The following is a 57,671-nucleotide window of genomic DNA, read 5'->3' on the forward strand; positions in this document are numbered from 1 at the left end:
TTCCAGCACCTGCGTCTTGTAGCCGAGCAGTTCCAGCAGCTGCGCCCGTGCCGCGTCGGTGACAAGCGAGGCGAAGCGCTCCTTTAGAATGCCGTGCTTGAGCAAGGGCGACATCGCCTCATTGCGGATTTGGCCGAACAGCTCGTGCTGGCAGCAGGGCACCGACAGAATGACGCCCGCGCCCCAACGCACCGCCTTCTCGATAGCGGCGTCCGTAGCGGTATCGCACGCATGCAGCGTCACGACCATGTCCACCGCATCCATCCCGTCATACCGGCTTATGTCGCCTACGAGAAAGCGCAGCCGATCGTACCCCAGCCTCTCGGCCAAATCGTTGCAATGGCGGATGACGTCTTCCTTTAGGTCGAGGCCGACCACTTGCAAATCAAGCTTGCGGACTTCTCTCAAGTAGTGGTACAGCGCGAACGTCAAATACGATTTCCCGCAGCCGAAATCGACAATCCGAACCGTCCGGCCGCCCGGCAGATGGGGAACGACGTCGTCGATCATCTCCAGAAACCGGTTGATTTGCCGAAACTTGTCGTACTTGGCCGCAAGCACTTTGCCTTGCCCGTTCATCACGCCGAGCTCGATCAGAAACGGAACCGGCGTCCCTTCCTCGAGCACGTACCGCTTCTTCCGGTTATGGGCGAGCTCGACGCTTGTCTTCGTCGCTTTTTTCTTCAGCACGGCCGCTTCGTCCTTCTTGTTGAACAGGATGTGATAGTCGGCTTCGCTCGTCTGCAGCAGCCCCTGCTTGTATTGCGCGTGCAGCAGCTCCTCCGCCCGGGCGGCTGTTTGTTCTGGCGCCACATTCTCATGCAGCACTTTCGTCCCGGTATAGTGGGCGAATTGATAGTGCAGCCCGTTCTTCAGCAGCACCGGCTTGATCTTTACCTTGTCCGCCGTCGCCCCGCCGCCTTTCCTCGGTTGGCTGAGCACCGCCTGCGTCCAAGTGCCTGCCGCGATAGCCTCCCGCAATACTTCCGTCAACGATTCCATACTAGTCCCCCAATTCCGATCCCCCAAAAGTGAAGTTCAGCTCAGAAGCTCAGTCCGAGTACTTTCGGGGGAAGCCCCGAATGCCCGAATGCAGTCCCCCAAAAAATCTCACTCTGAAAGAATATTACGGGGTCCATTATACTTCATTATCGTCGGCGAAATAAAATAAAGACGGCGAGCGGTGGAATAAAGTCTCTCTAAATTGCCGCTCAGCGGGAAGCGGCCGCCTTCACATCCACCACTACGCTGCCCAGCAGCTTGCCGTCGACGAACGCCATCAGCCGCCACATTCCGGGGTCAGGCAGCGTCATCGACGTGGGGATCGCTGCATCCGCCCCGTTCAGAGCCGCACCGAGCCGGGCGGCTTCAAAGACGCTCTCGACCCGGTTCGAGCCCCGGCGTACGGCATCGATCTTCAGCTCGCCGTTCAGTTCCTCCGCCCTGCCCCAGAAATGCCACATGTACTTGTTCGGCTTTCCGGCAATAAAGCCGGGGTCGATAAAGCCGAGCCGGTCCTTCACGCCCCTCAGGTCATACGCGCCGCTCTTGAACGTCGGGCTGACTTCCCAAGGAGCGTCGGCAACGTCGAATACAACGTCGGCATAACGCTCCCCGTCCACATAAACGATGAACGACCATACTCCATCCAGCGGCACGGCAAACCGGGTCGCGATGCGGGTCATCTCGACGGCAGAGACGCCGGGCCCGGCATTTTGCTTATAGGCGGTTCCGGCAGCGGATATCTTCGTCTCCGCAAGCTCGGTCAGCTTGTAACCTGTTTCCCTATGCACCCCCTCTATCCGGATATTGCGGTCCTTCAGCTGCTCGAACGGAGCATACAGCATCCACATGCAGCCTGCAGGCGTTCCAGCGACATAGTCGCCTCCCGGAAACGCCTCCATTATTTTGACGTTATGTTCCGTGTAAAGGTTTCGTATATTCCTTTCATTCCCATTTCTTTTTTCGATATCGCTCGTGTCTGTCAAGGAATCGCCTCCTCGTGCGGAACGGTTCCCCACCCCGTACATGTCCGGCCAATCCATGCTCCAAGCGATCGCCAGCAGGAGCAGTATACCGGCCAGCGAGACGGCCGCTCCCGCCGACAACCCCTTTCTCCCGCGCCTCACCGCACCTCCGGCGTTGAGACGTTCGGTTACATGCCGCTTCATCTTCTCGCTCATGCCGCCCTCCGGGTAAGGCGATCGTTTCAAATCCGCATACCAATCCGGCTTCCGGCCTCGTCCCGCCTCCGTCACGCGTCCCCAACCTCCTTCAATGTCCGTTCGACTTTCGCCCTCGCCCGGTGAAGCCGGGATTTGACCGTCCCCTCCGATACGCCCAGCAGGACAGCCATTTCCTGATAAGACAGCTCGTAATGTGCATCCAGCACGATCACCTCGCGGTATTTGGCGGGAAGCCCGAGCACGACGTCCCACACGTCCCGCTCCGCCTGACGGTCCATCGCCTCGAGCTCCGCCGAGCGGTGCGAGCCTCCCGGGGTAAACAAGCCGGCCAGCGTCACCTTGCGGACGAACGCGGAGCGCAAATAATTGAGCGCAGTCCGGCGCGTAATGCGAAGCAGCCACGTCTTGACCGAGCATTCCCCCCGAAAGGACGGAAGATGACGGTACGCTTTCCAGAATACGTCCTGCGCGATGTCGTCCGCCGCATCTTTGCGCCTGGTCAGGAAGCAAGCGTATTTCCATACGTCATCTCCGTACGTTCGCATCAGGTCGTTCAGCAGCGCTTCCGGATCGCCGCTTGCCGCGACGTGCAAATAGTCATGGCTCACCCTGAATTCACCTCTACCCAAATAGACACCGCATCGCTCTTAAAGTTCCATTCCTAGGGAAAGTTCTAATATTTCGTACACGCGGCATATCGTATTAAAATGACAATCGAACGCATTGGGGGATTCGGCCATGGCAGTAAGGCCGCCGATATTGAGGCCAGGCGATACGATAGGCGTGGTGACGCTCGGTTCTCCGCTCGCTGAGCAGACGATCGATGCAGGGATCGTGACGCTGCAAAATATGGGGTTTAAAGTTGTGGTCGGCCGTCATGCTTACGATTCGACCGGTTTTCTGGCCGGAAGCGACCGGGAACGGGCGGAAGATTTAATGAATATGTTCCGCAATCCGAACGTCCGGATGATTATGCCGACACGGGGCGGGGTCGGCGTAGCCGGTATTTTGCCTTATCTCGATTTTGCCGTTATCGCCCATAATCCGAAAATATTGTCGGGCTACAGCGATGTAACGGTTCTTCTGAACGCGCTGTATCAGTATGCCGACCTGATCGGCTTTCAGAGTCTGATGCTGCTCAATTTCAACAACCGGACGCCCGCCTACGACTACAATCAATTTTTTACCGCCACCTCGACCGTCACTTCGCCAAGAGTTATCGAGAACCCTCCGGGCATGCCGTTGACCAGTCTCGTTCCCGGGAATGTGACCGGACCGCTTGTCGGCGGCAATCTGACCTCCTTTACCGACGTGCTCGGCACTCCGTACGATATTCCGACGCGCGGCCGCATACTCGTGCTCGAGGAAACCCACGAACCGATCAATAAAGTATACCGGATGCTGAACCGGCTGAAGCTGGCCGGGAAGCTGAACGATTGCCTCGGCATCGTCATGGGGGAATGCACCAACTGCCCTTCCGCCTACGGCGTAACTTACCGGGAGGTTATCCGGGATGTGCTTGTACCGATTGGCAAGCCATTGATGACGGGGCTCGCGACCGCCCACGGCAGGTTCAAAGCGGCCGTCCCGATCGGCGCAAGGGTCAACCTGAACACGTTCCAAAACACGCTTACCGTGCTCGAGCCGACCGTATCGCTCGGCTGATCCGGCGTCAACTGCCAATACTTACTACTAAAAAAGAGGCTGACATTCCTATAAGATGGAGTTATCTGTCTATAAGGAGTGAACAGCATCGTGAAAAAATGCATCAGTCTTTTGTCCGGCGCACTGCTAGGGCTATCGCTTCTCAGCCCGGCGGCATACGCTGCCCCCTATACGATCAAGCAAGGGGATACCTTGTGGAAGATTGCAACCGCTAACAGTATTACCGTCCAGCAGTTGATGAAGCTTAACCCGTCCGTCTCCGAGATGATATATCCGGGACAAATCATTCAGCTCCCCGACGATCCGAATACTTATACCGTTCAACCGAACGATACGTTCTGGAAAATAGCCGACAAATTCGGTATTTCTACTCTTACATTAATTAACGCGAACCCGCAAATTTCGAACCCGGACTTATTGAATGTAGGCGATAGGCTCCATATTCCGGCGAAACCGTCGAACAACCCATACGGTACGTTCCCTCTCAAGCCGGGTACTTATAAGCCTTATACGAATAATTATGCGGAATCCCGCACCTGGTCGCCGAACGGCGAGGAAATCAGGGCGCATGAAGGCGTCGATATTTTCGCGGACAAAGGCGTTCCCGTCTACAGCGTCCTGGACGGCACGATCATCAATTACGGCTGGAACCAATACGGCGGATGGCGGCTGACCGTGAAGGTCGACGATTCGACCGCTTTCTATTACGCGCATCTATCCGGTTACGCCCAAGGCATCAAGAAAGGCGGTACCGTGAAGAAAGGGCAATTGATCGGCTACGTCGGCAGCACCGGATACGGCCCGGAAGGAACGGAAGGCATGTTCGATACCCATCTGCACTTCGGCATCTATAAGACGAACGTTTCGCCTTGGAAAACGGTCGATCCTTATTCCTATTTGACCTGGTGGGAAACGCAGCGGTAAACGGCAAAAAAAGAAAGAAGGCTTCGCTCTCGACGGGCGAAGCCTTCCTTATTTTGGCGCAAAAAGCGGATGTTACGCTTCCGGCGTGAACGTACGCTTGGCCAGCTCGGCGTCGAGCATATAGAACGCGTTGCTGTCGTTGTCGATCCGGCGCAGCTTCTGAATGATGCTGTCGAAGGTCGATTCTTCCTCCACCTGCTCGTCGATGAACCATTTCAGGAAGTTGATGGTCGCATGCTCCCGCTCGTTCCATGCCACGTCGGACAAATCGTAAATTCGTTTCGTTACGGTCTGCTCATGCTCATAAGCCTGCTCGAAAGCGTCGAGCAGCGAGCCGTATTCGTTGGACGGATCTTTCATGCCGCTGACAACGGCGCGTTTGCCGAGCGTATTGATAAAATGGAAAATTTTCATCGCGTGGAACTTCTCTTCCTCCGCCTGCACGATGAAAAAGTTGGCAAATCCGTCGAAGCTTTCCGCCGAGCAATAAGCCGCCATCGCCAAGTAAACTTGGGAGGAATAAAATTCGTAGTTCATCTGATCGTTCAGCTTGTCCAACAAAGCCGGGCTCAACATAATGTTCCATCTCCTCTTGTTCGTTTGGCAAAAGTATTGTTATTCGTCATTGATTTCCATTATATCGGTAAAACAGGTCCGGTTTCAAATACGACGGCGTGTTTCCGGTCGAAGCCCGTCGAAAACCCGATTCTTTTTTTTCAAAATGTTCTTGACGAAGCCGCCCGTTATTTCTATAATAAAACCTATTAAAATACTAGGAATTGAAAGGCGTAGGGGGAAAACGGATATGACGGTTCAACGGAACAACAATAGGAAAACCGCCCGATTGTGGGCGATTATGGCGATCGCAGCCATGATGTTTATCGTAACCGCATGCGGCGGCGCCAAGGGAAGCACGGGCAATCAAACGCAAGGCGCCGGCGGTCAAGCGGCCGAGCCAAAGAAAGAAGTCAAGTCGCTCACCGTAGGCTACTTGAACGTTATGGACGACGCGCAAGCGATGCTTGCCTTCGATGCCAAGCTGTACGAGAAGCACGGGCTTAACGTTAAAATGCAGCCGTTCGAAAGCGGCACGGACTTGATCAAGGCAATGGTCGGCAACCAAGTCGATGCGGGCGTACTCGGATTTACGAACGCGGTCACTTGGGCTTCCAAGGGTGCGGGACTGAAAGTAGTGGGCGGCGCTCAGCTAGGTTTCCACAGCATCCTTGTCCGCAATGACAGCGGGATCAAAACGGTTGAAGACTTGAAAGGCAAGAAGCTTGCCTCGCAAAAGCAAGGCAGCACCGCCGATATCGTTTTGAACGGCGTTACACTGGCGCAAGCGAAGCTGACCAATAAAGATTTGCAGATGGTCTATGCCGAGCCCGCTCAAGCGATTCAGTCGCTCGCCGGCGGCGCCGTCGACGCGGCCTTCGTCTTCGAGCCTTACTCGCGGATGGCTCAGCTCACTTCCCCGGTTACGCAAATATACGAAATCGGCAAAGTATGGCCGTTCCCTTGCATGGTCGTTATTACGTCCGACGACGTGCTGAAGAAAGACCGCGATGCGGTGAACCGGATGCTCGATGCACAGAAAGAAGCGATCGACATGCTGCAGAAAGATCCGCAAAAATCGGCCGAATTCATCACGAAGCGCTTCATCGAAGGCGAATCGTTCAAAACGCAAAACGGCGAAGTGAAAGCGACGACCGTCATCAAGGAATCGATTCAATCGCAGACGTTCAACTGGGAAATCACTCCCGACCAAATTAAACGGATGCAGGAAATCGCTGATATTATGATAGCCCAAAAGGCGCTCGACAAACCGGTCAAGGTGGAAGACATTCTCGATCTGACTTGGCAGAAGCAGCAGCAAGCCAAAAAATAAGACATAACAAGTAAGGAGAAAGCCCGGTGAACTCGACAACCGATAAACCGAACCGGTCCGCGAAATCGATAAACCGATCCATACGCAAGGTGCTGCCTTATCTAGCTGCGATAGGCAGCCTTCTTGCCTTATGGCAAGTTTATTCGTGGATTTTGAACAAACCTTTCCTGCTTCCCGGCGTACCGGAAGTGTTCGAACGGCTGATTCGCAGCTTCTCGGACGCCGACTTCATGAGCGGAGTGAAAGACAGCTTGTTCCGGCTTGCCCTCGGCTATCCGATCGCGTGCGCGCTCGGTGCCGTGCTCGGCCTGCTGGCGGGCGTCTCCCGCAGCTTCGCGGTCTATTTGCGCAGCCTGATCTCGATTTTGCAATCGATTCCGCCGATTACGTGGGTACCCTTCTTTGTGATCCTGCTCGGCTTCGGCAACGCAACGATTATTACCGTCATCACGATCGCCAGCTTCTTCCCGATGGCGCTGTCCATGCTGAACGCCACCGAAGGCGTCAACAAAACGCATCTGGAGCTGGCCCGGGTGTTCGGCGCTTCGAAACGTCAGCAGCTGACCAAAGTATTCGCCCCGGAGTCGTTCCCGGCGTTCATCACCGGCGCGCAGGTCGCTTTCGGCAACGCCTGGCGGTCGCTGATCGCGGCTGAAATGGTCGGCGGCGCTACTTCCGGACTCGGCTATTACTCCAACTGGCGAAGCGAAGTCGCCGATATGGGCGGCGTTATGCTGAGCATTATGGTGATCGGCACGATAGCGGCCGTGCTCGACCACTTCGTGCTGGAAAAGCTGAAGCGCAGATTGCTTCGTTACCGGTATGTAATGGGAGGCGACCAATAATGCAGACAATCCGGATCGAACATGTAACGAAGCGATTCGGTCAGCTCGAGGTGCTGTCCGATATCGATTTCACGATCGAGAAGGGCGAATTCGCCGCCATCGTCGGCCCGTCCGGTTGCGGCAAAAGCACGGTGCTCCGAATGATCGCGGGCTTGGAAACGGCTACCGAAGGCCGCGTACTCGCCAATGGCCAGCCGATCGGCAAGCCCGACCCGCAGCGCGTCCTAATTTTCCAGGAACACGCCTTGTACCCATGGCGTACCGTGGAGGACAACGTCGGCTTCGGACTGGAGCTTGCGGGCGTATCGGTCAAGGAGCGCCGCGAACGCGTCGACGAAGTGCTGGAGAAGGTCGGGCTGAGCGGCTTCCAGAAATATTTCCCGGCCCAATTGTCCGGCGGCATGAAGCAGCGTGCCTCGATCGCCCGCGCGCTCGTCATGAATCCCGAAGTACTGCTGCTCGACGAACCGTACGGCGCGCTCGATGCGATTACGCGGCTTACGATGCAGAACGAGCTGATCAAGCTGTGGAGAGGCTCCGGCAAGACGGTGCTGCTCATCACCCACGACATCGACGAAGCGGTCTATTTGGCCGATACGATTTATGTCATGAGTCCGCGTCCGGGAAGGTTTATTACTAAAGTCCAGACGGACATGCCGAGACCCCGCAACCGGAACAGCGCGGAGTTCGTCAAATTGCGCGAGCAAATTATGGACAACTTGGACATCGGCACTTACAGCATCTGAAGAAACAACAAGAAGCTCAATCGGAAGCTCCGCGAGGAGATGCCGGTTGAGCTTTTTTTGCGCTAATGATAGCGGTACTGCTTCGGAGTCATGCCCATTCTTTTCTTGAAAATATGGCAGAAGTAGTTGAAGTTCGGCCATCCGGACTTCTCCCCGATCTCCTGGACGGAGCGCCCCGTCGTCTTTAACAAAATGCACGCCTGCTTCATCCTCCGGTCCGTCAAAAACTCCGTTATCGTCTTCCCCGTCGCTTTGCGGAACAGCTGCGAAATATGGTTCGGCGACAAGTGCACCGCCTGAGCCAACGCCTCCAGTTGAAATTCTTTGTCATAATTCTCGTTGATCCATACCATCATCTGCGCCACGGCGGGGACCGATTCCAGCATGGCGGGCTTGGACGCCGTATCCGTCTTCCATAATGGCCGCAAGTATCGGAGCAAAGAAATCAAATATAACGCGTAGTCTTCCATTCGGTTGCGCATAGGATGCCGCTCCAGACGCTCGTAATTTTCGAGCAGAAACTTTTCCAGATGTTGAAATTGGGTGACATGGAGCACCTGTGCACCGGCCGAATCGTTGCATAGCTGATGATGGAATTGATACAAGGTAGGAAACGCTTTCAAGTATTCGGAGAAATAGTTCGGATCGTATTTGATTAGCGACCGGACATACTTCTGATCGGCACTGATGTCCATTTGCAGAAAATGAGGCTGATAGGGCTTGATGAAGAGCAGCGCACCCGGCTTGATGTCGTGTATGGACTGCTCGACGATCAGCCGTCCAACGCCTTGATGAACGAAAATAATTTCGATGCCGGGATGGAAATGAAACCGTTGCTTGAAGTGTTTGGGGTCCTGATACATGCCGAGCGTGATCGGGCTGCGTTCCAAATAAGAGCAATGTTCGAAGATCAACATAGTTCCCCCTATGGACACGTGAGTAATTTACTGACATTTTACCATAACAGATCGCAACTTTCCTACGGTCGATTATGATAATCTCGGATTGTACGGATGCTTTGTTGGAGTATTTATGAAGCGCTTACGCGACCATAGTCCGAGATGCACTCAAATGACGGGAGGTAACGGAATGGTGAAAAAAAGGGGCGGAGTACGCGCAAACAGCAGGGCTGCGGCGGGAAAGAGCATGAAAAGCCTGCTTGCGCTCGGCATGATTGCCGCAGTTGTAACCGCTTGCTCGGGGAATGGCCCGGGAAGCGCCGCGGGTACGGCGGACGGTGGCGGCAAAGCGGCCGAGAAGAGCAAAGAGCCGGTCGAGCTTACGTTTTACTCGGAATCGGGAGATTTTGACGCGGACGGCTTTATGAAGATGTTCGGCAAAAAGATCAAAGAGAAGTTCCCTCACGTTACGCCGAGATTCATCCCCCGCGTTACAGGCACTTCGATGGAGAAGCTGATCACTTCCGGGGAAACGCTGGACATCGTCTATTTGTCGAGCGGCCAGACGAACTTTCTCACCGACGTTCAATTGCAGTATGATATTTCGGAGCTGATCAAGACCAACAAGTACGATATCGGCCGACTGGAGCCGACCGCGGTCGATATCCAGCGATTGCTCGCGAATGGCGGCATTTACGGATTGCCGGTCTTCAACAATACGATTACGACGTTCTATAACAAAGATCTGTTCGACAAATTCGGGGTCGCCTATCCGAAGGACGGCATGACTTGGGACGATATGTACGATCTCGCCCGGAAGATGGCCCGCACCGACGGCACGCAGAAATATCAAGGCTTCACGCTCTCGATGTCGCACAATATGCTCGTCAATCAATTATCGATTCCTTATACGGACAAGCAGAACAAGGTGACGTTCACGACCGACGAATTCAAGAAGCTGTTCGACATGTGGACGCGCTTCTACCATCTGCCCGGCAACGAAGTGGACAGCAAGACGGTAAGCTATTCCGTCCAGGTCGACAAATTCGATAAAGAGAAGTCGATCGCCCTGTACCTCGGGCTGGCGGCGCTCGGTCCGGCAAGGTTCAAAGAAAATTTGAACTGGGACGTCGTCTCGTTCCCGGAATGGAAAGACAAACCGGGCATCGGACCGCAGCCGTATCCGACTTACTTCTATATAACGAAAATGAGCAAAAAGAAAGAAGCGGCCTTCGAAGTCGTCGCCTATTTGACCTCGGACGAATTCCAGCGCCATTTGGCCCGGAACGGCCTGTTCCCGGCACTCAAAAACCGCGACGCGATGAAGGAGTTCGGCCAGGACATCCCTTATTTGAAGACGAAAAACTTCAACAGCTTCCTGCCCAAAAAGTTCGCTTCGCCCGCCGCTCCTTCCGCCTTCGTGTCGATCGGCGCCAAGCATCTGACTACCGCCTTCAATGCCGTATCTCTCAAAACAAAAGACGTGAACACGGCGCTGCGCGAGGCCGAGGAAGCGGCCAACAAAGAAATACAGACGAAATTATCGGGGAATTGAGAAACTGTCGAGAAAGCCTGCAAAGAGAGGAAGCGCCAGAGGCAAGAGGTGGGGGAATGCGCTCCACTTCCGTTAAAATCGAGTTGTTTTTTTGGAATTTATATCGGGTACAACTCGATTTTAAAGTCAGACGCTCCGCTTTACGCACATCTCCCCCACCTCTTTTTGTACCCCAGATCTCTCTTCTAAACTTTCTCGACAAGCATAGAAACGAAACAATAAAAGAAGCTCAACCGGGCAAGCCGGTTGAGCTTTATTTTCCGAACAGCGATTTTTTCTTCCGCTTGTACGTCTCCATACGCGACAGCGTTCCCGGCGCCACTATAACGCCCTGTCCGGCTGCATCCGGCGCTTCGGCCGGACCCGATTCGGCCGCTTCCTTCCACGCCTCCTGCGGCTCCGGCACGGCCAGCGCCGCTGCCGATTGCCTGACCGATAATTGATCCTCCAGATAGACGATTCGCTTCATCGCCTGGGCCAATGCCGCTTCCAAACGTTCTACGCGGTTTTCCAGTTCCTTCGTCTTGTCCGGGAGCCCTTCGGCTGCGGGGGTCTCTTCCGGCCCGTTCGTTTGCTTGGGAGAAAGCAGCAGGCTTAGCTCTTCATTCGTCAGTAAATGGGAGTGCAACGCCTCTTCCCCCTTGTCGGATTCAAAACTATAATAATAGTTTCATCCGCCTGCCGTAAATTGTCAATACCTTTTTTTACCACCGCCTTTCGCCGATTATGCCGCGACCGATCCGTTTGCGCTGCGTATGGGATATGATAGATAGTGAATTCTCGGTACGATCGTAACTGTCACGAAAGCGAGGCATAACATGTCCAAAATCTCCTACGAAGATACGGTCCGCGCGCGGCTCGCCGAATGGGAGCGCCGGCTGCTGAAGCCGCCGGGGCTGCTCGAACGGACGTCCAAAACCGTACAAACCAAAATAAACGAGAAAATCCCCGCGAAGGTCCATACGGCCATCACTTCTACCGTAAAAGGCATCTTTCATACCGTACTTTTCTCACTCGATTATGTTCCGAAAGGACTTCCTCAAGCCGGGCTTACTTTGCAGGAGCGGGACGACAAAGCGGCTGAGCTCGTCAACACATACAAAAAAATCGCCGCCGCCGAAGGAGCGGGAACAGGGGCCGGAGGAATCGTCCTCGGTCTCGTCGACTTCCCCGCGCTAATCGCGATCAAGATGAAATGCTTGTTCGAGCTGGCCCATCTGTACGGCTACTCCACGCGCGATTACCGGGAGCGTCTATTCCTGCTCTACGTATTTCAGCTCGCATTCTCCGGCCGTGACCATAAGACCGGTATATATCGTACGATTCGAAGCTGGGACTCCGTCTCCCTGCAATACCCTGCCGGGGAGCAGTCGCTGCAAACGATCGATTGGGAGAAGCTGCAGCAGGAATACCGGGACTCCATCGACTTCCGCAAAATGCTTCAGCTCGTGCCGGGTATCGGAGCTATTGTAGGCGCATGGGCGAACTACGGTCTTCTGGAAGAGCTGGGCGAAGCGGCCGTCAACTCGTTCCGGCTTCGCATTCTGGATGCGCGTCCCTAAAGGGCGGGCTTATTCCCACTACCCATCGGTGCCGATTTCCGCTATGCTGGTATAGACGATTACACGACAGAGAGGATTCGGGACATCTTGGCCAAACTGTATTTCCGGTACGGAGCGATGAACAGCGGCAAATCAATCGAAGTGCTTCGGACCGCCCACAACTACGAAGAGCAAGGCAAACAGGTGCTGCTGTTCACTCCTGCTATCGACGACAGGTATGGTGTAGGCGCTATTACTTCACGGATCGGAATCCGGAAGGAAGCGGTTGTCGTAACCGCAAAGCTCGACATGTTCAAAATGGCGGAACGGGAACGTCCGGACTGCATTTTGGTCGACGAAGCGCAATTTTTGAACGAAACTCAAGTCAAAGCGCTGTGCGACATCGTGGACGAGCTGAACATTCCGGTTATCGCCTACGGCTTAAGGGCGGATTTCCAAGGAAAGCTGTTCGAAGGCAGCTACCATTTGATGGCTCTCGCGGACAAAATCGAAGAAGTGAAGACGGTTTGCTGGCATTGCCAGCGCAAAGCGACGATGAACATGCGCTGCAAGGACGGAATCCCCGTCTTCGAGGGCGAGCAGATCATGATCGGCGGCAATGAGAGCTATTTGCCGGTATGCCGCAAATGCTACGGGAAGGCCCGCAAGGAAACGCTGCGGGCGTAGCCCTCTTCCCGATGACCAAGGAGGTGTGCCGATGCCGGAGCTTCACCGGCTATATCGACCGGCGCAGCCATCGGACGCCGGCAGGGCCGCGGCCTCCTACCGGGAGACGCCGCCCTCTCCATCACTCGCTCCGTACATCGCCTGCTTCTGGGGAATGGACCAACAACCGGGCGTAGACTTGGGTACAGGTCACAGAGTCGTTCCGGACGGCTGCATGGATATGCTGTTCCAGTGGCTTCCGGACGGTCGCATCGTTCGCAGCTCGTTGTGCGGCGCGTTCGAGACGCCTTTCGACGCTTTGCCGCCGCTCGAGCGGATACGCTATTTCGGCATCCGTTTCTTTCCGGGCGGTCTATATCGTCTGCTGCGGATTCCATCCGCGGAATTTACCGATCGGCTTCTGCCGCTGGAAGACATCCCGGGCGCTCCGGCATTCGAGCTTGCGGAACGACTACCCAACTGCTCCTCGTTCGAAGAACAGACGATGGTCGCCGAGCGCTGCATATTAACCGCCGCCAGTCAGCGGCAGCCGCTGGATACGGACCCGGGCTTCGGCAGCGCCCTCTTCGACCTGCTCCGTTTCGGTGGAGCGATGCCGGTCTCCGAGCTATCCGTTCGAGGGGCTGTCAGCGAACGGCACCTTCACCGGCTGTTTATGAAATGGACAGGCATCGGGCCGAAAACGTTCGGTCGTATCGTCCGGTTTCAGAAGATACTCGCGGACATGAAGCGCCGCCCCGACAGCCGTACCGATTGGGCCGACAGAGCGCTCAAGTTCGGTTACGCGGATCAAGCGCATTTCATCCGCGATTTCAAGTCGCTGTACGGGCAGCCGCCGGAGGAAGCCTTGCGCGCGATGCGCGGACATGTCCGAAATATTCAATACGAACGCGCCGGGAACGAATATACTGATTAACAGTCCGCATAATGAGGAAGCTTCCTAATGAAAAAGCTGAAGCTGTAAATTTCGTAACGAAAGCGAGTGTGTTGCACATGTCTCAAGTATCCGCCATCCGCGATCATTTGCTGCACGAGCTGGAGCACGGCGTGGCCACGACGCGCCGCATGCTGGAGCTCGTCAAGCCGGAGCAATGGGATTACCGGCCGCGCGACAATATGCGCACGCTGCTCGAGGTCGTCCATCATCTCGTGACGATTCCGGGAAGCGATCTTGTCATCATGCAGGAAAAAGGAATGGACGACGTCCAAAAGGTCGAAGCCGCGGTAAGCGGGGTACGCGATCCGATGCAGCTAGCGGCCGAGATGGAGCGGCTGTTCGGGGAAATGAAAGCTTACTTCGAGTCGCTTGGCGACGACGAGTTTTTGCACAAGGAAACCAAGGCGTTCTACGCCGAAGCGCCCGCCGCACAAGTCAAGTGGCTGATCGAGACGACTACGCACGTGTACCATCACCGCTCGCAGCTGTTCAGCTACTTGAAGCAGCTCGGCCACGACATCCAGTTTTTCATCTTGTATTAATGATGAAGGAGCCGTACGTACCTCGCCATCCAGCGGGTATATACGGCCCTTTCTTTGAATACTCGTATGGTAAATGCGTAAGTGCATTTAGATCCCTAACGATTAGCGCTATAAATCGTTTAGACGGCGATCTACCTGCACTTTTGCATGCAAACGGGCGAAATTCGGAGAAAACGGGTAAACAAGATGCGCTTTTGCATTTTGGCAAATCCGGTCGGCAAATCATTAACGCAGTGAATTTTCACGGCCATGTTCCGCTAAAGCGATGTGCTCGCTTCGCTCACCGCCCGCAGTTGCCGCTTAGGAGCCGAATAAAGCCTCGGCCGCGGACTGCTGCAAGGAAGGCGCGCTATCGTACAGCAGCAGCGCCGGAACGGCCGGCACATGCTCCAAATCGTAGGAGGAGCCAAAGTGCACCAGGACGACATCCCCCGGATGCTCGGCCGCATATTGGTTCAACGCCTGCAGCACGTCCGCGTCCATCCGCTTGTTATGCGTCAGCGCCACGATAACCGGTCCTGCTAGCGTACCTTCGCCGAGCAGCGGCTTGACGTCCGCGTACGCCTCCAGCCTCCTCTCCCCTTTCAGCGTACCGGTCAGCCGGACGAGCTCCGCGAACCGCTCCACCTGCTTGTCCCATACGAGCGTCCACCGCTCCGTCGCTTCGGTCCGCTTCAACGGCTTGAACCCGTTTACGGCGAGCGCCGCTTTGCGGGCAAGCCGAATACTGACCGATTCCGATTCGGGCTTGTTCAGCTTCTCGCCGTCGTAGTCGCGGAGCCGGAACGTTTCGGGAAGCAGTCCGTATTTCGCCTTCATGTTCAATATCCGTTCGACCGACTGCTTAATCCGCTCCTCCGACAGCTCGCCGCGGCGAACGGCGGTCAGTACCGCTTCTACCATCGGACCCGCCTCCTCTACATTCCGGGCATGGGCGAGCAAAATATCCGCCCCGGCCTGCAGAGCGAGCACGCACGCTTCGGCCTGGGTAAATTTCGAGGTGACTCCTTTCATCGACAGGCCATCGGTAACGATGAGCCCGCCGAAGCCAAGCTCCTCGCGCAGCAGGCCGGTTGTCATCTTGTAGGACAGCGACGCCGGCAGCCCCGACGCATCGAGCGCGGGTACCGCGATATGTCCGACCATAACGGCATCCACGCCGGCTTCGATCGACTTGCGGAACGGGACAAGCTCGAAGCTGTCGAGCCGGGTCCGGTCGAACGGCAGAACGGGCAGGTCGAAGTGCGAGTCCACTTGGGTGTCTCCATGACCGGGAAAATGTTTGGCCGTCGCGATCATCCCATGCTCCTGGTACCCGCGTATGACCGCACAGCCCATCGCCGCCACTTGGTCCCGGTCTTCGCCGAACGAATGCGTGCCGATAACCGGATTGAGCGGATTGTTGTTAATATCGACGACCGGGCTGTAGTTGAAATTAACGCCCATGGCCAGCGACTCTTCCGCCGTCACCCGCCCCGATTCGTAGGCAAGCGCTTCGTCCCCGGCCGCCCCCACCGCTTTGTTCTTCGGAAAATGAACGGCCCCTCCGCTCTTCAGCTTGCAGCCCGCGCCGGCCACGAAATCGGCCGATATGAACAGAGGGATTCCGCTGCCTTCGGTCATGGATGCTTGCTGCATAGCCGAAGTCAACCGATGCACCTGCGCGGGACGGTCGAGGCTCCCCATATCGAGGAACATGCCTCCCGCCTTGTAATCCGCGATCATCCGCTTGGCAAAATCCGAAAACACCAGTCCCGTATTGTAAAATGTAAACAACTGCCCGACCTGTTCCCTCAGCGTCATCCGCCGGATTCTATCCTTCAGCTCGCTCAACGCCACACACTCCATTCCGATTTGTCATGGCCCCCAAAAGTGGAGCAGGCCTCCGAAGCTTATTCCAAGTACTTTTGGGGGAGCCCCCGACTAAAATACCCCCAAAGTGGACCATGCCTTCGAAGCCGATTCCAGGTACTTTCGGGGGCGCCCCCCGAACTAAACATCATTGTTTCAAGAACAGCTGCTCCAGCCGTTCGCTCGCTTCCGCCTCATCCTCCAGACGGGACCAATACCCTTTCAGCTCTTCGCGGATCGCTACCAGCACCCCCGCGCCAAGATTCAAGTCGTCGTACAGCCGGCAGCGGGGCCAGCATGCCGCGAACGCCTCTTCCCCTTCCGGCCGGTTTCCCTCAAGCCCGTCACGCAGCGATGCGGCGCCCGGATGAACCGGAAGGGTAACCGTATGACGTCGAATGCGGCTCTGCGCTTTCTCGCCGCATAAATAACAAATCAGCTCGAGCGACGCTTCCGGATGCCGGGTGGACCGGTTGACGGCTAGTCCGGTGACGAGCAGCAGGGTGTCGGACGTACGCAGCGCCGGCAAAGCCGCAACCCCGTACCGGATACCCGCATCGCGCAGCCGGTTCATGCCGTAATACGTCGTCATAATCATCGAAGCTTTGCCTTCCTTGAACCACCGCTCGATATCGGCGTCGTTCTCCGTCAGCAAGTGATGGGACCGGCGCTGCTGGTGGATCAGGTCGCGAGCCACGCGAAGGCTTTCCCACAAAGCCGGGTCCTCGGAAGCCCGGGCATCGTCCGCAAGCCGAAAGCGGAACCCGTTCTGCAGCAGAAAGACAGGCCAGCGGTTGAGGGATTGGATATGTACGGCAAACCCCCATACGTCGAGGCTGCGCGCCAGCACGCGGGCATTTTTCAGCAGCGTGTACCACGTCCAGCCGTCATGCGGCTCCTCCAGACTGCAAGCTTGAAAATGGTCCCGGTTGTAGCAAAGCATAACGGGCGAATATACGAACGGAGCCGCTGCCGCACGGCCCGTGCTGTCCAGAAACGGCTTCGCTAGCATCGGATGAACCGTTTCTCCGAGCGGAGGCTGTCCCATCAGCTTCAGATTCGGATCATGCCCCTTCAGTTTGAGTGCATCCCAAGCGCTCACCGTGAACACATCGGCCATACCATGCTCGGCATATTCGTGCGGAAAAGAGCAAGGCAGCAGCTGCACGCGGATACCGGGATGCTCCCGTTCGTATTCGGCCACGAGCGACGGCAAGAGCGCTTCTTCGTCCATCTTCGGATAATAGGCCAGCCTGATCGTAATCCCCGTTTCGCCAGGTACGGCTACGACTCTCGTCCCTCCCTTGCCTGACGAATCTCCGCCCGGAGCTGTCGACGATACGTCGGACCCGGACTGTTGCCCGACCGTACTTCCCTCAGCGATGACTTGGTTCCCTACCCGCCGGATTTTGCGGACGAGCCCTTCCGCCACCAGCTCGTCGAGAGCCCGTCTCACCGATTCCTTGCTTAACCGGAACTCCTTCCCGAGTGCCACCTCGGAAGGCAAATATTCGCCATGCTGCAGCGTTCCTTCCCTTATTTGGTTCCTAAGCACGTCCAACAGCAGCCGGACACGTTCGGTCAATAGTTGCCGGGTAGGTCGTACCATAGCGGCACCCCCTTCAATCTCGGTATGTCATGATTCGTATCATATCATACGACCGCTCTTTAATATAGCCTAGAAATCACCGCGTAGGAGAAAAGACCTTTATTTAGACAACAAATCGAGTATTGACAGCGCATTCAAAGCGTTTTAGGCTATATACAATACAGTTAATTCGCCTACAATTCCCCGATTATCGGTTTCTAGGCGATAAAATAAAGGAGGATGAAACGTTGAACTGGAAAAAAGGCTGTTTGACGGTATTATGCGGCGCAATCGCTCTGCCCGGTCTTGCCCTGTCGACGACGAAAGCTCGTGCGGACGAGGCGATAGACTATATTCCGCTGACGGTTGCGAATGCGGGATTCGAGCAGTCCGCAACGTCCCTGCCCGGCTGGAACGTCATCCCTGCATTGCCCGCAACCGGTCTTGAGGTGCAAATCGCGCACAATCCAGTATTCGAAGGCTCGAACAGCGTCAAAATCACGGACAACAACAGCAGCAGGTCTTTGGACGTCTTCAGTACCCCGATCCCTATCACGGAAGGGAGGACTTACCGGCTTACGGCCAAAGTATACGTCGAAAGCAAGAGCGTTCGGGGCTACCTGCGCTTCAAGAAAAGCGGGTCGTCCGCCGATTTGGCCGGCAGCGCCAACACGCAGCTGATCAGCATCAAAGCTTCGGGAAACGGCTGGCAGGATATGACCATCGAGGGGGTAGCCCCGGCAGGCGCGGAATATGCGGAAATCTCCTTTTACATGGGCGGATCGGGCACAGGCACGGCCGCTTATGTGGATAACGTCAAACTCGACTGGAAGAAGGTTACGATGACACAACCATTAAACTTGCCGTACGATGCGCCGGTCCTGATCGGCGACGCGGTCCAATACGCACTCTCCCAATCGGCCTCTTACGGAATCGGCCCCGACGGCACCGCCGAACAATATGTCACGACAGTAGGAGCCCCCGTTTCGTTCCACGTCGTGGACGCCGTAACGGGCGCCTTGACATTTTCCGAACGAATCGCCACTTCCGCGGATACGATCTGGGGAATGGCACGGGCATCCGACGGGAATATGTATTTCAGCACCAACGGCATTCTGTACCGTTATCTGGTGACGGAACGCCGCATCGAGCCGCTTGGCGCGAACCCGTCGAACAAGCAGGTATTCGATCTGAAGGCGAGCCGCGACGGCAAGCTGTATGGCGGCACGTTTTCCAGCACCAACCTCGGACGCGTATTCGAATACGACATCGCCACCGGGCAGTTTCGCGATCTAGGCGTGATGAAAAGCGGTCAGCAATATGCCCGGGGTCTCGGCGTAACGGACGATTATGTCTATGTCGGCATCGGTACGACGGCAGCCTTGATGCGCTACGATCGCCGCACCGGAGCGGTTGACGAAATCGTGATTCCGGGAGTGTCCGGCACGACCAAAACGATATCCGAAATCGATGTGTACGGCGACAAGCTGTTCGCTTACAGCGGTGAAACGCTGTACGTGATCGACGAGAGATCGCAGCAATTGATCAACACGATAACGTTCCAGACGAAAATTTCTCCGCCTTCGCCTTACAATCCGAACCTGATCTACTACAAGCTTAAGGGCGAGCTGTATACATACGATATGGCAAGCAATCGGACAGCCAAAGTGGAAGGGATCCCAGAGCTGCCGGATGATACCGCGATCAAAAGCCATGCCTGGATTTCCCCGACAACGGGGACATTCGCCGGGCGCGCGGTTCTGGCGGGGATGGCCGCGTTCGGAGAGTCGTTTCTATACGATCCGGTAACGAATCGGTACGAGGAGCATGCCGCCGATTTGCCAACCTCGGCCACTCTGGGCAACGCTCTCGAGGCTTCCGGCAGCTATCTGTTTCTCGGCGGCTACCAGCGCGGCATGAGCATTTACGATACCGCTTCGGGACGATTCGTATACAGCAACAAGCAATTTCACCAGCCGGAGGGAATCGGCTTCCTCGGCGATGCGATTTATTTCGGCACCTACAGCGGAGCGAGAATGTACCGGCTCGACATGTCGAAGCCGTTCGCCTACAGCGAGTTTTCATCGGGCAATCCGGGACTCGCGCTCGATATCGGGGACAGCCAGGATCGGCCGTTCACGATGACAAGCGGAGACGGTAAGCTGTTTATCGGAACGTTTCCGGGCTATGGCAGCTTGGGCGGAGCGCTCACCGTTCTGGAGGAAACCGTCACCGGGGTGACCTATGAAACGTTCCGCAACGTCGTGCCGAATCAGAGCATTTTCGGCTTGGCATACCGAAACGGCAAAGTATACGGCGGAACGTCGCGTGGCGGCGGTCTGGGCATCGAGCCGACCGAGACGGAAGCGAAGCTGTTCGTATTCGACACGGCGACGAAGCAGGTTATCCGTACTTTTACACCGCAAATACCGGGACTTCGCGGCAAAGCGAATCTGATCGGCGAATTGTCGATCGGCCCTGACGGCTTGCTGTGGGGGATCATGGACGGCATGGTCGACTCGACCGGCTACGACGCGGCCATCTTCGCGCTGAATCCGGATACGCTTGAAGTTGTCAAAAGCAAAATCGTAACGCTGTCCCCATTCAATACGAGCAAATACAGGCCTTATTACATCCGCTGGGGGCAAGACGGACTTATGTATACGACTATCGGACGCAAGCTGTTCGCGATCGACCCGCAAGATTTACGGACGAAGCAGCTCATTCCGGATACCGTCAATTTAATGACGCTCGGCTCCGACGGAAGCATTTATTATGTAATCGGCTCCAAGCTGTATAAAATACCGGTCAAAATTGGCCACGCCATCATTATAGCGGATCGGCTTGCTCTCGGAGTCGGCGATACGGCAAGCGTGACCGCATCGGTTTACTTGGCTAACGGACTCGACGCGGAGATGGGCGGCGCTTCGATTCAGTACAGCTCCAGCAGGCCCGAGGTGGCGACCGCAGCCGGCGGCATCATTACGGCCCATAGTCCGGGGACGACCGAGCTCAGCGCCATGGTCACGCTGGATAACCGGACGGTTGCGACCGCATCGGTGACGGTTTCGGTCGTTGGCGACCGGTTCGGCGAGCTGAAATATCAGCCGAATGGGATGATCAAAGGGGAAATCGAGGTTGATACTCCTCCGCGTGACGGAGTACTGCGGATCGAAGCCGTCTCGCCTGACGGTGCTGCCGTTTCCTCCGAGACGATCCCGACATCGGCGGGCGACCGGGCGAAGAATGGAGTGCTGTCCTACGAGTTCAAAATGAACATCCCCGCCCATACAGCGAATCAAATCCGCTTATATGCTTACCGTGACGGTATTTTATACAGCGCATCTCCATGGCTTATGCGCAAACACTCCGACCAATAAAGCGAGCTTTTGCTCATCCGAAAGGCACCGGACTGCAACCAAGTTGCATGCCGCGTGTCTTTTTTTCCATATACGCTGGCACCCATTTCCGATATTCTGGTAGAAACGATTCGATTGGCGGCCGCCTCGTCTTACACGTTCCGTGGCACGATCGCGGAAACGATCGACGCCCTGTTCGACGCCCCTTACCACCGCACGCCGTTTCTCGATCCTTCTATAAAAGAGATCGGCGTCGGCAAGGCCAGCGATTATACGATCATCGAGTTCGGCATGGGAAACAATGAAACGACAGTCTGACGAATGCGGTTATTTTGATGCCGCGCAAGCCGCTTCAAGCGGATTCGACCTATCACGTCATGCTGATGCTGCAAGCGACTATGAAAGACGGCAGCAAAGCAACCAAAGGACATCCCCGTACGTCTACATATAGAGGAAATGCCGATAACCGAAAAAATGCGAGGAACTGTCGAACATGAAAGAACGAACCGATATGAACCGAAACGACGCGACCCGGAGAGTCTTCCTCAAGCAAATGGCAATTGCCGCTCTGGGACTCGCCGCACTGCCTTCGGCCGGTTTCGCTTATGTGCGTTACGCGGAGCCCAGGTGGCTGGAGAAGAAAGAGGTTGCACTGAAGCTGGAGCGCCTGCCGAAAGAGATGAACGGCATGCGAGTCGTTCAATTCAGCGATGTGCATCTCGGCTTCCATTACTCATCCGAACATCTGTCCGGACTTGGTGCCGCCATTAACCGGCTGCAGCCGGACATGATCTGCTTCACGGGGGATCTGATCGACTACGCACTCCCCTCGGACAACGAGACCGCCGCGATCATCGAAGCCTTGGCTTCCATGGAAGCCCCGCTTGGAAAATTCGCCGTCTTGGGCAATCACGACTATTACAAAAATTCGGCCGCCGTCGCCAAAATACTATCCGCCGGCGGCTTCACCGTCCTGGTCAACGCTGCGGCGCCCGTTAAACGGAACGGGAGCACCTTATGGGTCGCCGGGCTTGACGATCAGTGGAAGGGCAAGCCCGATATCGCAAAAGCGCTGAAACAAATGACCCCGGATGATTTCGTTCTGCTCTTGAGCCATTGCCCGGATATTGCCGATACGAGCGTCCGGCATGCGGTCGATTTGCAGCTTTCGGGACATAGCCACGGCGGTCAAGTCCGCATCCCTTTCTATGAAAACAAGTTCGTGCCGAAATATGCGAAAAAGTACGTCATGGGGCTGTATACCCTCGGGGACGGAAAGCTTCAATTGTATGTGAACCGGGGTATCGGCGTCTCCGAATACCCCGTTCGCTTCAGATGCCGTCCGGAGCTGACTGTATTCACTCTGCAGAATTCATAGTCCGCATCTTCCATACGATAACCGCCCACATGCCTATTTTTCCCATACCGAAGTCACGTGTACGGTGAATATTTCATATTAATGCGAAAGGGCACCGGGACTGCATTGTGCAATCCGGGTGCCCTTATCTATGGGTTCAAGCTCAGAATCCGATCCGCTCTTCCAAGAACGCCTTCAGGTCGGCGATCGGCATGCGCGTCTGCTCCATCGTATCGCGGTCGCGCACGGTCACTTGGCCGTCCTGCTCCGACTCGAAGTCGTACGTGATGCAGAACGGGGTGCCGATCTCGTCGTGACGGCGATACCTTTTGCCGATCGAGCCTGCTTCGTCGTAATCGACCATGAAATGCTTCGCCAGATCGGCGAACACTTTGCCCGCGCCGTCCGACAGCTTCTTCGACAGCGGGAACACGGCCGCCTTGAACGGCGCCAGCGCCGGGTGCAGGTGCAGCACGGTACGGCTGTCGTCGCCCTCGAGCTTCTGCTCCTCGAACGCGTCGATCAGAAACGCCAGCGTCACCCGGTCCGCGCCGAGCGAAGGCTCGATGCAGTACGGAACGTACCGCTCGTTCGTCTCCTGGTCGATATAATGGAAATCTTCGCCGGAATGCTCCATATGCTGCTTCAGGTCATAGTCGGTACGGTCCGCGATGCCCCACAGCTCGCCCCAGCCGAACGGGAACTTGAACTCGATGTCCGTCGTGGCGTTGCTGTAGTGGGACAGCTCGTCGTCCGAATGGTCGCGAAGACGGATGTTGTCTTCCTTCAAGCCGAGCGCCTTCAACCATTCGAAGCAGTAGGTGCGCCAATACTCGAACCATTTCAAATCCTCGCCCGGCTTGCAGAAAAATTCCAGCTCCATCTGCTCGAATTCCCGCGTCCGGAACGTGAAATTGCCCGGCGTAATTTCGTTGCGGAAGCTTTTGCCGATTTGGCCGATGCCGAACGGCATTTTTTTGCGCATCGTCCGCTGGACGTTTTTGAAATTGACGAAAATGCCTTGAGCCGTCTCCGGACGCAAATAAATTTGGTTCGAGCTCGACTCGGTGACGCCCTGGAACGTCTTGAACATCAGGTTGAACTGGCGGATATCGGTAAATTCGCGGCTGCCGCAGTCGGGACAAGCGATGTGGTGCTCCTCAATCAAGGCGCGCATCTGGTCGAACGATAGTCCGTCGACGACCATCTCGATGTTCTTCTCGGACAAGGCGCCCTCGATCAGCTTATCGGCGCGATGGCGGGCTTTGCATTGCTTGCAGTCGATCATTGGGTCGTTGAAATTACCAACGTGGCCGGAAGCGACCCATGCTTGCGGGTTCATCAGAATAGCCGCGTCGAGACCGACGTTGTACGGCGATTCCTGAATAAACTTCCTCCACCACGCACGCTTGACGTTGTTCTTCAGCTCGACGCCGAGAGGACCGTAATCCCACGTGTTCGCCAAGCCGCCGTACACTTCCGAGCCCGGAAATACGAAGCCTCTGTGCTTGGCCAGCGCCACTACTTGTTCCATGTTCACACTCATTCTCGCTTCTCTCCTTAAGAATTGGATGGTTGCGCCATGAGCAGGTTATAGGCCAAAACAAAAAGCCCTCTCCCATGGCATAAGGTAAGCTTATGCCTAGGGACGAGAGCTTCGATACGCACCCGCGGTTCCACCCTAGTTGACGCGCTGCGGAATTCCGCACCAGACGTCCACTTTGTTCGAATGCGGCTCCGGATCGCCTTTTCCCCGCTGCTTTCCCCCGGGCTCTCACCGTCCCCGGATCGCTTGTATGAAAGTGGCTGCAGGTACTATTTATCCTTCACGGCCGCGATTATGCTTTGCACATCATTGTACCCAACTTTCCGATAAAAATCAATCGAGGAACGATGCGCAGGTCGCCCTATTTTCTGGGCGTGTAAAAATTTTGCGTGTAGTACACCCGCATCGAACCGCCGAAATAGACGCCTACACCGAGGCGGGTCGTTTCGCCGAGCAGGTTTTTCCTGTGACCGGTGGTCGAATTCAGCCACCCGGAATGGGCGGAGATGGCGTTCGGCTGACCGGCCGCGATATTTTCCGCTCCCATCGAGTAGGAGATGCCGTCCGCTTTGAACCGGTCCTTCAGCTCCAGCCCGGCGGGACTCGTATGATCGAAATATCCGCTCTTCGCCATATCTTCGCTATGCTTGCGGGCCGTACCGGCCACCGTATCGTCCCACTGGAACGGCTTCAGTCCGCGCTTCGCCCTTGCCGCATTGGCCAAGTCGAACACTTCCTTCTCGAACGCGACCCGCAGCTCGTCGCTTGCGGAGCCGTAATAGTCCTTCTTGGCTTCCTCCGCACTTTTGGCGATAATCTGGATTGCTTCCAGCGTATTGTTCACATGGGTATCGTAGTAAAACGTTACATAACCGTCGTCGATTTCATATACTCCGTCTTCTTTGCCGGGACTATTGAGCATGTAACGAGTGGACCCTTTCTTGATCGAGTCCAGCGGCTTGCCCGCCGCCTTCACCACTTCGGCCGATGTCGCGCCGGCCCCAATTCCCGCCAATGCGGACGTCCAGTCCGCGGAATTCGTGTACAACCCGACCACCTTGCCGTCTTGAATGCCGACCTGGGCGTAGTTGGAATAGTCCTGATTGTAAATGTGCCATACGAACCCGTATTCGCTCGGGTCTACACGGGCCGGAGCTCCGAGCTTCGACTGCACGGAGGCCGCCGAATCGCCGAGCGATACGCCGCGTACCGCGAATGTCCGTGCCGGGGCCGGAAGTCCCGTAACGTACTGAGCCTTTCCTTTCATATTGCGGACGAATTGCACCGCTTCCGCCCTTGTCAACGTTTCATCGGCACCGAAATCCGCAGTCGTCCCACCGGACGTCCGGCCTTGCGCCAGTCCGTTGTCCAGCAAGTAGCGGACCGAAGCGTCCACGTCCAGCCCCTGTCCCTGAGAGGCGGCCAGCAGTCTGGCTACCTGCCCCCGTTTATAAGGAGCGTCGGCCCGGCTTGGATCGACCGGCCAGCGCATTTCCGCGGCGAACGCGTAATATTTGGCATACCATAGAGCATTCGGCCCTTGCTCGGCGATCGTATTCCCGACATATGCCCTCAGCAGCATCGTCAAATATTCGGCTTCGCTGACCGTTTTGTCCGGCTTGAACGTACCGTCCGCGAAGCCGTCTACGATGCGCTGCGAGACGGCCCACTCGATCGTGTCCCGCCCCCAGTGGCCTCTAATGTCCGAAAGTGCCGCCGTCGGCGCAGGCTCGGCGGCGTACGCGGCCGATGACCCGCTTATCGGGAACGATGCGTTTCCGTATGAGGCAACGGCGGGCAGTGCAAGCGCCAGCAGCGCCGTTATGCTCCATTTGCCGATCGCTTTCCATCTCATTCCGTACTTCACGACTCTTCCCCCCATTGAAGGTTACTCTAGCTTTATTCGACAACGGGAGGGTAATTCCTGTATCAGGAACAAATTGGTAAAAACGACCTAATAAACACCTTTCACCACGAAGAACTTCATAGCCTTTTAATTAGTTGGATACAGCCTCCCAAAGCATCGCCGGTCCTGTAATACCGCCTGTCCCCAGTTCATCCAATATCATATTGCCTACATCGACAACTATTAAATTGGACTCTCCGAATTGGATTGCGTTAGTTGCGTCGAACTCCCACGGCGACGTTAACCCGCTGCCCTTTTTCACTAAAGGCAGTTCTTGCCCGTTCATCCAAACCCTGGCCGACTCATCGATACTGCTGAACCAAAGTCGAATCGGATTGCCGTTGTCGAACTTCTTGTCTACCTTTACTTCTGTCCGATACCATGCGTGGCCTTTGTAATAGCGAAGTCCTTGGCTGGACCATGTCTCGGAATACGTCTTCAGCTTCATCCACGACTTCGTTCCCAAGCCGGGTTTCCACAAGCCTAACAGATCTCCGTTCTCGTGCGGGAACAGCATGACATTCCATTCGTCGGGCAGTTGGGCAACAATCCGGTTTCCTCCGGTAACGCGCTGCTCGCCTTCCGTCACCATCTTCTTCCAAAAGATGTCGGTGTACAGAAACGATGCCCACGGATTTAATATGACAGGAGAATGGAGTACGGCTTCATTCCGGAGCGCATAGATCCGATCAAACTGCTCTTTGGCCTTGACAAAATCCAGGCGATTCATGGAATCCATCATACCGAGAAAATTGTCGCCGAAGCTATAAGCAAGCCGCACCATCGCAACGCGTTTGCCGTAAACCGGGTCGTTCGATTTATTTGCTTCCTTCTCGGCTTTGCCGAGCGTTTTCTCCAATTCTTGTCGAACCTTGTCCGTCAAAATGTGAGGGAAATCATAGATGTTTCCGACAAAGTAATCGGCATTTGCAAAAGCATGTTCTAACGTTTCAAAATGCTCCCGCATAGACTCGGCCGCGGGACCGTAAAACTTCCTATAGTAATCGTCCAGCAAAGCCTCCACATCCAGATCCGGATTCCACATCATCTTGGCCGCCAGATAAAGTCCCGGTCCATGATAGGCCCAAGCCGGCAAGTTTTCGGCACGAATGCCGGTAATCCCGTTCTGCTTGTAATACTTAAACTCGCTGTATACCTGATCGACCACTGAAAACGGAAGACCCGGATCGGCAAGGTTGTAAAGATACTGGTAAATCTGAGGTTGAACCCCAAGATTCCGCCAGCCGTCGATCATATCTTTCAGGTGACCGCGCTCCCAGGAAAGAGGATTGTCAATGGCGTGGTAACGGTCTACCGTAATCGAAGCGATTATAGGAATGAGTCGGGAATGCGGTGTCCAGCGTACCGGCGGTTGGTAGTAAGTGTCATAAGCGTAGAAGGCGATGCTGACATCCGGATATCCGGCCTGCTCAAGCTGTTCCAATACAAGATTGATAAATTTCACGTAACGATCCGTTAACGACAAGGTGTCGTGCGTGGCATCCAAGTCATTCCCATCCCAGTCAGGGTTAGGCTGAAGCACCTTTACAAGACCGTCGTTCGGCCCCATACTCAGTACTTTCAGGTTGGGATCTTTCTGCAATTTCTGTATCGAGCTCTGTACGACACAGGCCAAAACGTCAGGCTTCGTGACGTCAAATTGATTCGTGGGCGTTCCGTTCTCGTTCGGCAGAAACAGATCGGGCCGAGCCTTTGAGGTGATGGTGCACGGAATGCCATGCGTTCCGTAAAACTTTTGATTCAGCCTCATATGTTCAACCCAAGGCTTGCCTTCATTCAAATTGACGCCGTTAGGAAGTCCGGGAGGTTTTTGATAGGCTTCGGTTGCTTGCATCGCCCTGGCCGAAAAGCCGGGGTGCTGAATCGTATCTTGCATTGAAAGCGCTATCGTATTCTTCGATGGGATTACAGTGCCAATGTCGCCGGGCATGAACCAACGTACCCCAATTTGCTCAAGAAGCTCGAAAGCCGCGAATAACGTGCCTTGATCCGAGAGCCCATACAACCGGATTGAATCCGCCGCCGCTATTAGACGGAAAGATGCGGGGTCTTCTCCTCCTTGACGGATGGCGTTCAAGTCGATATTGGGGGCTGCCCCTCCGATATAGATTTTCGTTCCGGTTGCTTCTCCCACGTTCGTTACAATGGGGAGTTCTGCTCCGGATATGCTTTTTATGTAATTCACCACCTCAGTTGCCGCCTTCTTCTCCAATGCCGAAGCATATACCGTCGTCACAACGGTTGCCGAAGGGTTGCCTTCGCTCACAAGCACAACGCCTTGTTCTACGCCGTCTTGCCCACGCTTGGATGTTATCTCGTCCGCCAAGCTCTGATTATTGGCGTTCGCCTGCCCAGCGGCCATAAGCAGTGGAGTTACGGCCAAAACAAAAATCAACAGCAAAACGAGCCTTTTTCCTTTCATCATGCTCAAATTAGATCCTCCTTTTTTTGAGCCTCCCGAAACTACTCATTCCGAGAGGCTCCGGCCGGATGGCCAGGATTTTATTGTTTCACCCCTGGAACGGGAGTGTGAACAATCTTTCCGCATTACTTCTTGGTTTCTACTTGACCGATATAATCGTTCATTTCCTTCAGATACGTTTTGCCGAATTTCGTATGCCACTCCTGCAGCACTTTCTTGTACTCGGATGGATCCGCATCGCCGATAATGATTTTCGTCGTAACCTCGCTGAACTTTTTGTTGAAATCCAGGTATGGCGGCGTTTTCGCAATCGCCGGCGTGAAATCGCGATCCTTGGACAGCACGATTCGTTTCACCGCTTTTTCGATGTTCGGCACGAGCTTCTGCTTCAGCTCCTCCGGCATAGACGGGTTAATGAAGAACATGTAGTCGTTGGCGCGGCGAACCATATTTTTGCGGACGAATGTTTCAAGCGGCGGGTCCACATAGGTGCGCTTGTTGTTATCCACCTTGAAATCATGCCCTTCCATACCGGTATAGATGGAATCCCAGCCTTTATCCGAAAGCATGTAATTGAATACATCGACAACTCTTTGCGGATCCTTCGCATTGCGCGTTACCGCCCAGAAGCCCCACATGCCCGTTCCAAGCCCGAGCCCTTTCATCTGGCCTTGTTGATTTTTAACGAATACATAGGCAAGTTCGAAATTCGGATTGATCTTTTTGCCGGCATTGAGGAACGTTTCGTAATGGCCTGCGAAGCCCTCCAATATGCCCGTTTTACCGCTTTGAAACCGCTCGAGCGCCTTAGTGGCGTCGATCGAAGGCGAATCCGGATCGATCAGCCCTTCTTTAAACAGCTTGGCCGATAACTCCAAAGCCTTCGTATAGGAATCGGAGTTCAAATCATATTGGGGATTCATGTATTTGTATTCGCCCCCGCCCGACTCCTGCCAGCCATATAGACCGAGCTCGTTAGGGAAAATCGGCTTCAGCGATTTATCGCCGGATGCGGCCGTTCCGTACCCGTACGTATCGTACCTTCCGTTGCCGTCCGGATCTTCCTTCGAAAATTTGCGCATGATATCGATCATTTGATCCAACGTAATTTCGTTATTGTCCGGGATTTTGATATTCAATTTATCGAGCCAGTCTTTTCGGAGCCAGAACCCGTCGGAACGGATAACCGTCGTCCGCGGAATGCCGTAAATGTTACCGTTGTTGTTTACCCGCAAGGCGTCCCACGATACGTCGTACGTATATTTTTTAATATTCTCGGCGTTCTTCAGGTAGCTATCGATCGGGATGATAACGCCGTCCTTAACCGCTTTCAAGAAAGCGGCATCATTTGTACTCGGAAAATAGACGACGTCGGGAAAATCGCCGGTCGTCAGCGATAGTTGAAGCCGTTCATTGTAGCCGGTCGATGGCGGAATGTCGAATTTGATCTCCGTATTCGTTGCCTTCTCGATCGATTGAACAAGCAGCTTGTCCGTTTCCGATAAGTTGGATGATGCAAATTGACCCATGATCTTAATGCTCGCTTTGGCGGATTCCGCAGCCGGCTTCTGTTCGCCGGTTTCGGCCTGTTTGTCTTTGGTTCCGCATGCGGTAGCTCCGGCGAGCAGCACCGCAGCTCCCACCCCGGCCAATACTTTTTTAAGCATAGATTCAGCCTCCCTTTAATTGTTTATCTATGACAAGAGCCCTTTGGATCAACCTTTTACGGACCCCAGCATAATTCCTTTGACGAAAAACCGTTGCAGAAACGGGTATACCGACAAAATCGGAAGCATGACGATCATGATCGTCGCGTATTTCAACGTTTCCGGCATGACGTTCATATTGCCGATCTCGGCGCTGTTGCCTCCCGCAGAAATTTGCATCATTTGGGCGCCTACTATGACCTCCCGCAAAAACAGCATCAACGGCCAGTTTTCCACGCTTCGGATGTAGATGATCGCCGAGAAAAAGCTGTTCCAATAGCCTACCGCCGCGAACAGCGTCAATGTGGCGATAATCGGCATGGAGAGCGGAACGACGATTTTGAACAAAATGTAGGGCTCGGAGGCTCCGTCCATTTTGGCCGCTTCCTCCAGCTCCTCCGGAATGTTCTGCATGAAATTGACCATCAGGATTAAGCTGAACGCGGAGAACAACCCGGGAAACACGAGAGCGGCCAGCGTGTCCAGCATGCCGAGCGAACGAATCAAATAAAAGTTCGGAATGAGTCCGCCGTTGAACAGCATCGTGAAGATGACCAAATGGATCAGGATCGCTCTGCCTTTCAAATGCGTTTTGGAGAGCGGATACCCCGTAATGATGTACAGGAAGATGCCCAGTGCTACGCCGCTGACGGTAACGATCAGCGTATTAAGGTAGCTTCTCGCAAGCACCGGATGCGAAAGAATTTCCTTATAGGCGTCGAACGATATTTCGCTCGGCCATATGCGCATCGGGTTTTGTATATACGCGCTGTGCGAGCTGATCGAAACCGCGGCGACGTTCAGCAGGGGGTACAGCATGACCGCGCAAATCAAAAACACGATTAGATAGACGGCGATGTCAAAAAGCTCGATTTTCTTATGCATATTCCTCTTCACCTCCTACCACAATGACTTTCCGAATAGGCGCGCAATCCGGTTGGCCAGCACGATCATAACGAGTCCGACTACCGATTTGAACAAGCCGACGGCAGCCGTGAAAGAGAGTCTTCCTTCCAATAAACCGACCCGGTACGTATAGGTTTCAAACACATCGGCCACTTTGTAAGTAGCGGGATTGTATAACAGGAAGATTTGCTCGAAGCCGATATCCAAAACACTTCCGACCCTCAGAACCAAAATAATGACGATCGTCGTCGCTATGCTGGGAAGCGAAATATACCATATTTTTTGCAGCCGGTTGGCCCCGTCGATCGTTGCCGATTCATAGAGGGACGGGTCCACAGTCGTAAGCGCGGCTAGGTAAATAATCGTTCCCCATCCGAGCTCCTTCCATATTTCCGCGGAAACCAGTATCGTCCGGAAATATTCGGGCTTAAGCAGAAAATGAATCGGCTCCCCGCCGAAATCGACAATCAGCCGGTTGACCCAGCCCGACGACGGGGACAGCATGTTGATAATGATGCCGGCTATGACTACCCACGATATGAAATGCGGCAAATACAGCACCGTTTGGGCGACTCTTTTGAACAGCAGATTCCGCATTTCGTTCAGGAGGATAGCCAGCAAGATCGGTGCGGGAAATCCGAACAGGACCTGATAAAAGCTGATGATTAACGAATTTCGTAAAATCGTGAAGAAATCGTCCGACTGGAACAGATAGCGGAAATTTTCGAAACCGACCCATTCGCTTCCCCATATGCCTTTCAGCAAATTAAAATCCTGGAACGCAATGACGATGCCGAACATCGGGATGTACTTGAAAATAAACAGATATACAAACCCCGGAATCAGCAATACATATAGCCACTTGTTTTTTCTCACATACAGCCAGAGAGGACTGACCTTGCTGTTATTCATCTCATTCTCCTTCCGAGGACGCTGCCGCATGCCGAGTTACTCGCAAACGACTTCAACCACTCGCGCATGATCCAAGCCGTTCGTAGAGATAACCTCCAGTCGGAGCGTCTTCAGATTATTCAGTGTTACCGGCAAGTGAATCATGCGTTGAAAATTGTCCTTGATATGTGCAATTTCCGTCCTCCCTTGTGCATCATGCGCAATCAGCTTAAACTCCTTCAGCGTCTCGGCTTGCGGCCGCCCCCACTGCATGTGCTTCTGAATTACGTCCAAATGACATAGCATCAATAAACGGTGAAGCCCGGTATCCAGTACGATCGAAATCCGTGAAACCTTAACCGGCTCCTCCCATTGAAGCTCCAGCCAAGGACTGCTGTCTCCCGGCTCCGACATCCAACGATGCGTGCCGGCTGTCGTCAAGTCGGGGCGTACCCCCTTCTCCCCATGAACAGCCCGAGTATGACCGTCCACAGCATTACCGCATTTTCCTTGCTCCTGCTCGGACGAAGCGGAAATCCGGGCCAGCCTCGCGAGATTTCCTTCCAGCCTGATGCCGGGCAAAAAAGCTCCCTGCCGAAGCAATTGCTGTTGAGCCTCTTTCACGACATCGCTTTCGCGCCACGCTAGTTCCAGCGGAAGCTTGCGCTTCACGGCCGCTGCTGCGAACGTTCCAAGCCCTTCTCCCATTACCGCGCATGTCGCCATGACCCTGGTGCTGGAGAAAGCGATATGGGTCGCCGATAAATTGCGGCCGGCGAACATCAGATTCGAAATATTCGCGCTAATCATCGAGCGCAGCGGAATGCCGTATAGATAAGGCGTAAACGGCTGATTGCACGGCTCCTCGTCTTTCGCATCGATGCCTTGGGGCGGATGGGTATCCATCGACCAGCCGCCGTAAGCGATTACATCATCGAAGTCGACAGCCTGCTGAATATCGTTTTGGGTCAGCACATGCCGGCCGATAAATCTTCTGGACTCTCTTTTGCCCGGAAGGAAGCCGAACCAATCGAGCGCCCAATTTTCGGAATCGGGGTGATTGCCGCTATTTTTGATGTGATCCCACACCCCAAGCATGATCGCAAGCAGCTCGTCGCGGATATGCTCGTTATCCTTGATCGTATCCAGCATGCCGCCGAATTCCACCCACCAATATCCGAACTCCCAAGCGTCGTGGTTTCTAAACTTCAAATCTTCCTCCGTAAACTTGCGGGCCCATTCCGGCGGGGTAAAAGGCATCGGGCGTCCCATATTCTTCGATGTGAACAAAAGGGAGGAGCCGAGACGATAAGCGTCCCTGTTCAGGCTTGCGCCGGACTCGCTATATTCATGGGTCGCTTCCCGGCCGGTCGTAAAAGCGGCCCCCGCTTCGAACCCCAGCCTGCCGTCGCCCGTACAATCCACGAATAGGTCAGCCCGAATCGTAAAGCTTTCTTCCGTGCTTTCTCTCACCGCATAGGCGGAACAAATACGGGAATCCTCGACATCGGCTCCGACAACCGTTGTGTTCAGCAGCAGCGTCAAATTCGGTTCGGCGCGGCATTTTTCATATAGGATCAGGTCCAACATGCTCGCGCTCCGCTGCGGATTTCGGACCGAGCACTCCAGCACGATTTCTTCGATAATGCCGCTTTCTCTGCGCTCCGTCTCCAATTCCTTCCCGATTGTGGATGCGCCGGATATATTCATGCGAATCTCCGACGATGCATTTCCGCCAAGAACGGAACGGTCCTGGCATAGAATCACCCGGGCTCCGTTGCGGGCCGCAGCTAATGCCGCCGCCACCCCCGTCATCCCTCCGCCGGCGATCAAAATGTCCGTATCCAAATTTCTCCTATCGGTCTTCCCCATCGTCAATTGACTCCTTTGTATTCTATGATATCTTTAATTACATATTATGATCTTTCTTTCGCAGTTTGGAATTCAAAGGATTTCTTTTTCATATCCAAAATTACACGAAAACCGAACGGGGTGAAGGTGAATGTCCTCAGGCTTGCCCGAAATCTTCTACCATGTGTACTGGAGCAAAAAAGATAAATTTTTGTACGAGACCGATACTTATGTGACATGGGTCCTTTTTGGGGTAGAGGAAGGGAGATTCGAATATCGGATAGGAGAAGATTACGGATTTGCCGAGTTCGGAGATGTTGTCGTGTGCCCGCCCCAGGTCGCTTTTTATCGAAACGTGCTGGAGTCCTTAAGCTTCCATTCCATTACGTTCACCTTCTCCGACGGCGATCCGCAGCAGCTTCAGCACCTTCTGGCGCATCGGAAAATACGGCTGCCGCAAATCCGGCGCTTGTCCGAGAACTATAGCTGTTTAAGGCAGGCGGACCAGCAGCTGTCCTTCAGCTCGGATAATCAAAAGCTGAAGCAGCACTATTTGTCGGACTTATGGCTGATGATCGCGCAGCAGGCGTCGGAATCCCCAGGTGCCGATCTATCATTGGAAAAAGACGAATTCATTCGCAACGTCGAAATCTTCCTCCATAATCACGCGCATGAAGCGATCGAAATCCGGAATGTCGCCAATCGGTTCGGAATGACGCCCGTACAGCTGATCCGAAGATTCAAAAACGCCTACAGCGTCAACCCTCTGCAATACTTAACCTCGATCCGGGTAAAGCAAGCAAGCAGGCTGCTGCTGTCAACGGAGTGGACGCTCGATGTCATAGCGGGAAAATGCGGCTATGAAAACGGCTTCTACCTCAGCCGGGTGTTCCGCAAGGCGATGGGCGTAAGCCCGTCCGAATTCCGCAAGCAAAACCGGTATTAGTGGCGAAGATAACGAAAGAAGCACCAGCATCGCCCATGCAAGGCTTGATACCGGTGCTTCTTCAATGCGGTCCACGGCAGCCCGCGAACTTCTTTATTTGTTTTTGTCCGCCTCGATCGTTTTCTTGACCGCTTCCTCGGCTTCCCGCAGCGCAGTGTTAACGTCCTTGCCTCCGAACAGGATGGCCTGCAGAGCGTTCGTGCCGAGCTGCGTCGTAGCCGCCGAGTAATATTTGCTTTGGGGCGAAGGCTTCGCCATATTTTTGAGCGGAATCGCATTCAGGTTGCGTCCTTTGTACAGAGGGGCGTCCTGGCCGAATACTTTCGGGATGTTCGAGCTGCTGAGAGCAGGAATAAACGTAGCCGCCTTTGCTTTCTCCGTCAGAAACGCTTCGGTCGATAAATAATCCATCACCTGATAAGCGTCGTCCTTATACTTGCTGCCTACGTTCAAATACATGAAGGTCGGATACGGCTGCGGACCGACACCGTTCATCGTCGGGAATGATACGATATCCCAGTTGAGCGGAGCCAAGTCCTTCTCTACATGCAGGCCGGCTACCGGCGTCCACATCGCCGACACCTGGTCCTGGAAGAACATTTTGACGAAGCTGCCCATCTTCGTCTTGTCGGGATTAAATCCGGGAATTTGAAAAAACCTCGATATATTGCCCATCAAGCTTTTGACGCTGTCCGTCGCAAGCGATACTTGCTGCGTCTTCGGATCGACGAAGTTTAGCGACATTTGATTGCGCAGGAAGTAATGGTTCGGCGATATGGTGAAGCCGTAATATTGCGTGCCTCCGTCATTGCGGGTCAGCTTGACCGACAGATCGTACAATTCGTCCCACGTGATGCCGTCCTTCGGGTAAGCGACCCCGAATTTGTCGAACAGGTTTTTGTTGTAGTAGATGACGGCGGCCTGATTGTCGAAGGGCAGCGCATACAGCTTGCCGTCGCTCATCTGCCGGATCATCTCGAGCGTCTGCGGCTCGAACCGGGTCATGTCCGTCTTATACTTTTTGGCGAGCGGCTCGATATCGTACTGCATGTTGTTCAGGAAGACGCTAGTGTAGGACAAGCCGACCGAACCGAAGATGACGTCGACCTGCTGGTTCGACGCGATCAGCTTATCGAGCGCTCCCGCAGTCGTCGGGATCAGCACCGGCGTCACATGAGGGAATTTCTCCTTGATGTATTTGCCGAATTTTTCTTCGAAATAACCTTCCGCGTTGAAGTTGGAGCCGACATTGTAGAAGTACAATGTTACCGGTTCTTTCTTGACCTGCTGCTGCGGGGCGGCTTCTTCCGCTCCTGTCCCCTGCTTGGTTCCTCCGCAAGCAGCCAGCAGCGACAGCATGCCTGCCAGCCCAATCAATGCCGTTTTTTTCAGCATAAATGACACCCCTCTTCGTCGTCTTCGCACTACAAATCCATCGGTCAGGCAGCAGCATAAGAAGCTTGGTTCGTTTACAGTCGCTACAAGGTCGCTTCGGTATTATTGGCAAGCTCGAATAATAAGTGTGCACCCCTCCTTATCCCGGCACGGGCTCTACGGATACAGTCGTGTTCCCGCAATTAAAACGCTTTCAAAACTGTCATTCGTTTGAGCCAATATGTGTCCGGCCAACAGCTCGTCTGGTACAGGTATGATAAATGTACCTGTAGTTATTGATTATAGGTTCATCCGTAATGAAAAGCGCGCCAAATAGATGCGTTTTATAAGACAATATTTGTATTTTTCAAAAAACGGCGAGGGACACGCTTTGCCGTGTAATTCTGTATAAATAATAATAATTCTATGTATTTTTACGAACCCGCGATGTCCTTATACTGGAAGTGAAAGCGCTTAATCAGAGTGACCGAAAAGGGGAAAAGGGAGATGAGCCAGTGACCGATTTTAGCCGACTTTCGTATTACGTTCCCGCCGAGCCGACGGGCAGCCCGCTTGTAGTGGAGACCGACTTGTGCATTTACGGCGGTACGGCGGCGGGAGTCGCCGCTGCGGTTCAAGCGAGCCGGATGGGCTTGCGCGTGGTGATCGCCGAATTCGGCCGTCACCTCGGCGGCATCGCAGCCAGCGGCCTGGGCAGCACCGATCATGGGAACAAAGGCGCGATCGGGGGGATCGCCAAGGAGTTTTTCCGGGAGCTTGGGACGTATTACGGTACGTCTGAAGCGGACGGTGCGGTCTGGTATTTCGAGCCGCATGCGGCTCAGCGGATTTACCGGGAATGGCTGGAGAAGGCTGAAATTCCGGTCTATTACGAACAACATTTGGCCGCGGTCGAGAAACGGTCGGGCAAACTATCGCAGATCACGATGGAGAACGGGAACGTATTTCGCGCCGCGATGTTCATCGACGCCTCCTACGAGGGCGATCTGATGGCGCGGGCGGGCGTATCGTATCACGTCGGAAGAGAATCGAACGCCACTCACGGAGAAACCCGCAACGGCATTCAGTTCGGATCCCACCACCATATGTTCAACGCCGCAGTCGATCCGTATGTAGTGGAAGGAAAACCGGACAGCGGCCTGCTGCCGGGCATTATGGACGTTGCTCCGGGCACGCAGGGACAAGGGGATCGCTCTATCCAGGCGTATAACTTCCGCATCTGTCTGACGAACGTACCGGAGAACCGGGTGCCGATCCCCGAGCCTCCCGGCTACGATCCGCGAAGCTTCGCCCTGCTGGCCCGCTACATCCGCGCCGGCGTATGGGACTTCCGGTCGAAAAAGCCGAACTTGCCGAACGGCAAGACGGACACGAACAATTTCGGCGCCGTCAGCACCGACCACATCGGAGCGAACCACGAATGGCCGGAGGGCGACTATAAGACGCGGGAACGCATTTTTCAAAGCCATGTGACTTACAATATGGGGCTGCTTTATTTTCTCGCCAACGACGAAAGCGTCCCGCTCGCGCTGCGCGAGGAGAGGCGGCAATGGGGACTCGCCGCGGACGAATTTACGGGTACGGCCAACTGGCCCCATCAGCTGTACGTGCGGGAAGGCCGGCGCATGGTCTCCGAAGTCGTGATGAACGAGAAGCATTGCAGGCATCTGCGGATCGAGGAAGATTCCATCGGAATGGCTTCCTATACGATGGATTCCCATAACTGTAGACGGCTTGTGCTCGAAGGGCTTTGCGTAAATGAAGGCAACGTGGAAATTCCCGTACCCGGCCCTTATCGGATCTCCTACCGCTCGATCGTCCCGAAGGGAGAACAATGCGTCAATCTGCTCGTTCCGGTATGCCTTTCCTCTTCCCATATTGCCTACGGCTCGATTCGGATGGAGCCCGTCTTCATGATTCTCGGCCAGTCGGCGGCAACGGCGGCGGCGATCGCCCTGGAGGGGGGAACGGCGGTTCAGGACGTGCCGTACGAGAAGCTCCGGCAAAGACTGATTCAAGATGGCCAAGTATTGGAGATTTCCAATCGATCATAAGGGAGTGTTGCGTTTGAAAAAACCGATTACACTCGTAACTGCCGTTCTTATTCTCTCGCTCTCCTCGGCCTGCGGCAAAAGCGGAGATTCGCCCGGAAAGTCGGCGGAGCCGCTCAATCAGCCCCCTAAGCCGTTCACCCTGAATTACTATACGAATCTAAGCAAGCCGATGATGGAATTTGAAGCTTCGATCATTCAGAAGAAATTTCCGCATATTACGGTCAATCCCGTATTTTACAGCGCCGACATGAAGCCCGAGCATTTGGCCGCCGCCGGCAACGTTCCCGACCTCATTTCGTTTACGATCGGCTCGCTGTGGGATTTCCGGGATGTGAACCTGCTGTCGGATCTGACGCCTTATATCAAAAAACAAAATGTCGATATGACCCGTTTTCTCCCGAACGTGCTGGAGTCCGTCCAAGCCTACTCCGACAGCGGCGAAATTTTGTTCATGCCGTACACGTTAAGCAGCAACGTCCTGTATTACAACAAAAACATTTTCAATAAGTTCGGGGTGCCCTATCCGAAAGACGGCATGACGTGGGAAGACATTTACGAGCTGGCCAAAAAATTGACCCGCCAGGACGGAGCGGTGAAGTACAAAGGCTTTCAGTTCCAGCTGCAAAATTTGACGTGGAAAAACCAGCTGATGCAGCCGCTCGTCGATTCGGGATCGTTCAAAACGGTCATCAACGGCCCGGGCTGGAAACGGTGGCTCGAAACGATGGGCGGCTTCTTCTTTATACCGGGCAACGAGGTCGGAGGTTCCTTCGAGAAAGCCCAGGACGTAGCGATGTATTCAGGCCCTAACATACTCGCCAATTTGCCGGAAGCGGCCAAAACCGGCCTCGATTGGGACGTAGCGGCTCTCCCTTCCTTCAGCGGAAATCCAAGCGGGGGAACGCAGATGATCTCCCCGTTCTACGCGATGCCGCCGAAAGGCAAAAATATGGATGAAACGTTCCAGGTCATCGCCTACATGCTGTCCGAGGAGGCGCAGACGCTCAAATCGAGAAGAGGGCTCGTGCCGATCATCAACAGCGATGCCACCGCCAAGCAGTATGGGAAAGACCTGGAAGGCGTCGAGGGGAAAAATCTGGACGCGTTCTTTAAAGACAAAGTCGGCAAGCCGTTCAAGACGACGAAGTACGACGACATCGTCAAGACCGTCATTTATACGGAGCTGCTGCCCAATTACTACAAAGGGACGAAAGACTTGAACACGGCGTTTCGCGATGCGGAAGAAAGCGCCAATAAAAAGATCGAGGAGAAGCGGAAATAGCCGGACGGCCCGTAAAAACAGCAATAAGGACCTTTCCCTTACAAGGGAGGTCCTTATTTTTTACTGGACGATCATCCGTTCCACTTATACAGCTTCGTACCATAGCAATTGAAATACAGCGTTCCATCCGGCGTCCGCGCCGCCGTCGAAACGTGCCCCGGAAGCGCTCCGAGCGGCTCGGCCGTCATCCGCTCCGTATCGATCGCAAACAGCGTCTTCTGGCCGAACACCGCGATCCGGCCCGGGCCGTCGGCAATGATGCAGCCGCACCCTTCGCCGAGCGGAATCCGGTTCACGAAGGCAAGCTTCTTCGGATCGAACACGGCAATGTCGTTGCCGACCCGCACCCATACATAGGATGCCGCGGCCAGAAGGACGCCCCCTCTTTCACCCGGTTCGAACCGGTGCACATAAGACAGCCGTCCCTCCGGCTCCCATACGCCGAAATGAGTCGGCTCGTCACGCGCCTTCAATCCGTTGCCGCCCGTACCCGTAGTGAAATACAGCCGCTCGCCGTCTGCCGTAAGACCACCGATCTCCTGACCCGGCACCGGATCGTACCAGGAAGTCACTTCTTTCGTAACCGCATCGATGCGCGACAATCCGCCGCCGTATACGCCGTACTTCGCCATCCAGCCGGTCCATATTCCGCCGTCGGGACCGACGACCGTCTTTCCATGCGGACGGATTAACTCGGGGCCGACGGAACGAAGCGTTCGCGGATTGACATTGCCGAATTGGTCCCACGGATCGGAAGGACGGTATACGATATGGTCGCCGCCCGCGTAAGCCGCCATGAACAATTCGTCACCTACGAACGCCATCCCGTATACTTCGCCGCCTGCATTGCATACCGCTCCCGAGTTCCAATAAGAGCCGTCCCGGGGATCGTAGCGGAATATCGTTTGCCCGAATCCGCTTGAGCCCCAGAGAACGCCGTCCTTGTCGGTAGTGACCGTATGAATGCGCGTTGGCGGCGCCAATACAGGGATGGGCCGGAAGGTCGGCTCGCTCTCGTCCGGCCGTTGAATGAAATAGTCTTGTCCCTTTACGCCCGCCTTGGAGCCGTCTTCCAAGGAGATGAACCGGACACGCAGGCGCCCGCCGCCCGCTTCCATCTCCTTGCTCTCCAGCATGCCGCTCCACTTGCCGGCCAGCATATCGTCCGCCGGCTCAAGCGTTTTCGTATCGTAGAAACGGAGTTGCCCCCCGTGCTCCGTACATAGAAAGACATCGTTGATTTGTTTGATTGTTTCCCCGGGTGAACCGAAATCGTCGAACGTTTCCGTCCCGATGTTCCACACTTTCAAGAATGGCGTATCCATCCCTCCGCCGACCAGGATTTTTCCCGGCGAGTTCCCGTATACGTGACGGCTGTACATGTTCTTCGTATTATCGGATACGCGGCCTGCCCGTACGAGCTCATGCTTGACGGGATCATATCGCAGCAGCGCGCAGCCGGGATAAGTTCCGCCGTAGACCATGCCGTCGGAGCCGAGAGCGAAGTTCCAGATGTACTTCTCCGAGTCGATCCGCAGCGGCTTCGCCCATTCGCGCTTGCGCAGGTCGAGGCAGTGCAAATACCCGTAATCGGGGCAGGTGCCGACGATCAGCTTATCGCCGAGCGGCAAAATCGCCCAAGCTCCGGAATCGCCGGGCAGCGGGATCGTCTCCCCATCCAGCGTCAACGCATCGATAAGAATGATATTGCCGACAGAGCCGGCGGCAAAGTTCGACAATACCAGCTTCTCGCGCCCGTCCAACGGATCGATAAGCGAGGTTAAGCCCAAAATGTTGAAATTGCGGCAGGGCTCCGCCGCCACCGCATACTTTGCTTGCGCGGTCATATTCTCCATCCTGTATCCTCCTTATACATGCCAAGTCTTCTTCCGTATTTTACGAAAAATGGAAACGCTTTCGCAAGACAAAAGCGGCCGATTTTCAAGCCATTTTTTGCACCTGCCTTGTCTTTTTCTCGTCTGTAACACCCCCAAAATAGCAAACCTGACATAATTTGACCAAAAAAGGGCATAGTAACGTTGCAAAGCGACGGGATGTCTTTCCCGCAAAACACGTACTCCCAAGGAGGATACTTGCGATGAGCGAACACGATCGTATGGAGCCGTTGTCCGGCGAGCCCGTCGAAGTCGAAGGCGTCTACTCGAACGAATGGGGCCGCGAGGAATTTATGAGCAAGGGCGACGTTTTCCCTGCCGATCCCCAGCTCGGCACGACCGCCTGGAAGTTGGTCCGCTACAATGTGGACAGCACGACCGGGGAAACGGAGCACGACCACCTCAATTTGGCCGACAAAAACGAGCAGAGCGGCTACGGCTCTCCGCGCAAGCATGTTGACCGCGGGGACAAATAGGAGTTGGCAAAAAAAATCCCGACCGGAGGTCGGGATTTCTTCTTCCTATTGCAAATAGTTCAACAGCATTTGCTACACATCACCCGGTAAAACGCATCCACGACATACGGATCGTAATAGCGGCCGCTGCACCGGTACAGCTCGTCGAACGCTTCCTCATGCGTTCTCCTCTTGTTGTAGCTCCGGCTGACCGTCATCGCATCGTAGCTGTCGACGACGCGCAGCAGCTTGACCGACAACGACAGCCTCGCCTCCGGTATTCCGTCGTACCCGCTGCCGTCCACGTTCTCGTGATGATACAATATCATGTCGCAGTCCACATAGCCGGAAACTCCCCAATCGCGAAGCAAGGCATCGCCTTCGCGGCAGTGTTCCTTGATCAAATCCCATTCCGTGGACGACAGAGCTTCAGACTTGTCCAGCAAGCAGACCGGCACCGAAAGCTTGCCGATATCGTGAAGCAAGGACGACCGCAGAACGATCTCCCGCTCGGCCGCGGTATAATCCATCGCCTCGCACAGCTTAAGCGAATAGCAGGCCACCCTGATCGAATGATCGTACGTGTGCCGGTGATGGCGGCTCATCCTCCGCAGAAACGGATAGCTGCCGTCATCGTAAGCAAACTGTTGAACCCGCTCCAACAACGTTGTCCTTGCATGCCCGATCATGGAACTCAAGAATGTTCACTCCCGTACTGAACGTTTTCCGGGTTCCCCTCTTGTTGATCCTGCTTTCATTATGAGCGGTTTCCGCCGAAAAAAATATCACCTTTCCCTCCCATTTCCATTTATTCCCGATTAGGAAAACGCTCCTATACGGATCGCGGCATTCCCACCGATATAGGAGGTGCGGCCGCCGGTACTAGTACTTCCCGCTATCGACTCGACTGAGCAATCCCGGAAAACGCAAAAAACCGCCGGCAGCGTATCGCTCCAGCGGTTCGTTGTTGCGGATGCCTCTTTCGCCGATCGGCACTGAGCAGCTTCAGTCCGCGTCCCGGCTGTCCATTACGCCGGTCAAGTACTCGTTCTCGCGGCCTTCCTTGGTGGGATTGCTGTTCTTGATCATGCTGAGACGACCGCTCCTCAACTCGCCGTGCTCATTCGTATCAGGCGTCTGATTGTCTTCCGGAGCGGCGTCGTGCTTGTTGTTGTTATATTTGTTCGACATGGATGACTACCTCCTAAGGTATGCTTGTTTTGCAAATGCTCACCATAGGATGCGCCAAACCGCTGTTCGTTATGTGCCGATATCCGCTTCAGGCGCTATCGTCGTCCCTTTGCTCCAATCGTCCTTCAACAAAAATCCGGCGGCCCCGTGTATGCAGCCTCCCGACGCCAAATGATCGTAGACGATGCGCTGAAGCGAAGTGTCCCTCGGAACATGAGGCAAATCGGCGAGCTTCGTGCCGAAGCCGAACACGCGCTCCAACGTCTGATCCTCGTCCGACTTGACCGGGGTCACGTAATAATCGCGCTGGAACCGTACGATGTTGGCGTCTGCCGGAAGCAGCAGCGGAAATTGCGGCGCGAGCAGCCAAGAGGAGCATACGAACCCTTTGAACGGCGTTTCCGGGAAATGGTCCGCCGCGAACGCGACCGCCTGCCCGTAGGAGTCGCGGCAAAGCTCATGCGTCATTTTGCCGCCTTCGGGAATATGCACGTCCAACACGGTGTCGCCTTTTTCCAGAACAAGCTCCCACTCGTCCGCCCGAAGCCGCACCCGAGTCCTCGCGACGGCTTCCTTCCCGGTAACCGGATGACCGGTATAGGCCGTTCCATCGAAGTCGAGAGCGGAAATCCAGCCTCCCTCGCTATCGAATACGCCGTTCGTTCCGTCCGTTTGGCCGTCGGCCCGATAGCGGATACCGGATTCGCTCAAAGCGGCGACCCGGCCGGATGCCCGATGCCGAAACGCTTTGAACGGCTTGTTATAAGGGATAAATGCGAATTGCAGCCGCCCGAGCCGGAACAGTTTGCCGGAGAAATGTCGGATCAGCCAGCCGACCTGACCGAGGCCCCACTCCCCATTCTGCTGGCGATAGTGGCGCATCCAGATCGCCATGTCTTCGAGCGTAGCGACCAGCACGCGCTCCGGTATGCGCTTGGAGTCGTAATAGGCGCTCATTGACGGGAGCGCCCCCAAGTATACGACGGCGGCCATCATGCCCGATTGCGGTCCCGCGGCCAGCAGCCTTTTGTTCACTTCGCCAGGATCGGCTTTGTCGATGAACAGCTCCTTATGAAACCGCCGCGCCGATTCCGACAAGGCGCCGTCCTGACGAATGGCCGCAGCTCCCTGAACGATCGACTCGGCGATCTCGTCCGGCAGCCGGATCGCGCCGCAAGCACGTTCGATATAATCCTGACGCAAAAAATCGATCCCGCCGTCTTGAACCGTCGTGAAACCTTTCCATCTATCCCCGAACAAGGTAATCCCCCGCTTTCGGATAACTGTAATTCCGGCCTGCCGGATTAGATCGGCAGCAGCTGCAGCGTCCCGACCGACTCGAGACGACGGATCATCTCGTACCACGATTCCGGCTTCCGCTCTTGGATGGCATAATACGTTTGCAGAAATTGCGCGACCAGCGTGGCAGGCAGCTCCCGAATCGACCGATCGTATGCCAGGAAGCACAGGTCCAGCCCGCTCACCGCTTCCCCGTTCAGCTCCCACGAAGGATGGACGTATGGGAAGTCCAACCTTCTGTAGCCGAGATGGGACAGCACTTCCCTCCGTACGAACGGGTCCATCGGCTTGATGCCGCCGAAAGCGTGCTCTTCCACGAGATACGGATTGTATATTTCCGCGAACATCCCGGTCAGCCTGCCGCCGCTTTGCTCCACCCATCGGAACAAATCGTTCTGCCTTTCCTCCGCAAGGAAACGGCCGACGCCGAGCCCTTCCCGGCCGATGATCGTAAAATCGGTCATCGCCACTCCCATCTCGGGATAATACCGATACTCCGTCGCCCCGACGACAACGCCCTCATGCACGGCGACCATTACGCGCAAGCCTTCGTCCTTGAGCGGCTCCGCCCACAGGTCGTAAGCAAGCACCTCCTCGGGCGGAAACACCCGCCCCATCAGATCGTGCATTTGCCGGAAATAAGCATCATCTATACTCGTAATCCGAATGAACTCCATGTCCGCCCCACCTTCCTTCGTCTTCTAGAAACCCGCATCACGGTCCATTGTAGCAGAAACCCGGCCGAAGCAACAATCGCAAACGACAAGCCGCTCTACGCGAGGGCAGAGCGGCTGAAGAAGCTTTGCATGAACCGTTCGAATTCGACCGGCGGAATCGGCGGGCTGAAATAATAGCCTTGAAGCAAATCGCATTTCTGCCTGCGCAAATATTCGAGCTGATCCTCCGTCTCGACGCCCTCGGCGATAACCTTCAGCTTCATATGATGGGCGACGGCAACGATCGCCGATACGATCGCGGTATCGTTGTTGTCCGGATCGGCCAAGTCGCGGACGAACGACTTGTCGATTTTGATTTTGTCGATCGGGAACCGCTTCAAGTAGCTGAGCGAGCTGTATCCGGTGCCGAAATCATCGATGCTGATCTGAATGCCGAGCCCCTTCAAATTCGTCAGCGCCGGAATCGTCCGCATGACGTCCATCGCCATGCTTTCCGTAATTTCCAGCTCCAGACTGCCCGGCTCGAGCCCGTATTCCGACAAAATGGCGCCGACCGTCTCCGGCAATTGCTGCTCCTCGAATTGCCGATTGGACAGGTTGACCGAAACGGTAATTGGCGGAAACCCCGCATCCTGCCACGATTTGGCCTGACGGCACGCTTCCCGCAGCACCCATTCCCCGATCGGCTTGATCAGACCGGTTTCCTCCGCGATCGGAATAAACAGCCCGGGCGAGATCAGCCCTTTCTCGGGATGCATCCATCTGACGAGCGCCTCCGCCCCGATCAGACCTCCGTTCTCCAGATCGACTTGCGGCTGGTAATGCACTGTCAATTCCCCGCGCTCGATCGCTTTGCGCAGTCCGTTCTCGATTTCCAGCTTGACATGAATGGCCGCTTCCATGGCGGCATCGTATACTTGCTCGTGGTTGCCTCCGCGCTTCTTCGCATGGTCGAGCGCCGTCTGCGCTTTCTTGAGCAGCGCCTCGGCGTCCCCGTCATGCAGCGGATACAGCGCGTAACCGACGCTTGCCGACAAATGAAACTCCCTGTCTTCGACCGCAAAGGGCCGGTCCAGCCGGATAAGCCGCTTCGCGACGGCCCGCGCTTCCTCTTCGCTCCGCAGCCTTATCAGACAGGCAAAATCGTCGCCGCCGAGGCGGGATACCGTAGCGTCTTTGCCGATGCCGCCCACGGAATAGCTGAAGCTGTCCGCGAACGACTGCAGCAGCTGATCCCCGACCGAGTTGCCTACGAGGTGTGAGAACGATTTGAACCGGTCCAGGTTGAGACAAAATAAAGCAAGCACGCCGTCCGGCTCCGTCCGCGCCGTCAACCGCGCTTCAAGAGTATCCATAAAGCTTCTGCGGTTAGGCAGCCCCGTCAGCTCGTCGTAATAAGCCAGATGATGCATGCGGCGTTCCGCCTGCTTGCTCTCCGTCATATCGCGGGCCAAGCAGTAGGCTCCGATGACGCGATTGCCTTCCGATATCGGCACGAGATGGAACGCCAGCTCCACCGCCCCCCCATCCGGCCGGTCGAAGGCGACATCGAACTTTTGCGGATGCCCTTCAAGCGTCCGCTCCAGCAAGGACATCGCCCGCTGCTTGCCGATCTGGGCGGCTTCGGCGAACGGACGGTTCAAGTAAACCTCGGGCGGCCGGCCCGTAATGACGGAGACGGCGGGATTGACCCCTACGACGTTCCCTTTCGCGTCAAGCGAAAACACGGCATCGGAGTTATAGTCGAACAGCGATCGGAAGTTCCGGGCGGCCGCCCCAGGCGATGCCCGATTCGATGCGAGCCGCTTATCGATCATGGATGCGGCGATAAGTAAACTTGCTGTAAAGAGCACGGCGATCACGAAAGACAGCGCCACCAATTGCGTATCGTATAAACTTTGAAGCAGCTCCATCTGCAATCTCCGTTTTTCGTTGGATAGTCTATGAATGTTGTCCTACCGTGTTATTTCGACATTCATTACCATTTACCTGCCGTATTTGACACAGCCCTTTCACATTTTTAACAAAAAACGCCCGGCCCGCCGAAGCGAAACGAAAAAACCGTTAAACTCGAAAAAGCGGTTGACTCCCCCGACCGAATCTTCTACAGTACTATCATAGTTCAAGGCCGGATCGTAAAGAAAGGGGACTCCTACTCTTACATGACCGCATTCAAAATACCTTTGCGCCAGTACGTCGGCCTGCTGCGGCATTATTTGCGTTCGCAGCGGCCATCCATAATAGGGCTTGCCGTTCTGCTCGTCGCGGGACTTGCGATGCAGCTCGTCAATCCGCAGCTGATCCGCTATTTTATCGATTCGGCCCAAGGCGCCGATACGAGCCGGGCGCTGTGGATCGCCGCGGCCTTGTTCATCGGGGTGTCTCTGCTGCAGCAGATCGTAACCGTCGTTGCGACCTATATCAGCGAGAACGTCGGCTGGATCGCCACCAACAGACTGCGGGGAGACGTTGCGGAGCATTGCCTCCGCCTCGACATGAACTTCCACAAATCGCATACGACCGGCTCGATTATCGAGCGGGTGGACGGAGACATTAACGCGCTCGCCAACTTCTTCTCGAATTTCGTCATCACGCTCGTAAGCAACCTGCTTCTTGTCGTCGGCATACTCGTCCTGTTGTTCCGCGAAGGCTGGATAATCGGGGCGGGCATGTCCGTCTTCGCCGTTGTCGCCGTTTACGCGATCCAGTACATTCGCAAATTCGCCATCCCCCATTGGGGCAAGCTGCGGCAAATCAGCGCCGACTTCTACGGCTTCCTGAGCGAGCATTTGGAAGGGACCGAAGACACCAGGGCCAATGGCGCCAGCAGCTTCGTCATGCACAAATTTTACTCGCACTTGAGGGCGTGGCTGCCGGTCCGGATCCGCGCGTTTTTCGGCTGGGCGGCGATGTGGATTACGACGCTCGTCGTCTTCGCGATCGGCAACGCGATCGCCTTCGCGCTGAGCGCTTATTTGTGGCACCAGGGCGCGATCTCCATCGGGACGGTGTATATGATTTTCTACTATACCGAGCTGATGGCCAAACCGATCGAGAAAATCCGTACGCAAATGGAAGATTTGCAAAAGGCGGACGCCAGTATCGTCCGTATCCGGCAATTGCTCGATACGGAGCCCGCGATACGCGACGGTGCCGGCACCCCGATTCCGGCAGGACCGCTTCCCGTATCGTTCGATGACGTGACCTTTGCCTACGAGAGCGGCAATGCGACGCTGGACGGCATCGACTTCCGTCTGGAGCCGGGGCAAGTGCTCGGTCTGCTGGGCCGTACCGGCAGCGGCAAGACGACGCTAGCCCGGCTCCTGCTCCGCTTCTACGATCCGCAGGAGGGGGCCATCCGGCTCGGCGATGTACCGATACGGGACGCCAAGCTGCATGACTTGCGCAGACGCGTCGGCATGGTGACGCAAAATATCGAAATATTCCAGGGGACCGTTCGCGACAATTTGACCTTCTACGATCCCGACGTTTCTGACGAGCACATCGTTCGGGTGCTCGAAGAGCTCGGGCTGGAAAGCTGGTTCCGCTCTTTGCCGAGCGGCCTCGACTCGAAGCTGGAGTCGGGCGGAAGAGGCCTGTCCGCCGGAGAAGCCCAGCTGCTCGCCTTCGCGCGCGTCTTCTTGACCGATCCCGGCCTCGTCATCCTCGACGAAGCGTCGTCCCGTCTCGATCCGGCCACCGAGCAGCGGCTCGAAGCCGCCGTGACGAAGCTGCTGCGCGGAAGAACCTGCATCATTATCGCCCACCGGCTCGCTACCGTAGAGCGGTCGGATTGCATCCTGATTCTCGAGAACGGGAAAATCGCCGAATTCGGCAGCCGCAAGGCGCTCGCGGACGACCCGGATTCCCGCTTCAGCCGGATGCTTGCGGTCGGCATGGAGGAGGTGCTCGTATGACGACCTTTCAACTGTTATGGAGATTGATCCGTTATCGCCCGCTCTGGTATACGGCCAATGCGGCGATGTGGACGCTCATCTATCTCGCACCGGTGCTGCCCGGGCTCGTGACCAAAGCGTTCTTCGACGCCTTGACCGATTCCGCGGCGGCCAAGCTCGGCATATGGACGATCATCGCGCTTCTGCTCGCATCCACGGCCGTCCGCGCCGTCCTCATCATCTTCGGGTTCTTCACCGACGTCCAGTTCCGGATGCGCATCGGCGGGCTGCTGCGCCGCAATATGCTGCATCACATTCTGAAGGAGCCGGGGGCGAAGGCGATTCCGGTCTCGCCCGGAGAAGCGATCAGCAACTTCCGGGACGACGTCGAGCAGACGGAGGAAGCGATCAGCTGGTCGGTGGACGCGTTCGGCATGACCGTCTTCGCCATCGTATCGTTTGCCATTCTGATGCGCATCGACACGCAGCTTACGCTGCTCGTCTTCGTGCCGCTCGTGATCGTCGTGACGCTGGCGCAGATCTCGACGGCGCGGCTGCAAAAGTACCGCGCGGCGAGCCGGGAAGCGACCGGACAAGTGACCGAAGCGATCAGCGAAATGTTCGGAGCGGTGCAGGCGATCCAAGTGGCGGGCGCCGAAGCGCGCGTCATCGACCGGTTCAGGACGTTGAACGACCAGCGACGCAGCGCCATGCTGAAAGACAAGCTGCTGAACCAGACGCTCGATTCGGTGTTCTCCAACACCGTCAACCTCGGCACCGGCCTCATTCTGCTGCTCGGCGCTCAGGCGATGCGGGGAGGCAGCTTCACCGTAGGCGACTTCGCGCTGTTCGTCTACTACTTGACGTTCGTCACGCAGTTCATCCAGAACTTCGGCAAATTTCTGACTTACTTCAAGCAAACCGAAGTGGCCAAGCAGCGGATGGAAAGCTTGCTGCAAAATGCGCCGCCGGCGGTGCTCGTCGAACCGAATCCGCTCTATCTTCGCGGACCGCTCGCAGAACCGGCCGTTCCGGTCAAGACGGCGGAGGACCGGCTCGACGTTCTGGAAGTCTCGGGCCTCACCTACCGCTACCCGGAGACGGGCAGAGGCATCGACGGCATCGACTTGCGGCTGCCCCGCCACTCGTTCACGGTCGTCACCGGGCGCATCGGCTCCGGCAAGACCACACTCGTGCGCACGCTGCTCGGACTGCTGCCGAAGGACGGCGGCATTGTCCGCTGGAACGGCCGCACCGTCGAAGATTCCGGCAGCTTCTTCGTGCCGCCGCGCAGCGCCTACACCCCGCAGGTGCCGCGGCTGTACAGCGACACACTGAAGCGCAACATCCTGCTCGGCGCGGCCGACGATCCGGCTGCGCTGGACGCTGCGATCCGCGCCGCGGTGCTCGAGCCCGATATCGCCGGGCTCCCGTCCGGACTCGACACCGTCATCGGTCCGCGCGGCGTCAAGCTGTCCGGCGGACAGGCGCAGCGGACGGCGGCGGCGCGCATGTTCGCCCGCGACGCCGAGCTGCTCGTCTTCGACGACTTGTCCAGCGCGCTCGACGTCGAGACGGAGCGCAAGCTGTGGGAGCGGCTGTTCGAACGCCGCTCGGCCACCTGTCTCGTCGTCTCGCACCGTAAAGCCGCGCTCGCCTATGCCGACCGCATCCTCGTGCTGAAGGACGGACGGCTCGAAGCCGAAGGCACGCTGAAGGAGCTGCTGGCGGACAGTGAGGAGATGCGACGGCTGTGGAACCGGGAGCTGGAATAAGCTTGGGAGCGCAAAGAACGGGGCCGAGTTTCCGTAACGGAAACTCGGCCCCGTTCTGCCTAAGCGGACATTGCATGCGCGATTTCGTTTCGAAGCGGGGCGCCGTAACCTATGCCGTGCCGCGAAGGCGAAACGTCCAAACCCGGTTCAGCCAATAATTCGACAACGGAATGACGGTCATTGCGAGCGTCTGCCCGACCACGTAATGCATAGTTAACCAATCGGTGCAGATGTACATGACGAGCGCGTTCAACGCCAGCCCGGACACCGAGACGGCCGCGTACCGTAGAAATTCGGTCAGTCTGCGTGCGTTCGAGCGAAAGGTCCATTTCCGATTCAAGCCGTACTGGACGATGACGGTCAAGATGAAGCCCGCGATCGAAGCCGGCACGGGAGCGGCTCCCGCCGCCTCGACAAGCAGGATCAAGGCGATGAAATGGAGAAAAGCGCCGAACATGCCGACGATCCCATATTTCAGCAACTTACTATGCATGCCGGCCGCCAGTAAGCGCAAACCCGTTCCCCTCCGTTTCCTGTCCGGCACGTTCGCGGATCAAATACCGCGGCCTGCCCTTTACTTCGTTATATATCGCCGCGACATACTCGCCGATCGTGGAGAGCGAGATCATGACGGCGCTGCCGATTACGAGCAGAAGCAGAATGACCGTCGTAAAGCCGGTCACCGCTCCCCCCGTCCATTTCCGTACAAGCGTCTGCACGCCCAGTCCGAACGCCCCGACCATGAACAGCAGACCGACGACTCCGATCAACCGCAGCGGCACGGCCGAATATGCGATGATCGCATTAAGCGCCAGCCGCGCAAGCGCGAGAAACCCCCATCGAGTCTGTCCCCCCGAGCGGGGAGGTACGTCGAATTCTACTTTGGCCGTATGGAAGCCGAGCCAAACGATCATCCCCCGGAAAAACGTCGTCCGCTCCGGAAGCCGTTTCCAAGCATCCACCACTTTGCGGTCCAGCAGCTTGTAATCCGAGGCGCCCTCGAACCGATGACCGGTAAGACGGGTCAGCGCGCCGTAAAACGTTTTGGCCCCGATCCGCTTGACGACGGGCTCGTTTCCCCGCACCCGCTTGACCCCTTCGACGATGTCGATGCCGCCGTCCGACCTCCACATGCGCACCATCGTCTCGATCAGCTCGGGGGGATGCTGCAGGTCCGCGTCCATGACGATTACCGCTGACCCGAGCGCATCCTCGAGTCCCGCGCACAGCGCCGTTTCCTTGCCGAAATTGCGGCTGAGCCGCAGCCCGCGGACTCCCCTGATCCGTTTGGAACACTGCTGCAGAACATCCCATGTATTGTCGGAGGAGCCGTCGTCCACCACGACGATTTCGTAGCGGGAGGAGGCGAGTTCGGCGTGCAACGCGACGATTTCCAGCGTATGCGACAGCTGCTTCTCTTCGTTGTAGGCCGGAATTACGATAGACAGCTCCGGGCCATTTCGCTCGTTCGTCATGCGCTTTCACTCCTTCCCTGCTTCTCCCTGCCGCCCGTAGCCGGTTAGCCCCGTTACTTTGTACAGCCGCCAAGCGTTATTCCCGAATTCCTTGTACAGTTCAGCCCAGTCGGCGCCGTTCGCGTACAAATTCGGATACGTGACGATAATCGCGCTTCCTATCGATTCGGATGACGGCCGAGGGATCAGAATATACTCGACGCCATAATTCGCCGGATTGCTCATTGCATCCCGGAATATGCGGTCGCTTGTAATTACGTATCTTTGCGGATTGCGGGACTTGACAATAATCCGGTAGGCTGAATAAGAGTCCATCATGACCACGGCATCCGGAAGCTCCGCATTCAAATAATCGGCTATCGACTTCTCCAGCTTCATATCCTCGTAATGGCTGCCAAGTGTAATGTACGTATGCTCGTCGGGCGCGATTTTGGGATTGGTCATCGCATAGGTGAGCAGAACCGCACTGCCCAGCAAGCCGGCGAACACAAGAATCCTGCCCGCGGCCCGCCATTTGATCTGGCTTAGCTCATACGGTAGCCAAGCTACCGTAATCGGGAAGCCGTACATGAAATAGCGGAACCAGGCGAACGTCGTCCCCTTCAGCAGCATGACGTATTGCAGCGCCGGGATGGAGACGAACATCAGGATCAAGATGAGCAGATCCCATCGGAACAATCGGCCGGAAAAGAGGCGGATCAGGACAACCACGCCCAAAGGGATGGCATAATAGGCCGTCTTCTGCGCAGCCGTAACAAACGCGAGCCACGGATTGCCCAGAATGCGGACATATTCCTCGTTTTCCATCAGAATGCCTGCCTGAGCCACGTTCGAGTACTCCGAGTTCAAGAAATAAAGCGGGTTGCCCATGAGCAAGTAGTTCCACCAAATCCACAGCAGCCCCGAGTAGACGACCGGCGCCATCAGCAGCACGAGCGTGCCTTCCCCGCGTATCCACTGGTATTTCCACCGGCGCTGCTCGATCGGCTTCAAGGCGGATCGCCGATGCCTCAGCATGGTGGCGATCAGGACAGCGGCGAATAGCGCCGCGCCGAAGGGAACCGCCTCATAGCGCGTCCAGAACGCCAGCGACAGCGTAAAGCTTGCCGCAACCATGCCGAACGGTTTCTCGTCATTTAGCCAGCGGGCGAACGAGATGACCGTCCACATCGTAAAGAAATGGAACGGGGCGTCGCTGAGCCCGTTGGAGCCGAATAAAAGCACAAACGGATTCAGGCAGTAGAGCAAGGCCAGCAGCACGCTGGTCGCCGCCCCGAGCCGATAGCGAAGCCCTTCGGAAGCGAGCAGCACCGCCGTGCCCGCCGCGAACAGCGAGCTCATCAGGACGCCGGCCAAGCCGTGGGAAGCCACTTCCGGGAAGATCGGGTACAGCAGCAAAAACAACATGTTCACGAGGCTCGGCAGCGGGTTCCAGACGAACCCGATCGCCGCCAGATGCGGGTCGCGGCTGTATAGCACATAAAAGGCGTTGGCTACCCGGCTCATCGCGTCGGAATGCGTGTAATCCAGCGTATAGGCATAATGAAATCCCAAAGCGAATTCGACGGCGAACACGAGCATAAACAACACGGCAAGCAGCAGCCTGCGCTTGATCGCACCCGAAGTAGAATCGGCGGAGCCGGATGGATCGTTCGGCGAGGTCGTCGCCGTCTCCAAGTGTGCCACCTCGCATCCCCCCCTTAGGCTGTCTTAGTCGCATCGTGAGGAGTCTGGCCCGAAGCGAGGCCGTGCACCGTCTTTTCCCAATAGAAAGGCTTCGTAACAAGCTGCCAGGCCGCCTTGAAAGCAGCAATGCTCATCATCGCCCAGTAAATGGGGGTGAGCAGGGCATACTTGACCAGCGAGTAGGAAAGATCGTATTTCCGCTTCATCTCCAGCTCGCGAATGACCCAGTATACTCCGGCGATGTTCGTGAACACGAACAGGAAGTTGCCGAGCAAAAATTCGATGGCGGAAAAATAATAAATGATTCCCGGAAAAAACTGCGGGATGATCGCCAGCTTCCAGCCGTACCACAGTACGAGCATCAGCCAAAAAATCGGATTGAGCAGCGGCAGCATCGGTGTCGCCAACACCATTACCTGAAACCCCATGAATCCCTTAAGCCCGAGCTCCCGGTACAGCCGAAACGGATTGCGCATGTGCACCAGCCATGTCTGCATATAACCTTTGATCCAGCGCGAGCGCTGCCGTATCCAATTGCCGGTTCGGCTATTCGCCTCCTCCCACGTCCGGGAGTCGACGATGGCCGTCGTATAGCCGGATTTGTACAGCCGGATGCCGAGATCGGCATCCTCCGTCACATTATAAGGATCCCAGGCGCCCATTTCCTTGAGAACCGACATCTTGAAATGGTTGGATGTGCCGCCTAGCGGAATCGGAACGTCCAGTTGCATAACCCCGGGAAGCAGCAGCTCGAACCACATGCTGTATTCTTGCGTAAACCATCGCGTCAGCAGGTTTTGACCGCTATTGAAGTAGTTCAGCTTCGCCTGGATGCAGGCGCAATGATCCGGGCTTTTCAAGAAAGCGGCGTGCACCTTCTTCAGCTGGTCCGGGTCCGGACGATCCTCCGCGTCGAAAATGACCACGTATTCGCCTCGGGCGCGGACCAGTCCGTAATTGCACGCCTTCGGCTTCGTCTTCGGCAGACTGTGCGGCACGACGATTGTCGTGTAGTAGGGCGGCAGCTTCATTTCCTTCAAGATGCGCTGCGCATCCACGTCGTCCTCCTCGATCAGCAGCCGAACGTCAAGCTTTGCCTTCGGATAGTCGAGACTTTCTATATTGTCCAGCAATTGCGGAATGACTTCGCTTTCCTTGTACATCGGCACCAGAATCGTATAGATCGGCAGCGTCCGTTCGTCGATCTGCTCGATCTGGTCCGGCGTGAAGCGGATTTGGGCATTTTCCCGGGTCCCGTACATAATGATCAGAAACTTGAACAACGTCATCGAAAAATAAAAAAGCTGAATGGCGATATTGACGACAATAAGCGTATGCAGCCAATCTAGGCCGAGAAAGATGAGGAGCACGAGTCCCAAGGCCCCGAGCACGGTCAGTTGGGGCTTGGTAAACGTCACGTGGGCGGAATTTTCCGGCTGCTCCATAACCAGCTTTTGCGTGCTTTCCTGCAGCAGCTCGGACGTATACACTTCCTTCCAGAAAAACTCAAGCTCTTCGCGGGTTGCCAACACCTGCTCCACCGGCATGCCGAGCATCGTCTCGATATCGAGCAGCTCCGCCTCTTTCAGCGGTGAACCGACGGCCACGAGCGACCGGTTCAAGTCCTGATGGATGACAACGGCATTGTACCGGCGCGCTGTCTGCTCGGGAAGCTTGGCGATATGGTCGAAAGCGAATTCCGATCCGATCCGCCCCAAATTGTTTTGCGTAGCGACAAGCCTGTACAGCTTTTCCGGTTCGATAAAGCGAAGCGACATGAGAATATCGCCGAGCATGCCTCCGCTTTTGCGTTGAAAATCGAGCGCCTCGTTTAACTGCTCTTGCGAGATCGCCCCGGCTTCTACCAGCATTTCCCCGAGACGGCCTTTAAGCCAGCGATTGCCGATGAGCGCCTCGATCTGCGACTTCTCGACAAACCCCATCTCCACGAGCAGATCGCCGAGTCGTCCTCCGACCCGCTTCTGACGGTCCATCGCTTCGTGCAGCTGCTGGGCCGTTATTAATCCTTCGGCCACCAGCCTGTCACCCAACCGAAGCGTCTGAGTCTTCCCGCTGCCCGGTTCGTCGAGCATTGGCTGGAATCCGTCCCTGTCCATGACGTTCAGCTTCAAATCGATCAATTGATCGACGATTTTCGTTCTGCTCGCCGCTTCGCTTCTCAGCCACTGCAGCTCTCGCTCCAGCTCCCCGAGCTGCTTCTCCTGCTCGCGCTTTTCCCGCTCGACCTGCTCCCCGTACGATTCAAGCCAAGCTTCGATTTCGGCGAATTCCTTATCGGTTTCCTTTTTGCGGAGCCCTCGCCAAACTACGCCAAACTCTGGTTTCTTTGAATCCATTGCTTCAGACTTGCTTCCATATGCTCGATTTCGGTCAACTGTCTTTGGGCTTCTTCGATTTGACGGCGCAGCTCCGCTTGCTCCGCCAAAAAAGCGGACCGCTGTTGTTTATGACGACGCTCCATATGCCCCGCTTCCCGTTCCAAATGGTTCATGTATCGCTCTACTTTTCTCGGACTGTATCCGAAAAACGTTTTTTTCAATTCCATGCGTCTCTACCTCCGCTTTCCCGTGATCCGTTAAAACCTCGATGATGTCAAGCGGCCCCTCGGCGTACAGCCCGCCTTCGTCGTCAGCCTGCAGCTTAACCGTGCTGCCCTGAGACAGCTTCTGTCTCGCTCCGTTAAGGGTAAGCCAAGCTTTTCCGTGGAGAACCGTCCACGATATCGCCCCGATGCCTTCAACAGCGGTATGGATCATGGAGGTACCCGGATCCAGATGAATCCGCCTCGTCGTTACGGACGTTCCGTCAGGGAACGCGACGTTATCCAACGTCTTGGACCAGACTCCGCCTTCCGGGCGTGCCTGTTCCTCTTCCGCCTCCAGCTGGCGAAGTGCGTCTTTCAGCCGGGAGCTTACGCTCTTCGCGGTAACGAGTATGCCTTCCTCCCCGACCGCAATGGCGATGTCGGTCAATCCCATCGCAATGACGGGCGTATCCGTAGCGTTGACGATATGGACGTCTTGACAATCATCCGTCAGAATGCCGCTTCCGAGCACGTTTCGGTTCATCGCATTCGTCAGCGAGCACCAAGTGCCGAGATCTTTCCACGGGCCGTCGTAGACTAGCGCAGCAATGTTTGTTTCCTTCTCGGCCACGGCATAATCGAAGCTTTCTGCCGTAAGGCGAGAGTAACTGAGCAGAAGCTCCTCGTACGTCTCGGGCAGCCCCATCCGCTCCAAACGGTCCAGCAAATAACCGGCCCGGAAGCAAAACACGCCGCAGTTCCACAAGGCGCCCGCTCGAATATATTCGGAAGCGTCCCGCTGGGGCGGCTTCTCCCGGAAATGGCTTATAGTAAGCGGAGTCTCGTCCAGACCCGCCACGGGAATCATGTATCCGTATTTTTCCGATGGGCGGTCCGGCTTGACGCCGAGGAGGGCTAGGTTCGCTCCGGAGCGTTCGAGAGCCTCCGGCAATCGAAGCATCGTTTCATAGAAGAGGTCGTCCGCCAATCCGTCCACCGGCATGACTAGAACCGGTTCGTCGCGCAGCAGCCCCCGGTGGGAGCTCAAGTACGCGACAGCAAGCAGCACGGCAGGATACGTATCCCGCTTCTCGGGCTCAAACACGAGGTCGACGTCGCTACCCAGCTGCTCGCGGATCGATTCGCGCTGGACGGATGCGGTCGCAATGACCGCAGATCGTTCCAAGCCTCTTCGCCGAAGCCTGCCCCACACTTGCTGCAGCATCGACATCGGGCGTCCCTGATCGTCGGTCAGCAGTTTCAGCAGCTGCTTAGGGTGTT

At 55.9% G+C, this 57,671-nt stretch carries 47 protein-coding genes (2 of these 47 running past the window's edge); 19 read left to right on the plus strand and 28 right to left on the minus strand.

What is annotated here, in order from left to right; genetic code table 11:
• The 3 genes from FE783_RS09255 to FE783_RS09265 form a co-directional block, all read right to left on the minus strand.
• Nucleotides 1–1,002 carry the 5' portion of a class I SAM-dependent methyltransferase gene (locus tag FE783_RS09255; RefSeq protein WP_138879054.1) on the minus strand. The gene continues 240 nt to the left of window position 1, outside the view, so only the first 1,002 of its 1,242 coding nucleotides appear in the window; its start codon is at nucleotides 1,000–1,002; its stop codon lies beyond the left edge, outside the window.
• A gap of 209 nt (nucleotides 1,003–1,211) precedes the next feature.
• Nucleotides 1,212–2,258, minus strand: coding sequence for a DUF4871 domain-containing protein (locus FE783_RS09260; RefSeq protein ID WP_138879055.1), 1,047 nt, complete (start codon nucleotides 2,256–2,258; stop codon nucleotides 1,212–1,214).
• Nucleotides 2,255–2,794, minus strand: a complete 540-nt coding sequence (locus FE783_RS09265; RefSeq protein WP_420799722.1) for an RNA polymerase sigma factor — start codon at nucleotides 2,792–2,794, stop codon at nucleotides 2,255–2,257. Before FE783_RS09265 ends, FE783_RS09260 begins: the two co-directional genes overlap by 4 nt.
• A 130-nt stretch (nucleotides 2,795–2,924) precedes the next feature.
• Between FE783_RS09265 and FE783_RS09270 the strand changes: the two genes are divergently transcribed.
• Both FE783_RS09270 and FE783_RS38655 read left to right on the plus strand, forming a co-directional pair.
• Nucleotides 2,925–3,851, plus strand: coding sequence for a S66 peptidase family protein (locus FE783_RS09270; RefSeq protein ID WP_138879056.1), 927 nt, complete (start codon nucleotides 2,925–2,927; stop codon nucleotides 3,849–3,851).
• Between the two features lie 90 nt (nucleotides 3,852–3,941).
• Nucleotides 3,942–4,775, plus strand: a complete 834-nt coding sequence (locus FE783_RS38655; RefSeq protein WP_158301690.1) for a M23 family metallopeptidase — start codon at nucleotides 3,942–3,944, stop codon at nucleotides 4,773–4,775.
• 72 nt (nucleotides 4,776–4,847) lie between these two features.
• Here FE783_RS38655 and FE783_RS09280 read toward each other — a convergent pair whose 3' ends face one another.
• Entirely contained in the window at nucleotides 4,848–5,351 is a 504-nt protein-coding gene (locus FE783_RS09280; RefSeq protein ID WP_138879058.1) for a ferritin, read from the minus strand.
• 229 nt (nucleotides 5,352–5,580) lie between these two features.
• Here FE783_RS09280 and FE783_RS09285 point away from each other — a divergent pair, with 229 nt between their 5' ends.
• Genes FE783_RS09285 through FE783_RS09295 form a run of 3 tightly spaced genes read left to right on the plus strand, consistent with a single transcriptional unit; the run spans nucleotide 5,581 to nucleotide 8,254 of the window.
• Nucleotides 5,581–6,663 carry an ABC transporter substrate-binding protein gene (locus FE783_RS09285; RefSeq protein ID WP_238402954.1) on the plus strand — a complete coding sequence of 361 codons (1,083 nt, stop codon included), beginning with the start codon at nucleotides 5,581–5,583 and terminating at the stop codon, nucleotides 6,661–6,663.
• 26 nt (nucleotides 6,664–6,689) lie between these two features.
• Nucleotides 6,690–7,508, plus strand: coding sequence for an ABC transporter permease (locus tag FE783_RS09290; RefSeq protein ID WP_202916161.1), 819 nt, complete (start codon nucleotides 6,690–6,692; stop codon nucleotides 7,506–7,508).
• A complete protein-coding gene (locus tag FE783_RS09295; RefSeq protein ID WP_138879059.1) occupies nucleotides 7,508–8,254 on the plus strand; it encodes an ABC transporter ATP-binding protein in 747 nt (248 codons plus the stop codon). The genes FE783_RS09290 and FE783_RS09295 overlap by 1 nt, the downstream gene beginning before the upstream one ends.
• Before the next feature lie 62 nt (nucleotides 8,255–8,316).
• On the opposite strand, the gene FE783_RS09300 is transcribed toward FE783_RS09295, so the two are convergent.
• The gene (locus FE783_RS09300) at nucleotides 8,317–9,171 is read right to left on the minus strand and encodes a helix-turn-helix transcriptional regulator (RefSeq protein ID WP_138879060.1); all 855 of its coding nucleotides are present in this window, start codon (nucleotides 9,169–9,171) and stop codon (nucleotides 8,317–8,319) included.
• 172 nt (nucleotides 9,172–9,343) lie between these two features.
• Between FE783_RS09300 and FE783_RS09305 the strand changes: the two genes are divergently transcribed.
• Nucleotides 9,344–10,708, plus strand: coding sequence for an ABC transporter substrate-binding protein (locus tag FE783_RS09305; RefSeq protein WP_158301691.1), 1,365 nt, complete (start codon nucleotides 9,344–9,346; stop codon nucleotides 10,706–10,708).
• Nucleotides 10,709–10,961: 253 nt separating this feature from the next.
• On the opposite strand, the gene FE783_RS09310 is transcribed toward FE783_RS09305, so the two are convergent.
• The gene (locus FE783_RS09310) at nucleotides 10,962–11,336 is read right to left on the minus strand and encodes a hypothetical protein (protein ID WP_138879062.1); all 375 of its coding nucleotides are present in this window, start codon (nucleotides 11,334–11,336) and stop codon (nucleotides 10,962–10,964) included.
• Between the two features lie 190 nt (nucleotides 11,337–11,526).
• Between FE783_RS09310 and FE783_RS09315 the strand changes: the two genes are divergently transcribed.
• From FE783_RS09315 to FE783_RS09330, 4 genes are all read left to right on the plus strand, one after another.
• Nucleotides 11,527–12,270, plus strand: a complete 744-nt coding sequence (locus tag FE783_RS09315) for an EcsC family protein (protein ID WP_138879063.1) — start codon at nucleotides 11,527–11,529, stop codon at nucleotides 12,268–12,270.
• 87 nt (nucleotides 12,271–12,357) lie between these two features.
• The gene (locus FE783_RS09320) at nucleotides 12,358–12,936 is read left to right on the plus strand and encodes a thymidine kinase (RefSeq protein WP_138879064.1); all 579 of its coding nucleotides are present in this window, start codon (nucleotides 12,358–12,360) and stop codon (nucleotides 12,934–12,936) included.
• A 31-nt stretch (nucleotides 12,937–12,967) separates the two neighbouring features.
• On the plus strand, nucleotides 12,968–13,852 hold the full coding sequence (locus FE783_RS09325; RefSeq protein WP_158301692.1) for a helix-turn-helix domain-containing protein: 885 nt from the start codon (nucleotides 12,968–12,970) through the stop codon (nucleotides 13,850–13,852).
• A 77-nt stretch (nucleotides 13,853–13,929) separates the two neighbouring features.
• Entirely contained in the window at nucleotides 13,930–14,415 is a 486-nt protein-coding gene (locus FE783_RS09330; RefSeq protein ID WP_138879066.1) for a DinB family protein, read from the plus strand.
• Between the two features lie 300 nt (nucleotides 14,416–14,715).
• Here FE783_RS09330 and FE783_RS09335 read toward each other — a convergent pair whose 3' ends face one another.
• Nucleotides 14,716–16,248, minus strand: a complete 1,533-nt coding sequence (locus FE783_RS09335) for a glycoside hydrolase family 3 protein (RefSeq protein WP_158301693.1) — start codon at nucleotides 16,246–16,248, stop codon at nucleotides 14,716–14,718.
• A 166-nt stretch (nucleotides 16,249–16,414) separates the two neighbouring features.
• Nucleotides 16,415–17,875, minus strand: a complete 1,461-nt coding sequence (locus FE783_RS09340) for an extracellular solute-binding protein (RefSeq protein WP_138879068.1) — start codon at nucleotides 17,873–17,875, stop codon at nucleotides 16,415–16,417.
• Nucleotides 17,876–18,102: 227 nt separating this feature from the next.
• On the opposite strand from FE783_RS09340, the gene FE783_RS09345 reads away from it, so the two are divergent.
• The 3 genes from FE783_RS09345 (at nucleotide 18,103) to FE783_RS09355 (ending at nucleotide 22,591) form a co-directional block, all read left to right on the plus strand.
• Complete coding sequence (locus FE783_RS09345) at nucleotides 18,103–21,234, plus strand: hypothetical protein (RefSeq protein WP_138879069.1); 3,132 nt, start codon at nucleotides 18,103–18,105, stop codon at nucleotides 21,232–21,234.
• Between the two features lie 54 nt (nucleotides 21,235–21,288).
• Nucleotides 21,289–21,531: a spore germination YkwD domain-containing protein gene (locus FE783_RS09350; protein WP_138879070.1), complete on the plus strand. Its 243-nt coding sequence runs from the start codon at nucleotides 21,289–21,291 to the stop codon at nucleotides 21,529–21,531.
• Between the two features lie 175 nt (nucleotides 21,532–21,706).
• Nucleotides 21,707–22,591, plus strand: coding sequence for a metallophosphoesterase (locus tag FE783_RS09355; protein ID WP_238402955.1), 885 nt, complete (start codon nucleotides 21,707–21,709; stop codon nucleotides 22,589–22,591).
• Between the two features lie 142 nt (nucleotides 22,592–22,733).
• Here FE783_RS09355 and FE783_RS09360 read toward each other — a convergent pair whose 3' ends face one another.
• The 7 genes from FE783_RS09360 to FE783_RS09390 all read right to left on the minus strand — a co-directional run bounded on the left by FE783_RS09360 (nucleotide 22,734) and on the right by FE783_RS09390 (nucleotide 33,840).
• On the minus strand, nucleotides 22,734–24,116 hold the full coding sequence (locus tag FE783_RS09360; protein WP_138879071.1) for a glycine--tRNA ligase: 1,383 nt from the start codon (nucleotides 24,114–24,116) through the stop codon (nucleotides 22,734–22,736).
• Nucleotides 24,117–24,477: 361 nt separating this feature from the next.
• Nucleotides 24,478–25,983 (minus strand): CAP-associated domain-containing protein, encoded by a 1,506-nt coding sequence (locus tag FE783_RS09365; RefSeq protein WP_238402956.1) that lies wholly within the window; start codon nucleotides 25,981–25,983, stop codon nucleotides 24,478–24,480.
• A 130-nt stretch (nucleotides 25,984–26,113) separates the two neighbouring features.
• Nucleotides 26,114–28,468, minus strand: coding sequence for a DUF4838 domain-containing protein (locus FE783_RS09370; protein WP_238402972.1), 2,355 nt, complete (start codon nucleotides 28,466–28,468; stop codon nucleotides 26,114–26,116).
• Nucleotides 28,469–28,590: 122 nt separating this feature from the next.
• Nucleotides 28,591–30,132 (minus strand): extracellular solute-binding protein, encoded by a 1,542-nt coding sequence (locus FE783_RS09375; RefSeq protein WP_138879073.1) that lies wholly within the window; start codon nucleotides 30,130–30,132, stop codon nucleotides 28,591–28,593.
• A gap of 48 nt (nucleotides 30,133–30,180) precedes the next feature.
• On the minus strand, nucleotides 30,181–31,056 hold the full coding sequence (locus tag FE783_RS09380; RefSeq protein ID WP_138879074.1) for a carbohydrate ABC transporter permease: 876 nt from the start codon (nucleotides 31,054–31,056) through the stop codon (nucleotides 30,181–30,183).
• A gap of 15 nt (nucleotides 31,057–31,071) precedes the next feature.
• Nucleotides 31,072–31,989, minus strand: a complete 918-nt coding sequence (locus FE783_RS09385) for an ABC transporter permease (protein ID WP_202916162.1) — start codon at nucleotides 31,987–31,989, stop codon at nucleotides 31,072–31,074.
• Between the two features lie 36 nt (nucleotides 31,990–32,025).
• Complete coding sequence (locus FE783_RS09390) at nucleotides 32,026–33,840, minus strand: FAD-dependent oxidoreductase (RefSeq protein WP_138879076.1); 1,815 nt, start codon at nucleotides 33,838–33,840, stop codon at nucleotides 32,026–32,028.
• A 130-nt stretch (nucleotides 33,841–33,970) separates the two neighbouring features.
• Here FE783_RS09390 and FE783_RS09395 point away from each other — a divergent pair, with 130 nt between their 5' ends.
• Complete coding sequence (locus FE783_RS09395) at nucleotides 33,971–34,765, plus strand: helix-turn-helix domain-containing protein (protein WP_138879077.1); 795 nt, start codon at nucleotides 33,971–33,973, stop codon at nucleotides 34,763–34,765.
• Between the two features lie 93 nt (nucleotides 34,766–34,858).
• On the opposite strand, the gene FE783_RS09400 is transcribed toward FE783_RS09395, so the two are convergent.
• Nucleotides 34,859–36,160 carry an extracellular solute-binding protein gene (locus FE783_RS09400; protein ID WP_138879078.1) on the minus strand — a complete coding sequence of 434 codons (1,302 nt, stop codon included), beginning with the start codon at nucleotides 36,158–36,160 and terminating at the stop codon, nucleotides 34,859–34,861.
• Nucleotides 36,161–36,654: 494 nt separating this feature from the next.
• Here FE783_RS09400 and FE783_RS09405 point away from each other — a divergent pair, with 494 nt between their 5' ends.
• The gene (locus FE783_RS09405) at nucleotides 36,655–38,214 is read left to right on the plus strand and encodes an FAD-dependent oxidoreductase (protein ID WP_138879079.1); all 1,560 of its coding nucleotides are present in this window, start codon (nucleotides 36,655–36,657) and stop codon (nucleotides 38,212–38,214) included.
• A gap of 13 nt (nucleotides 38,215–38,227) precedes the next feature.
• Complete coding sequence (locus tag FE783_RS09410) at nucleotides 38,228–39,496, plus strand: ABC transporter substrate-binding protein (protein WP_158301694.1); 1,269 nt, start codon at nucleotides 38,228–38,230, stop codon at nucleotides 39,494–39,496.
• Between the two features lie 71 nt (nucleotides 39,497–39,567).
• Here the strand turns inward: FE783_RS09410 and FE783_RS09415 are convergent, their stop codons facing one another.
• Nucleotides 39,568–41,352, minus strand: coding sequence for an NHL repeat-containing protein (locus FE783_RS09415; RefSeq protein ID WP_138879081.1), 1,785 nt, complete (start codon nucleotides 41,350–41,352; stop codon nucleotides 39,568–39,570).
• A gap of 242 nt (nucleotides 41,353–41,594) precedes the next feature.
• Between FE783_RS09415 and FE783_RS09420 the strand changes: the two genes are divergently transcribed.
• Nucleotides 41,595–41,867 (plus strand): transposase, encoded by a 273-nt coding sequence (locus FE783_RS09420; RefSeq protein WP_138879082.1) that lies wholly within the window; start codon nucleotides 41,595–41,597, stop codon nucleotides 41,865–41,867.
• 59 nt (nucleotides 41,868–41,926) lie between these two features.
• Here the strand turns inward: FE783_RS09420 and FE783_RS09425 are convergent, their stop codons facing one another.
• The 5 genes from FE783_RS09425 to FE783_RS09445 all read right to left on the minus strand — a co-directional run bounded on the left by FE783_RS09425 (nucleotide 41,927) and on the right by FE783_RS09445 (nucleotide 46,926).
• Nucleotides 41,927–42,535, minus strand: coding sequence for an HD-GYP domain-containing protein (locus FE783_RS09425; RefSeq protein ID WP_238402973.1), 609 nt, complete (start codon nucleotides 42,533–42,535; stop codon nucleotides 41,927–41,929).
• A gap of 316 nt (nucleotides 42,536–42,851) precedes the next feature.
• Nucleotides 42,852–43,037: a hypothetical protein gene (locus FE783_RS09430; protein ID WP_138879084.1), complete on the minus strand. Its 186-nt coding sequence runs from the start codon at nucleotides 43,035–43,037 to the stop codon at nucleotides 42,852–42,854.
• A gap of 69 nt (nucleotides 43,038–43,106) precedes the next feature.
• Nucleotides 43,107–44,402 (minus strand): acyltransferase domain-containing protein, encoded by a 1,296-nt coding sequence (locus FE783_RS09435; RefSeq protein ID WP_158301695.1) that lies wholly within the window; start codon nucleotides 44,400–44,402, stop codon nucleotides 43,107–43,109.
• Nucleotides 44,342–45,013, minus strand: a complete 672-nt coding sequence (locus tag FE783_RS09440; RefSeq protein ID WP_138879086.1) for a GNAT family N-acetyltransferase — start codon at nucleotides 45,011–45,013, stop codon at nucleotides 44,342–44,344. Before FE783_RS09440 ends, FE783_RS09435 begins: the two co-directional genes overlap by 61 nt.
• Nucleotides 45,014–45,108: 95 nt before the next feature.
• A complete protein-coding gene (locus FE783_RS09445) occupies nucleotides 45,109–46,926 on the minus strand; it encodes a putative bifunctional diguanylate cyclase/phosphodiesterase (protein WP_138879087.1) in 1,818 nt (605 codons plus the stop codon).
• A 249-nt stretch (nucleotides 46,927–47,175) separates the two neighbouring features.
• On the opposite strand from FE783_RS09445, the gene FE783_RS09450 reads away from it, so the two are divergent.
• Both FE783_RS09450 and FE783_RS09455 read left to right on the plus strand, forming a co-directional pair.
• Entirely contained in the window at nucleotides 47,176–48,930 is a 1,755-nt protein-coding gene (locus FE783_RS09450; RefSeq protein WP_138879088.1) for an ABC transporter ATP-binding protein, read from the plus strand.
• Nucleotides 48,927–50,684: an ABC transporter ATP-binding protein gene (locus FE783_RS09455; RefSeq protein WP_138879089.1), complete on the plus strand. Its 1,758-nt coding sequence runs from the start codon at nucleotides 48,927–48,929 to the stop codon at nucleotides 50,682–50,684. The genes FE783_RS09450 and FE783_RS09455 overlap by 4 nt, the downstream gene beginning before the upstream one ends.
• Before the next feature lie 109 nt (nucleotides 50,685–50,793).
• On the opposite strand, the gene FE783_RS09460 is transcribed toward FE783_RS09455, so the two are convergent.
• The 6 genes in view from FE783_RS09460 to FE783_RS09485 are tightly spaced (at most 14 nt apart) and all read right to left on the minus strand, a layout consistent with a single transcriptional unit that may run on beyond the window.
• On the minus strand, nucleotides 50,794–51,177 hold the full coding sequence (locus FE783_RS09460) for a GtrA family protein (protein ID WP_138879090.1): 384 nt from the start codon (nucleotides 51,175–51,177) through the stop codon (nucleotides 50,794–50,796).
• Nucleotides 51,170–52,159: a glycosyltransferase family 2 protein gene (locus FE783_RS09465; RefSeq protein WP_138879091.1), complete on the minus strand. Its 990-nt coding sequence runs from the start codon at nucleotides 52,157–52,159 to the stop codon at nucleotides 51,170–51,172. Before FE783_RS09465 ends, FE783_RS09460 begins: the two co-directional genes overlap by 8 nt.
• A gap of 6 nt (nucleotides 52,160–52,165) precedes the next feature.
• Complete coding sequence (locus tag FE783_RS09470) at nucleotides 52,166–53,845, minus strand: ArnT family glycosyltransferase (RefSeq protein ID WP_338015835.1); 1,680 nt, start codon at nucleotides 53,843–53,845, stop codon at nucleotides 52,166–52,168.
• 14 nt (nucleotides 53,846–53,859) lie between these two features.
• Nucleotides 53,860–56,202, minus strand: a complete 2,343-nt coding sequence (locus FE783_RS09475) for a cyclic di-GMP-binding domain-containing protein, MshE-related (RefSeq protein WP_138879092.1) — start codon at nucleotides 56,200–56,202, stop codon at nucleotides 53,860–53,862.
• Complete coding sequence (locus FE783_RS09480) at nucleotides 56,172–56,327, minus strand: hypothetical protein (protein ID WP_158301696.1); 156 nt, start codon at nucleotides 56,325–56,327, stop codon at nucleotides 56,172–56,174. The genes FE783_RS09475 and FE783_RS09480 overlap by 31 nt, the downstream gene beginning before the upstream one ends.
• On the minus strand, nucleotides 56,311–57,671 hold the 3' portion of the coding sequence (locus FE783_RS09485) for a sugar phosphate nucleotidyltransferase (protein ID WP_138879094.1). 61 nt of this gene lie beyond the right edge of the window; 1,361 of the gene's 1,422 nt are visible here — the last part of the coding sequence; its start codon lies off the right edge, out of view — the gene reads right to left on this strand; it ends in the stop codon at nucleotides 56,311–56,313. The genes FE783_RS09480 and FE783_RS09485 overlap by 17 nt, the downstream gene beginning before the upstream one ends.

This window comes from Paenibacillus mesophilus, from assembly GCF_005938385.1.
Lineage (GTDB): Bacteria > Bacillota > Bacilli > Paenibacillales > NBRC-103111 > Paenibacillus_AB > Paenibacillus_AB mesophilus.

Excerpts from the sequence above, each read along its gene's own strand:
- FE783_RS09270 (WP_138879056.1), top strand. The coding sequence starts at position 2,925 with ATGGCAGTAAGGCCGCCGATATTGAGGCCAGGCGATACGATAGGCGTG.
- FE783_RS09280 (WP_138879058.1), bottom strand. The coding sequence starts at position 5,351 with ATGTTGAGCCCGGCTTTGTTGGACAAGCTGAACGATCAGATGAACTAC.
- FE783_RS09285 (WP_238402954.1), top strand. The coding sequence starts at position 5,581 with ATGACGGTTCAACGGAACAACAATAGGAAAACCGCCCGATTGTGGGCG.
- FE783_RS09295 (WP_138879059.1), top strand. The coding sequence starts at position 7,508 with ATGCAGACAATCCGGATCGAACATGTAACGAAGCGATTCGGTCAGCTC.
- FE783_RS09300 (WP_138879060.1), bottom strand. The coding sequence starts at position 9,171 with ATGTTGATCTTCGAACATTGCTCTTATTTGGAACGCAGCCCGATCACG.
- FE783_RS09305 (WP_158301691.1), top strand. The coding sequence starts at position 9,344 with ATGGTGAAAAAAAGGGGCGGAGTACGCGCAAACAGCAGGGCTGCGGCG.
- FE783_RS09315 (WP_138879063.1), top strand. The coding sequence starts at position 11,527 with ATGTCCAAAATCTCCTACGAAGATACGGTCCGCGCGCGGCTCGCCGAA.
- FE783_RS09325 (WP_158301692.1), top strand. The coding sequence starts at position 12,968 with ATGCCGGAGCTTCACCGGCTATATCGACCGGCGCAGCCATCGGACGCC.
- FE783_RS09330 (WP_138879066.1), top strand. The coding sequence starts at position 13,930 with ATGTCTCAAGTATCCGCCATCCGCGATCATTTGCTGCACGAGCTGGAG.
- FE783_RS09340 (WP_138879068.1), bottom strand. The coding sequence starts at position 17,875 with ATGGTACGACCTACCCGGCAACTATTGACCGAACGTGTCCGGCTGCTG.
- FE783_RS09355 (WP_238402955.1), top strand. The coding sequence starts at position 21,707 with ATGAAAGAACGAACCGATATGAACCGAAACGACGCGACCCGGAGAGTC.
- FE783_RS09360 (WP_138879071.1), bottom strand. The coding sequence starts at position 24,116 with ATGAGTGTGAACATGGAACAAGTAGTGGCGCTGGCCAAGCACAGAGGC.
- FE783_RS09370 (WP_238402972.1), bottom strand. The coding sequence starts at position 28,468 with ATGATGAAAGGAAAAAGGCTCGTTTTGCTGTTGATTTTTGTTTTGGCC.
- FE783_RS09375 (WP_138879073.1), bottom strand. The coding sequence starts at position 30,132 with ATGCTTAAAAAAGTATTGGCCGGGGTGGGAGCTGCGGTGCTGCTCGCC.
- FE783_RS09380 (WP_138879074.1), bottom strand. The coding sequence starts at position 31,056 with ATGCATAAGAAAATCGAGCTTTTTGACATCGCCGTCTATCTAATCGTG.
- FE783_RS09385 (WP_202916162.1), bottom strand. The coding sequence starts at position 31,989 with ATGAATAACAGCAAGGTCAGTCCTCTCTGGCTGTATGTGAGAAAAAAC.
- FE783_RS09390 (WP_138879076.1), bottom strand. The coding sequence starts at position 33,840 with ATGGGGAAGACCGATAGGAGAAATTTGGATACGGACATTTTGATCGCC.
- FE783_RS09395 (WP_138879077.1), top strand. The coding sequence starts at position 33,971 with ATGTCCTCAGGCTTGCCCGAAATCTTCTACCATGTGTACTGGAGCAAA.
- FE783_RS09400 (WP_138879078.1), bottom strand. The coding sequence starts at position 36,160 with ATGCTGAAAAAAACGGCATTGATTGGGCTGGCAGGCATGCTGTCGCTG.
- FE783_RS09415 (WP_138879081.1), bottom strand. The coding sequence starts at position 41,352 with ATGGAGAATATGACCGCGCAAGCAAAGTATGCGGTGGCGGCGGAGCCC.
- FE783_RS09420 (WP_138879082.1), top strand. The coding sequence starts at position 41,595 with ATGAGCGAACACGATCGTATGGAGCCGTTGTCCGGCGAGCCCGTCGAA.
- FE783_RS09425 (WP_238402973.1), bottom strand. The coding sequence starts at position 42,535 with ATGATCGGGCATGCAAGGACAACGTTGTTGGAGCGGGTTCAACAGTTT.
- FE783_RS09430 (WP_138879084.1), bottom strand. The coding sequence starts at position 43,037 with ATGTCGAACAAATATAACAACAACAAGCACGACGCCGCTCCGGAAGAC.
- FE783_RS09440 (WP_138879086.1), bottom strand. The coding sequence starts at position 45,013 with ATGGAGTTCATTCGGATTACGAGTATAGATGATGCTTATTTCCGGCAA.
- FE783_RS09445 (WP_138879087.1), bottom strand. The coding sequence starts at position 46,926 with ATGGAGCTGCTTCAAAGTTTATACGATACGCAATTGGTGGCGCTGTCT.
- FE783_RS09450 (WP_138879088.1), top strand. The coding sequence starts at position 47,176 with ATGACCGCATTCAAAATACCTTTGCGCCAGTACGTCGGCCTGCTGCGG.
- FE783_RS09455 (WP_138879089.1), top strand. The coding sequence starts at position 48,927 with ATGACGACCTTTCAACTGTTATGGAGATTGATCCGTTATCGCCCGCTC.
- FE783_RS09460 (WP_138879090.1), bottom strand. The coding sequence starts at position 51,177 with ATGCATAGTAAGTTGCTGAAATATGGGATCGTCGGCATGTTCGGCGCT.
- FE783_RS09465 (WP_138879091.1), bottom strand. The coding sequence starts at position 52,159 with ATGACGAACGAGCGAAATGGCCCGGAGCTGTCTATCGTAATTCCGGCC.
- FE783_RS09475 (WP_138879092.1), bottom strand. The coding sequence starts at position 56,202 with ATGGATTCAAAGAAACCAGAGTTTGGCGTAGTTTGGCGAGGGCTCCGC.
- FE783_RS09480 (WP_158301696.1), bottom strand. The coding sequence starts at position 56,327 with ATGGAGCGTCGTCATAAACAACAGCGGTCCGCTTTTTTGGCGGAGCAA.